This is a genomic window from Chryseobacterium sp. HMWF035, from assembly GCF_003094695.1.
GTDB lineage: Bacteria > Bacteroidota > Bacteroidia > Flavobacteriales > Weeksellaceae > Chryseobacterium > Chryseobacterium gambrini.
The window spans coordinates 1-56,573 of the sequence record NZ_QEHP01000022.1 but is presented as its reverse complement, the minus strand read 5'-3'; the positions used below and the strand labels follow the sequence as shown (position 1 = coordinate 56,573).

The following is a 56,573-nucleotide window of genomic DNA, read 5'->3' as shown; positions in this document are numbered from 1 at the left end:
AAAGGCATTCTCGGATAAAAAATATCAGTAGAATGGAAAAGATCAATCGGAAAATTCGAAATACTTCCGCCATCAATAAAAACTCCGGCAGGATTGATGTCTTCCTGTTTCGTATTCATCCAGAATCTCCATGCATATTTTACGGAATCATCATTTTTATCAATCTGCTTCTGAAAAGGCTCAAAAAAGAAGGGAACCGACATTGAAGCTCTCACAAATTCAGCCGGACTGATCTTTTTCAACTCTTCTTCCGACCAGTACAGATTCGCCATTGTGGGAAGTTCCACTTTTATTTTGGCATTAATATCCGTTGTAATCACAATATATTCCGATTTTAAGGAATAAAAAGGATCTTTTTTATAATATTCGTTGTTAACAACACCGTCGTAGAATATTTTAAACCGGATTTCATCGATGTGTTCTTTATTGTTCTGATGAATTTCCTCAATGCTTTCTAAAGCAATATTGTAATATTGTGTTTCGTTTCCATGACGGTAATTCAGGTTGAGGTCTCTGCCTTTTTTTACAAACTTGTCATTCAGCGCAGCCACTGTTTTAATGTCGAAAGCATCCAGAACATCTTTCATCTGATTCAGAAAAGTATTTCCGGGATTTAATCCTGAATTGGCTTTTTTCAGATCATTATATAATTTTCTCAGATACAGATAAGCAATGATGATCGGAATGATGGGAACCAGAAAAAGCAGTTTGGCTCTCAGCGTTGTTTCCGAAGAAATGGCAAAAGGCGCAATCACGAGAATCAGCATAATAATTCCTGCGATGATGGAATTGATTTTCAGAAAGTTTTTATTATTCAGCATCGAATGGATGGTGGTTTTTACATACGGTTTTCCATCCATAAAGTCCGAGAAGTTCCAGTTGAAGAGTATATCTTTAATCACTTCACTTTTGGCTTCTTCCTTAGTTTTACACGCGGCGATCAGCATCGTATTAATGGCTCCTGCACTCGTTCCGGCAACTTTCAGAAAACGGATCCCGAAAATTTCCAGTCCGTACAGATAACCCACCAGTGCGCTTCCCCAGACTCCGCCTCCTTCCTGCACAAATTCCACATACTGATTGCCTTCTGCATCCAGAAGATCGGAAAATTCTTTTGCCGAAATACGGTCGTGCAAAGCGGAAAGTTTTTCTTTGGATTCTTTTGAGAGAACATTTTCCTCAAGAATTTTTTGCAGCATTTCAGGTTTCATGGCTTTTGTTTTTGGTTGTTTTTATTTTTTATATGGGCGTGTCCCTCCGTTTTCCCTATCCAAACCTTATAGGTTTTAAAAACCTATAAGGTTTCCCCGCATCATCACTTCGGGTCGGGCTTCTGCAGGCTTCACTTCGTTCCGGTTTCAGCGCGGCGCGAAGCGCCGCGCTGAAACTCCTCCTTTCAGTCGGACCTTTCGTATCCCTCACGCGAAAGCGGGGAATACAATATTCCTCTTTTCACTGTCATTCCGACGGAAGAAGAGATCTAATGTTAAATTCTAAAAAACTTTTGGTAAAAGAATTAGCGTATTTAAATTTAAAGGCTCTTCTTTTCGATTTAAAATTAGTGATATTTAAAATATTCAGCCACAGTATTTTCACGATAATTAAAGCGGGAAAATTACCATTGTTTTCTTCGCGCGTAGATAAAGGTACAGATCACAACCAAAAGCATTAAGCCCAAAGTATAAAAATATCCGTGTTGGGTATGTAATTCCGGCATATTGTCGAAATTCATTCCGTAAACTCCTGCAATGAAAGTGATGGGTAAAAAATAGACCGAGTAAATCGCCAGAACTTTCATCACCTGATTGGCTTTCTGGTCAGAAAGGGCGAGAAACATCCCGATAAGGTTGGTGATCTGTGCGTTAAGATGATCGAAATCCGCAACAACGTCTTTGTGTTTGTCTTTTAAATCATACACTTCGGAGTCCTGAAGTCCGAGTAATTTAAATTTATCAATGGCATCTGTGGAAATTGTAAGCACTCTTGAATTCAGCCCCGATTTTCTTTTCAGCTTGTATAATCTTTTAATCTGGTTCGTATGGTTAGTATTTTTAAGGAAAATTTCGTTTTCGATATTGTCCATTGTTTCCAGAAGACTTACCGATTCATCATCAAAACTTTTCATGATGAGCAGTGCGATTTTCAACGCAATATTTTTGGAGGTGGTTTCGGTTTTCATGGCAGAAAGCTGTTTCTTGGTTTCTGCGATGCTCTTCGTTTTCATCCTGTGAATCGTGATGATGGTTCTTCCCAGAATGAAAATCCCGATTTTGGTACTGATGTCGCTGATCGTGTTGAGGTTTTTACGTTCCAGCTCGGTACTTTCCCGCAGGAGAAAGAATTTTACCTCTCCGTCCTCTTCATATTTCGGTAAGTGATTGGGATCTAAGGTATCTTCAAGAAGAAGATTATTGATTTCGTACCGTTCGTGTAAAAATTTCAGGTCTTCCGCTGTGGGAGCCTCTACATCCACCCATTCGCACTGGGAATCTCTGTAAATCGTGTCAATTGGCATACCGTAAAAATAGTAATATTTTGAAATACTATGTCTTAAATAAGTTTATCTTTGTCAAAATTAAAAAACTATATGATTAAAAGTACAATAAAAGGAATCGGATTTTATGTTCCAGATAACGTTGTTACCAATGATGATCTAGCAAAATTAATGACCACCAATGACGAATGGATCACGGAAAGGACGGGGATAAAAGAAAGAAGACACCGTAAAAACAGAAACGATTCTCAGGAAACGACGGCTTATTTAGGTTTCAAAGCTTCTGAAAAAGCGATTGCGAATGCGGGTTTAACGGCTAAAGATATAGATTATATTGTTTTTGCAACCCTTTCTCCGGATTATTATTTCCCGGGATGCGGTGTTCTGCTGCAGGATATGCTTGGCTGCGATACCATTGGCGCTTTGGATGTAAGAAACCAGTGTTCCGGTTTTGTATATGCGACGAGTGTGGCAAATGCTTTCATTAAATCCGGAACGTATAAAAATATTCTGGTGGTGGGTGCGGAAGTGCATTCTTTCGGGCTCGATTTTTCGGATGAAGGAAGAGGTGTTTCCGTTATTTTCGGAGATGGGGCAGGAGCGATTGTACTGTCTGCAACAGAAGATGAAAATGCAGGAGATATTTTAGCATTCAATATGCACTCTGAAGGGAAATTTGCAGATGAGCTGTGCACACAGTTTCCGGGTTCTAAGTACGGATGGAGCGACAGGATGAGAAAAGAACCTGAAAATGTAACGAACAAAGAAGTTTATCCGATCATGAACGGAAATTTTGTGTTTAAAAACGCAGTAACGAGATTCCCTGAAACCATGCAGGAAGCTTTGGATAAAGCAGGAAAAACAATTGACGATGTAGATATGTTTATTCCGCATCAGGCGAATTTAAGAATTGCCCAGTTTGTTCAGCAGAAGTTTGGACTTCCGGATGAAAAGGTCTTCAACAACATCCAGAAATACGGAAATACAACGGCTGCTTCTATTCCGATTGCTTTAAGTGAAGCGATTGAGCAGGGGAAAATTAAAAGAGGAGATTTGGTACTTCTTTCAGCTTTCGGAAGCGGCTTCACCTGGGGAAGCGTTTTGTTTGAATATTAATGCCAAAGAAGCATTTTACGATAAAAATCCGCAGACTGTTCTGCGGATTTTGTTTTATATGGAGTTTGTTTAAACTTTTTAAAATAAAAATATTCTTGTTGGAAAACGCAAGGACGCAAGATTTTTATTCGTCTCAAATCTCTAAGGCGAAGGAAAATCAAAGATTTTCAATAAGGATGGATGTTTAATTTGATCGTAGATAAAATCTTCTCATTAAAGAAATTAATAAATTGCTTTTTTTGACTTAGCTCTTTTTACTATTAATTAAAGGCTTCGACAGGCTCAGCCTGACAGTGTTTAATCTTGCGGTTAGTATTCGAGAGGTCACCCTGAGTTTGTCGAAGGGACTCGGTTATAAAACCGTTTGCTAATCGTAATTCTCCAATATTAATTAAAGGAATTAATAAATTGATTTCCGTTTGCGTTTTCTCAATCCGAGACGGAGCCAAACTGTTTGGGTTTACACTTTCTCGGAGCGAGACGGAGTGTTTCTCTTTCAGGCTGAATTTTCTCGTTCCGAGAAAGTAAGAACTTGTTTGGGTTTTGGTATTCTCGGGTAGAGAATGCTTCTCCTTATTTTTCTTTCAACATTTTTTCGATCAGTTTATTCTGCATTTCCATAAGTTGGCTGATCTGCTGCTGATTTTGCATCACGCTTTTGAATAAATCTAAATCAACATTATTAATATTTGTATCTCCTACATTTCCCACAGAAGAATTATTGCTTGTTTCTACATTATTATTAATGATGGTATCACCTTCCAAAAAATACTGAGGTTCCACTTTAAAGAATTCAGCCACTTTCTGCATAAAAATAAAGTCTAATTTTTCAATGCTTCCATTTTCAATTTTGCTGAGATAGCTTTGGGAAACTTCAAGCTGAAAAGCAAGATCTTCCTGAGACATTTCTTTCTGTTCTCTCAGTTTTTTTATTTTAAAGCCAACATTGTTATTCATAATTATGGAAATTGAACTGTAAATATACTGTTTTTGGGAGAAAAAATTTATTCCAAACGGAATTGTATTTTATTCTGTTTGGAATAGATAATTAGGGAATGAGATTTTATTTTTGAAGAAAGTTTCGCGAAATACTTTTCATGTAAAAATTATTATTAATTTCAAATTCTAAAAACAAATGAAAAAAATTATTTTATTGGCATCTTTTGGAGTTGTCGGAATGTTAAGTGCTAAAACTTCTAATAAAGAAGGTGAGTCCAAATCAAAGGTTTTTTATAATCCGATCGTCCTTACCTCATCCTGTGGTTATACCCAATATGTAACAGTAGGTCCGTTAGATCAGCCGGATTGTTGGATGACTGATCTTCAGCAGATGGAAGAAGAATGCAGTAGTCCTTTTGAGAACCCTCAATACGGTTATAATCTTTAATAAATAATTTTCTAATGTGTAAATACTTTTCAATTTTATCAATTTTTTTCTTTTTACTTTCATTTTCTCAACAAAAAGAGGAAAAAAATTTTTCAGAACTTGAAGTCCAGTATGAATATAGTTTTATTCGTGATACTACAGATATAAACGAAAGCCATCGTTCTAAGGAAATTATGATATTAGATTTTAATACTAATGCTTCTATATATTATAGCCAACAATATATGGCTGCAAGAAAGATTTTTGAACAAGCAGCAGTTGCTGCTCAAACTTCAAAAAATGTAGAAATCAGAGCTGCAGATTTGCCAAAATACAAAATATCCTATTCTATATTTAGAGATGGCGAAAAAATATATTACACAGGAAATATATCTCGTGATCTGTTTACATTTGAAAGTACTTATTTAATATGGAAAACAGATTACACCGATACTAAGACTATCCTGGGTTATCCTTGTCGAAAAGCCACAACGATTTTTAATAAAAGAATGTTCACAGCTTGGTATGCCAATGATATTCCAATTTCAGAAGGACCTTACAGATTTAAAGGATTAACTGGATTAGTTTTAGAAATTAGTGATGATAAAAAATATCATTCTTTCAGAGCTATTGGAATCGAAAAGAAACAGGTCGAAATAAAGCCTATTTCAAAAGGAATACCAGTAACCCGAGAGCAATATATAATGAAACGAGAAGAATTTAAAAGTAATCCGTATCCCGAGAGAAAAAACTTTCCAAAAGAAAGAAGGGATCAAATGATAGAAGCTTATAAAAAGGAAATACCATTAGAAAGTTAATTTTTAGTTTTATTAAAAGGATAAATTAACAAAAATTCCGCAGAATTTTCTGCGGAATTTATTGTTTACTGTATATTCAGGCTTTTCAGCAGTTTCTCGGTATCGGAAGAGTCCTGTCCTGTCTTTTTCGCCAGTTCGATGGATTTTTCAGCCCATAGTTTGGCGTTTTTCTTGTCGCCAACTTTGTTGTAAAGATTGGCTAAAGTATCGGTATTCGCGAAGTTTTCGTCTTTCTTTACCGATTCCTGCGCCCAAACTACTGCTTTTTCCAGAGAAGCTTTGTTGCTTACATTTTCAAAGAAATTCCATGCAAGAGAATTCAGTTCTTCGGAGCTTAATGCAGAAGTGTCTTGGTTCAGTTCAAGCGTCAGTTTTTCATATTTCGCGATGTCTTTATCTCTTAACGCTCTTCCAGCCTGTGCTTTTTTAAGAATTTTCTCTGCTTCTTCCTTAGACAAGAATTTCTGAGCTTCTGTAAGGAAATAATTTTCATCCCACGTTTTCGACTGTGCGTTGTAAGACTTTTTAAGGACAGATGTAATCTTTATGTTTTTGTCGATGGCTTCATACTTTTGAGGAGTAATCATTTTGGAGATTTCATCCTTTTTTGCCTGAAAAATTTTGTACATCGGGCTGTCTGCGTTCTGTGCAACGGAAAGAAGCATCTGAACATCTTCTCTGTCCAGTTCTTTTTTCGAACTGAAATAACGCTCCATTACTCTTCCTGCAAATTCAGCATCGTTGTACATCGTAAGAGAAGCAAGGTTTTTCAGAAACTCAGGATCTTTTTCACCGTCTTCGAATTTTTGTTTCAGAGCGGTTAATCTTTTGCCCGGATCTCCTGCATCTTTTGCAAACTGAATGAAGTCGTTTTCCTCTACATATCCTAAAGTTCTGTGTACCAATTCTCCGTTTCCGTCTACAAAAAGGTAAGTAGGGAAGGCTTTTACATTGTATTTTTTGGCAATTTCAATTCCTTCGCCTTTCTCCATATCAATTTTTGCATTGATGAAGTGGGAGTTGTAATAATCTCCTACGGTTTTCTGCGGGAAAATATTTTTCGCCATCAGTTTACACGGTCCGCACCAAGTGGTATATGCGTCGATAAATACAAGTTTATTTTCTTTTTTTGCTTTGGCAAGAACAGTGGTGAAGTTGGATTCCTCAAATTTTATTCCCTGCGCGAGAGCAAACGCTCCGATGAATAAGGCAGAAAATATCGATAGTTTTTTCATAAATACTTTTTATTGGTTGCAAATGTAATAATTATGTTAATAAATAAGTCTTTTCAGAGGAGAAATAGTTACAACTATGTTTTGATTATTTTTTTTGATTTCAGGTTAAAAAAGAAATGGATGTCTTATTAAAAACAGTAAAAATTTTCATTTTACCTATCGAATTAATTGGAAGTATTAAATTTTATTAAAAAATAAATTATTCTTAGTTTTGTGAAAAACAAAAAAGACACCCATGAAAATGATGAATTATTATAACAAGGATAATAATTTGTTGAAGTATGTCTAATAGTTTCTGCCGGTTTGTATTACTACTGGTCAATGCCTTTCCCGTTTCCGTACAAGAACATCATGAAACGATACATGTTGCACAGAACGTAATCATTATTGTGTTGTGTTCTGCGTTAATTGGGTTATTTCTTCATTTCAGATCCAAACAGAAAAAACAGCTTGCGAGAATCAGGAATATACTGAGAAACCATCGCCAAGGATTTGTTCAGGATAAAGGTTTTTATTCTGAAAATTCGAAACCGGATTTTGCTAATATTTCCATTGAAGAAATTCATAATAATGATGATGAAGATAGAAGGAAAAAAGCAGAATCTCCAATGACTTCCGAAACCGAAGCCAAACTTCTTGAACTTCTGGATGATTTTGAAAAAGGAACGTCCTTCACGAATAAAAATATGTCTCTGTCCTTTCTTGCAGGAGAGTTAAACACCAATACGAAATATCTTTCGCACCTCATCAACCGCCATAAAAATTCGGATTTTAAAACCTATATCAATCGTCTGAGGATAAATTACATCGTCGATAAGCTTATTAATGACGAAAAATACCGCCAATACAAGATCAGCATCCTCGCTGAAGAGTGCGGATTTTCTTCTCACAGCAAGTTTGCCTCCGTTTTTAAACAGATTACAGATTATTCTCCATCGGTTTATATAAAGTTGCTTTATTCTGAAAATCAGTCGGATATGATTCCTGTTTTTCACGAAAACAATCAACAGTCTTAGTCTTTTTCTTTTCATTTTCCTGAAAACGGATAACCTTTCTTTTCGCAGAAACTATTGAGTGCATTATATTTGCGCCAGTTTTACGGGATAACTATTACTACTGCAGTTATTACCAATCTTTCCGGAAAAATAAAACCCGTACTGCTCACCTAAACACTAAAAACTAATAATGCCACTAGCCAATGTTGTAAAATATGTAACCGATATTTTGCACCAAACCATGAAACATTAACTAGTAACGAATTAAACGGATGAGAACAATTTTTACAGTCGTTATGGCTACTGTAGGATCTAATTTTGCGCTTTCGCAGATCGGGATCAATACAGCAAATCCTATAACGAGTTTGGACGTAGTCGCAAAGAACAGCGATGGCTCCACTGCGGAGGGTATTTTGCCCCCGAGATTAACGGGAGATCAGCTAAAAGCGGGAGATTCCAGATATTCAAGCACACACGCCGGAACTATTGTATATGTAACTTCACCGGTCACTTCAATCACTTCAAAAACCAACAGAGTAGATGCTCAGGGATTGTATTATTTTGATGGTACGATCTGGCAGAAACTCATGCTTGGTGATGAAAAATCATTAAACAGCAAGAACATCGGCGATATTAAAACTTCTGTAAAAAAGACCGACCACGGAGGATGGTATCTTTTGGACGGAAGAAATATTGCAGCCCTTTCGCCGGTAAGTCAGGCAGCAGCAGCAAGTCTGGGATTTACGGACAATCTGCCGGATTCCAGAGACAGGGTTCTGAAATCCAGAGCCAACGGAGAAGTTTTAGGCGCTACAGGAGGCGAAAACCATTTCGGAATTTTACAGTCTAACCTACCGAATATTACCCTTTCAGGACCGGTAAACGGGGTGGCGCAAAGTGCGGGATCTCATACCCACTCTTCCACAGAAGGGGGATTTTTATTGGGTGGAACCACGGTGAACAACAGTTCCGGCGGTTATCATCCGGATGGAGCCTCTACCGCATGGGGCGGCATCGGAATGCTGAACAATACAGCCGTTGCGGGAGCGCATATGCACACTGTGGCAGGAACGGCAACCATCTCTACCGGAGGCGGAGGGAAATCTATCGACAACCGATCTGCTTATCTGGTGGTGAATACATTTATCTATCTGGGAGAATAATCTTCCTAAAAATACAATCGGGGTGTACAATCAACAATTCCAAAAAGCGCAAAGCCCCTTTCGAAACTGCCGAGAAAAATATAAACCCGAAGATATAAAAAAACAGCCACTTATTGGTGGCTGTTTTCATATTCTATCATTAAGAGATCCGGTCGATATATATCTTTGACATTGGTGTCGGGTTCGAATGTACTGAACCTTTTGTCCTGCGGAGTCCTTTTGATCACGCCATTTAAAATATCATTAAGGGCTGATTCAAAGAGTTTCACTCCCATGGGGAGCAATGTGTCGCGCCAGAGTCTTGCAGCGGATTTTTGATGGCTTAAAAAGTATTCCGGAGGAATCCAGCACCAATCCTGATAAGCAATGTCCCCTCTGTCAATCCCTGCATTGAGCCAGAATACCGTCCCTCCGGTAATTGGTTCCTTCATTCTGATTGCCCATTCAATAGAGCTGCGCCCGCGATGCCTTGGGAGTAAAGAGGGATGATATCCCAGCCATCCCAAACGCGGAATATACCTTGTTTTCTTTCCGATATAGTCAAAAGAATGGGCGGTAATGCCCAAATCGCACTCCGGCATATTGTCAGCGTTTAAACTGCCTGAGGGAATAATGGGAATATTCCAACGGCGGGCAGCCTTTCCGATATACTGATCATCCAATGGGCAGCATACCCCGACGATTTCAATGTCTAATTTTTGACAAAGCCTGAAAACTTCTTCGGCAAAGAATTTCTGACCTGATATAAAAACTTTAAATTTCTTCATTTCCTAAATATTTAAAACCCTGTACTGCCCTGAAATGTCCCCCGAATCCTCCGGTTGTCATTTTTCCACTTTCAAATCCTTTAGACGTATTTTGCAATGATTTAATACTTCTCGCCTTATTATCTCCGGTAAGCTTTGCCGATACCTGTTTCCATTTTGGGGAATGTCTGAGGTATCCACAAAGCTGCGGGTGTGAGGTATGAAAATAGGTCGGATATTTGCGGTTACACCTTCCTTTACCCTCCAGATGATACTGCATAATCTGATTTAAAAAAGCGGTTCCGACTCCCGCTCCCTGCCATTCCGGCATGACCACCAAACGGGTCGCCCTGTACCCTTTTATTTGAAAATTTGGGCAAACCGCAACGTGGCAAACCAATTCTCCGTCTACGGTTCCGACAAAATATTCGGCACAGGGCGGATGTTTTAAATCTAAATAATAATGCGGTTTAAAAAACTTCCAGTAACTTCCGTTGACCTTCCAAATGTCAAGTTCAATAGGCGGTCGTTTTGAAGCTTTTTTTTTACTTCACCTGTCCGGGTGTCATAGACCCAATCAGGTTGCAGCCATTCAACAATATCATAATGGCATGATAAGAGTACAATTTGTTTTCCCTTTGTTTTCCGCCAGGCTTTGGAAAAGGCAGAGGCTCCAATTTTGGCAATCTGCCTGTCCACGACCGAGGTAAATTCATCAATCACCACTTTGTCCGGGGCTTCACAAATAAGACGTGCAAGCCCCGCGCGGAACTGTTCGCCGTTACTAAGAACCTTAAAAGGGCGGAGCCAAGCCGGAACGTCACCCAACCCAACGGCGGACAATGCACTCGTTACAGTATTCATATCTGAACCGGGCGCAATGTCCTCAATGATCGGCAGGTCAGGGTTCCAACCATCGGCAAGGTTTACAATCCCATTTTCCCAAATTTGACTGCCTATTGATGTTTTGCCACTTCCTGAAGCACCGACAATAAGACCGATCTGCCACCCTTGCTCCTCAATCGGAAGTTCGGCGGTATGCTGCCATGTGTGTCCGCTTTCAGCGTTAAATAAACTTTTCACTTTTTCTGATCTGAACGAATTAAAATTTTCGCAGGTGTGTTTTACTTCAATTTTCATTTGATTTCTATTTTTATATTAATTGACCAATGGAACCTAAAGATTTTATACGGATACAACTTTTAAATTTTTAAATCCCATTTTCTTTAGTTTGTCGAACAATTCTTTTTGTTCTTTTTCGCTGTCCGTCTTTATAATGACCGCGTGCTGCTCTTTGTATTTAAAATCTGCCATGTTCTTTGTTTTTATGAGGTTATGGTAATCCCATTTTCTTTTAATTTTGTTTTGAGTATCGTATTTTCTGCCTTTAACAGATTATTTTCCGCTCTCAGCTGTTCGTTGATCTGTTTCTGAAAGTCAATCTGCTCCTGAAGCATCAGTACTTTTTTATCCGATAAATCCGAAAATTCCCTGAATTTGGCTTCGTAGCGGATACCCAGATCATCCAAAGCTTCCTTGTATAGTTTAACCAGTTTATCGGCGTTTTCAATTTCCTTGCCCTCGTTGTCAGCATTCATACCGGCAACCTCCGCCCTGAGTTTTCTCTTTCCGAATATAAATCCTGCCAGTCCTGTCAGAAGGGCTCCGAGAAAGGCAACCACAGGTTCCGTTATCAATTCTTTCATTGTTATATTTCGTTAATTTCTTTATCAAAAAGTTCTGTATATAGCCCCATAAACTGCTGTAAAATATCCACCAGATGGGCGGCTTTTGTTTTGATCAGAAAGCGGATATACTGTACAGACGGAGCTTTTAGTATGGCTTCTTTTTCGTCGGTAACCTGTCCGTCATCATCCGTTGTCCTGTAGATGCCTTTTAAAAAACCGTCCTTTCCCATGACCTGTTCCACATTTCCTTCATGGATCATCCAGTCTGGCATTTTTAACCGTTTATGGATGATATTGCCGTCCTTTATAATCAGGTACTGGCGGACATTGACGTAAATACGGTCTTCCTCGCCTTCCATATCCGGAGTATTAAAACCTGTTACCACTAATTTGCGGGCAAACTGTGGATACATCGGATGATCCGGAAGCATCATTTCATGCCATGATTTACCGGTGTTTTTTATGGCGTCTAATACTGCCTGCACTTCAGGCGTTACTATTAATTCAGTATTCATGATCTTATTTATTAAAATTTATAACCTTCAATGAAACTTACACTGGATGTACACGCCGTGGGAGGCGTAATCCCGTCAATATCTGCCGCACTGAATCCGTAATACAACAAAGACAAAGCTCCGTTTGAACCACTTTTTACAAAAGTTGCCGATACTGAACCGGTGGAAACAATAATGGTATAAATACCCTGGTTTCTCATAATAATCACTTCGTAGGGTATGGACTGGAATTGTCCTATATTCGCTCCTCCCGATACCAGAGATGACGACATATCCGCCCAGCCATATTTCACAGAACTGGAGTCATTATTTTGTTTTATTTTAGAAAATGCCTGACTGCTGTTTACCAAAGTCAGAGGATTGGAAGACAGACCGACTCCGATGATATTCCCCCAGCTTGTTAAACGCCCTGAACCTACTGTAACAGAAGCTTTCAAATAAAAATTTTCATTATCCGAAATTATTGTACCCGACTTGGCTGCACATACAACCGTTTCAAATTCAGTATATGGTGCATTGCCTGAATTTGGATAATGGCTTACCGTGGTACCGGAGGCATTGATGGTGTTGTTGACCTGTGCCGGAGTGGTTGACGCTTTCTCCCACGTCATCCCTGAAAAATCAATCGGGATTACATTAGAAACCAGAGTAATGGTAACACTCGCCCCGGTTGTATAAGAAGCCGCTCCGTTCCAGAGCTTAACCTTATAAATTCCCAAAGCGAGATCTTTAAAATTATACCAGAAGGAAAGGTCTAAACCGCTGGTATATAATTGCACCTGACTGTTGGGAACCTGAAACTCAGTACCTCCTGCATCTACCAGATATACGGCAAAACCTGCGGGATTTAGATTCAGATTGGCACCCCTCATTACAAACCACTGTGCTGTATCCTGTTTCGCCGCAATTGGCGGGGTTATAATGGCGACACTCATGGTATTGGTCGTCCAGCCACCGTTTGCAATCGTTTTTATTTCATTTTTCTGTGCATCGGTAAAGCCTTCCCAAAGTGCTTTATAGTCTGCGTAATCCCTGTACATAAACATTCTGGCTGCTCCGGTTAAATCCGAGCCATAATAACGCCTGTTTGAGTGTGTGATCTGATACGGCAGGGTTTCTGCATTTTCATCAAAAACCACTGCTTTACTCCGGATCCTTCCATTGCTGAGATGCAGCATTTCAGCAGGTGCCGTTGTACCGATCCCGAATTTCGTACCGTCTGTATAAATGCGGGATCCTGTAAAATCATTTCCGTTCCAGAACAGCAGGTAACCGGAAGCAGGATTAATGGCAGCCCATGAAACCTGCCCGAGAAAATACCTTGCGTAATAATTTCCGCTTGCGGTCGGCTTATTCATTTTGCCGTCCAAAGCTGCCTGTAAGCCCTGAACCATTGCAATGGTGAGATTCGTTAATCCGGTGGGAATATAATTATCAGCCGAGGTTTTGCTGCCTCCTTTGTAGATGTATAAAGAATAATTTCCTGCTCCGTCAGGAATGGCAATGATATCATTTTTTTCATAGGTATAATTGGCATGATCAGCCATGAAAGAAGCTAGCGAAGTCTGTGTTACCGTAATAAGCTCGGTTAAACCCAACGCCTCAATCATTCCGGACATAATTTTCCCGTCGCTGTTAACATAGTTTTCCAGCAGCATACAAAGGGAATTGATCTGTTCTTTATTGTATACCGACTGGCTCTGTCCCATATCCACCAGAGCGGTATTGGCAGGAATCTCATCTACGCCCAGCCTGTTTTTCCATGCATTGACATGGGCGGCGGTCAGGTTCGAAGCGTCCAGTTTTGCGAGGTATCCGGCGTGCGCATTCGAATCATTGAGATGGCTGCTGAGGGCTTGCGCGCTTGCCGTCTGTTCAAAAAGCCCGGCAAGCCCGCTAACCTGCGACATGGGGATGGACTCATCCTTATGCCAGAATGAAGACCATGAAGCCTGAAATTGTGCCTGTGTGGGAAAATCCCCGGTTTCAAACCAGCTTAAAAGAGTATTTAAAGGTGTTGCCATGAGGTGTAAATATTATTGAAAATCAGGTTCTATAAAATCGACAATGACCCCGCGGTTCAGGACATCCATGGGCATTCCCTTCCCCCCGGAATTGATCCCGTAGGTATGGTCATAGAATCCGTCCGGAGCTTTCCCGTTCCATTTGATAACGGAAAGGTCATTCCCCACGGCGGTCTGCCCGCTGTTGGTGGCTCCGTAAAAAGGGATCACATAATCCGGAATATTATTCTGGGTGATGGTTTTACTGTGGCTGCCGACCGTCGTTCCCAGAGTTGAAAAAACAGGATCGTTGGGATCAAGCCCGAAAATGGTCTTTCCTTTAAAATCCGTGCAGGGTTTCCAACCCGCCGGAATCTCAGAAAGGGGCTTGCGCCAGAACCATGCAATCCCCCCGTTCATAATGGGAGCGGTCTTGAGCTCTACTTTGTCAAGCCTTGTTTTAATATCGTTCAGGTCGGCTTGAGTCGCGGCAGCATTGATTTTTTCCATCATGACCTTTAACGTCTCCAGTCTTGTAAAGTCGCTCCAGTTCCACATATTGCCGGGAGCGGACAGCCCGAATTTTACCGTTTTCTTTTCGATCAGTATTTTATCGGTCTGATCCTGGAACGTTTTGGTGATCTGCGCCGTATGGATGTACACCGAAGCGGTGACCAGTCCGCCCTCAAAATAGAGGATATCCCCGTTGATCACCACAATACCGGGGCTTACGCTCTGCCCGGTGGGCGTACAGCCCGAGAGAATCGTTAAATGTCCCGCTACATCCCCCAGAACATTGAAGATGGTATATGCTTCCTGAAGCACGTCCATTAAATCGTTGGTGAGGGGAACACCGCCGGTCTGAAGAAATTGGATATTAATTCTCATTATGGTATGATTTCTATGCTGTAGCGTTTGCTTATTAATTTGTAAAAGTCAATTTCTGCCCTGAGCTGATGCATATTGATCGGTGTACCCGGAATCCTGACGATAAAATCGTACTCTGAATACAATTCCGCTTCCGTTCGCAGGTACAGAGGATTTTCATCCCCGTAAAGCCACCGGGTTTTGGAAAAATAGAGATCGTCCTCGGCTTCCGTATATAAATAAACCCCTTCGTACTGTACGGCATTTACAATCCGGATCCTTCTTTCCAATGGATCAAAAGCATCATTAAGCCTTCTTTCCATGGAGAATTTTTGGTAATTGAAATTCATTTTAATTAAATTCTGTTTTCTTCTTTTCAGAAACTCAATGTATAATGCTTCAAGAGGGAAAATCAGGCACCACAAAAAATGAAGGGTTACCGGTTTTCTCCTGAAAGTAGGCAGCCACCATAAGGCTAACTGCTTATAACTGATGTTAAACAATTCATCTTTCATTACTCAGCAGGCTGATAATTAATGTATTCTATTCCGCTCCAGTCTTCAATTTTAAACCGCCCTGATTTGGGGATTCTGCTGATCTCAACAGGCTGGAATAATCCATATCCGGTTCCCGGTTCGATCCATTGGCTCGAGACCTCTAATTTTTGCAGGTCTCTTACGCCGTTCACCTCCTGAATAACATTTTCCAGGGCTTCGACAGAAAGCTCACCGTTAAATGGCAGGTTTTTTAAAAAATTCTCAATGGCAATTTTAACTGGATACTCCGCCGTCAGAATGCTCATGCCGTCCGGATGCAGGAGTAAGGGATCGAAACATATCCTGTATTTTAATAAAAGAATATCCGGCAGAAAGTTCACGACTACAATATTGTCCCCGGTCGCCTGTATTCTTTCGATATACGATTTAAAAGCAAGGGCTTTTTCATCTGAAATCACCTCGTCCATATTTTCGCCGGCAATTTTCATGGATACTTTTTTTACCCCGTTTCCGCTGATATTGGCAGTAACCGAAGCATATTTTATAATTTTTGAATCTTCGATCTCCTGCTGCGTCGCGGTAATGACATTTCCGTTTCCGTCTTCATAGGTTGGGAGAAACTCTCCGGTGTAGGAAAGCGGATCCAGTTCAAACCCATACTGGAACCGGAGCGCCTGCTCGCGGTACCATTTTTCATTGGGAACTTTCTGGGAAGCGATTTTATCGTCAATTTCTTTCATGTGCAATCTGAGGGCTTCCTGAAAATTAAAAATCATAAAAGCCACCGTTTCCAGCATATTGCGCCAGACCGCTGTTTTAGAATTGGCGGTCAGCCCCTGTAAAAAAGGATTTGCCTCTTTTAGCGAAAGGATAAGTCCGATGAGTTCCTGAAGTGTACTGTTCATATTAGCTTACTTTAAAACCGTTTGCAATCTGCATATAGCCAACCCCTTTTAATGTTGGTATTTCGCTGTCCTGTTCAGTTGCCCAGCCCGTTGCAGGCTGTATGTTCTTGGCATCGTAATAATTCAGGACGTCCGTATTTTTAAATACATCTTCAGGAATTTCAACGGGTAATCCTGCAGATAATACGTCCGAAACCGATAAGCCATTAGCCACGGCGATGGCAAAGCAGTTTTCCACGGTTCCTGTGTATTGAATTGCAATGTCCAGAATAGTCTGATGAGTTAAAACAATTGTTTTCATTATGTTACTTTTCCCTGCGTTAAAGAACTTCCGGCACCGCCGCAAATTCCGGTCACGGTTCCGCTTTTTACATATTCCTCGATGGCATCCGCCAGTTCCTGAGCCGCGGTTTCTACATTACCTGTCGTTGATGGCTTATGTAACATCGTAATAAGCCTTTGGATGAGCTGGGCTTTATTAAGGGGCATCTCTTTGGGCGTTTACGGTGAAATTTACGGCATCTTCAATTTTAAAATCAATGCGGGTAAAGCCGTCATATTTTAGCTGTTCATTGACCTCACGGGTAATCCCCTGGCGGGTGTTCCTTGCCTTGAGCATTCTGGGCAGTTCTGCGCCCAGAAGCGGGGTATTTTTAAATTCCCCTTTAAAGGCAATGAGTAGGCTTTCTATTTCCTGTTGTCCGGATTCTCCAATATGAAAATCACCGTTTACAATGGAAATATCGTTGTCGTCATTCAGTAGGATATCATTCATAATTTTTAGGTTAAAATTTTGTTTAATGCCTGTTTATTGGTGTTGACAATTTCATTTTTAATCTGCATGATTGCAGGAACGTCAGGGGTTACCCCGATAGAAACCACCACTTTTGCCAGCTCATCACAGAGTTTCCCGAACCCGTCCTGAAACCCGTTAAGAACTTCCTTTAAATTTTCACCGTCCCGGTTGAACTGAAAACCGGAACCATCGAAAGTGAATTCTGATTTGTCGTTCCTGAAGTAAATCTTTTCAACTTCACTTACGGCTAAAATGGTGGCGCTTCCATCACCTGTTAATCCTACAACAACGATGCTTCCTTCTTTAGGATAAACAGTTAATTGATTTTCCTTATTTTCAACAATAGAGTTTATAGAACAGTTCCATATTTCTTTACCGGAATTTTCTAAAACAATATGACAAATATTTTCTTTTACACCTATTACTTTTGCATTTGCCACCTCTACCGGAAACCTGTTAAGTAATTGTTTTAAACTCTCCATCCCTGTACGTTTTTCCTATGTCAATAATTCTTCTGTAACCGCCGGTTGCGCTCATCGTGATCTCCACTTCATCCACGAAATTTTTGGTGTTCCTTTCTTCATATTTTTTATCCCGTACCTGTACCATCTGTCCGTGTTCCACCCGCGACCAGCCGAATGAGGTGATGCTACCTTTGTAGCCTCCTCTTGTCTTTTTGTTTTTCAATCGGGATTCTGCATTTTTTTTCAAAGTTTCCTTATCTAATCCGGCACTGAAATCCCAATGCTCAATATCACCACCTTCTTCTCCAAGTTCTATTCTTTCATAAGTTCCATTACTTTGCTTACTTTTCGCATAAATTTTCACCTTTGCTTCATCCGGGAAAATATATTGCAGGTTGTGATCAATAATATTCTCGCCGTATTCAAACACCGGCTGAGCCTTTGAAACTTTTTCGTCAGAATAGATTTTTCCGCAAACTAAACGTCCGTCTCTGAAAAAGGTATAAATACCTGCTTTTTCCTGAAGCTCATTAAAAACCTTGACGGCGGTGGTCTGTTTCATCGAAAAATCTCCGTAGACTTCATCGATACAATCCAGTTCATACCCCGGAGCGACCGCCTGAATAATCTGCTGTACCGTGGCGTTTTCAATGGACACGCTTGTTTCTTTTCTTTTAAGCTGCCACATTTCATCCTCGCAAATCAGTTCATAGGGTATATTAATCCTTGGCGACCGTGCCACATAGCCTTTAAACTCTGTAAACAGCTGCCGGTTGTACCCCAGTCTGATTTCTACCTTATCTCCGACTTTGATAAAATTGCCGAGATGCTCGACCGGTTTTAAAATGCCGTTACCGTCGTAATAATAAATGGCTTTCGGAAGCCTGATTGTTGCGGTATCGGTAAAGGTTCGCCAGCTTTTTTTTATAGTAATTTCCGTGGCTGCCGTGAACTTTAATGTTCCAATCACTATTTCAATACAGGGTACCATTACGGGGAGATGATAAAAGGGATTTTACTTTTTGCCTCCAATTCAAAAGCCTGAATATGCGAGTAGCCGATCGACGGGGTCAAGGTCAGCCTGTGAATGCTCATATAATGAATACCGAGCATCGTTAACAAAGTTCCTTCACATTCAAGTAATGAGGTTTTAAGCTCACAAACCCGTTGTAATTCCTTCACCTGCTGTTCCGGGTAATCGGTACTGTCATAATTTATAATAAGCCCTCTGATGGTCAACTGCCAGTCATCCAGAGCGATGAGCTCCTCTACATTTCCGTCACGCCCGAAAATATCGGTTTCCACAATCTTTTTAGGTCTTATGGGTTCAATCGTCGTTTCCAGAGGAAAAGAATATCCGCCAAACCGTTCACCGGTTCCTTCAATATAGGAAGGCTTCAGGTCTATAAAATCCCAGACCGGTGTTCCCATGACGGAAACTTTGGCAGGTTCATTATGGGTGGGCAGTACCTGTATATCATCAAAACCGTTAAATAGTGCATCTGCCACGGTCTGAGTGGCAAATCCAAGCGTAAACGGAAAGTGCTGTTTGATCAGTTCTTTAACATTAATATTATAACTCGACATTTTCTCCTTCTTTTGCGTTAGCTCTTTTGTTCTCAAAAAACAGTACCCATTTCAGTTGTTCCCATTTATTCCAGAAGGTCTGGTCGTCCAGCTCCTCCGGGAAAGGAATTTTAAAATGATAGCTTATAAGGGCACTTACTTTTCGGATGAAGTCAAATCCGGCTTCCTTATTGATCGGAAGCCCTAAACTTCCCCCAGTTCCGCTTCTAAAAACTTAATGATTCCTGATGCCTGTATTGCCGCCGTATCGGCAATGTCACCACTCATTTTTAGCCTTTCGTCACCACCAAGCCAGCAGTTATCCCGGATAAATTCCCCACATTCCAGTATTTTATTCTGCGAATACATGGACAGGGCAGTGGCTTTGATTTCCCTTCCGGGTGGTTTCAGATAACCGACAATAGGGTTTCCGTCTTTATCTTTCACCGTCAGCTTGTGGAGCTTATCCGTTTTAAACTTTTTCTTCCACTCTGCGATCTGTTCGGCGGTGATATGACCTTCCTGTGTTTCGTTTTTCATTTCTTTAAGTCTTATTTTTTCAGTTAATTGATTGTTGGTGTCTTTTGATGTAAAGGGGATGCCCATTTCCCGGCATTTGTCCCTTAATTCCTGCCGGTTCATCAGGCTGCAAAGTCTATATCGTGAATGTATAGCGGGCTTTCCACGACCAGCGCATCATTGCTTCCCGCTTCCGCCGACCTTCCGTTCTCTTTGAACTTACAGCCGTACAGGACATGACAGACCTGTAACCCGGCATCATCCACATAGGAAACCGTGATCGGGAAAGGCGGGATGTCCTGCAGGGTTTTTCCTTTGGGCAGTTTTGCCTGAATCGCGTCTACCGTTTCACTCAAAAGCCCGATGCTTCCTTCGCAGATTTCATCGCCCTGTGTATATCCTACCGATTTGGTGGTTCCCACGACCTTTACCGGATCAATGGCATCGGTTCTTTTGTATTCTATTTTGGTAACGCCCATGAAGGTCGCCCCCAAAGCGGTAATACGGACATTTCCGTAATTCCTGTATTTTCCGTTGATTCTTGTCTGAGTCACCATTTTTATTGAGTATTTAAAGGGTTTCTGAAACCTACTTTCAGGGTAATCCTTCTTCCGATAGCCACCGGAATAAAAGTCAGCAGCACGATAAATTCACTTGTAGCCAGTACATTTTGCTCCGGGTTGATGTAGGCATCCACACCGCCGCTGATATCTCCGGCTGCCACCATCGGATCAAGTGAAACCTTGGTAATGGTTTCTAAGTCCTTCACCGTTTCAGGAGCCATAAACCCGGTGTTTTCATCGACGTATATACGTCCCTTCACTTTCGGGGTTAATGCTGCCTTGGCGAGCTTGATCGCCTTTTTGATCGTCCTGTTGTTTTCCCCATAAGCAAAATCAGAGGTAATTTTAGCGCAGGTATGCGTATCGTTGATATAGATTCCCGCGGTGGAAGAAATCCCGCCCAGGTTAACGATGGGCGCAAAATAGATGTACCCTCTATCATCGAGATTATCCAGATCCGTATCGGAATACTCACTCAGTTTGTTACCGGAACTCAGTCCCGGAATGATAAAGGTTTTCTCATCCACATGGGTTAAGTTAAAATCATTGATCTGTTCCCCCGCGTTCTGTGAAACATCCGCCTTAGAAACCATGGCAGCGTAATCCTCCACCGCGGCATAGCCTTTATAGAGGTCGTCCCGGCTGGAAACCTCGTAATCGGCACCGATCACCACGGAAATGTCCGGGCATTCGCTTAAAAGCGTTCTCAGATTAAGAACTGCCGCCGATGTTCCTGAAAAGCTTCTGCCTTCAATATAGATTTCACAGTAGCGGTCTTTTGTCCATTCGGCATCCGCCAGAGCCTGCGCTTTATAGATGGCATCGATACTGTCCTTATCAAGTCCCGTTTCGATAATCGGCGAATGATTTTTATCCGGGTTTAAGGAAACACAAGCCTGAACGACTTCTCCGGCTTTATCACGGAGTAATCTGGCTAAATATTGATTGTCTTTATCCACCATCTGCGTCAGGGTTACGCCCTGAGCCACGGGCATAAAATACACCGTTATGGATGGGTTGTGAACAAAAAAACGTCTCAGCCTTTCATACACCAGTACCTTATTGGTCTGGTCATATTCATCACTAAGCCCCAAAGCTTCGACCTCCTGAATATTTTTCAGGGTGTAAATATTTCCCAGTACCATTTCGGAAGTGGCAACGGCATTCATCACGCTGCCGGTTATCATGTCGGCGGAGGGATTCCTTCTCCCAAGCCCGCTGTTAAGCTTTTGTACGATCAGTCTGGGGCGCATCTTTCCTGTTTTTTGGGATTGTTGTTTTATTCAAAGTTTCCATCTGTTTATTGGCGGCTTCCAGTTGTTGTTTCAGATTTTCGTTTTCCGCTGCAACATTTGAAAGTTCCTCCAGTCCGACGTTTGCCTCGGTCAGCAGGCGGTCTTTTTCAGCATATTTTTCACGAAGGGAGATAACAGCCGTAACGGTTTCGTCCGTGTCAGCATTTGCCGGTTCGTAGTCCCGGTCAAGATCACAAACCGCCGCCACATCTTCGATAATTCCTTCTAAGACTTTTCGTGCCAGTTCAGAATTATGAAGAGCCGCCTGCAGATCCGAATCGTCCTCGTCCTCAAACCCTTCACGAAAAAAGACTTCCGGCTCACTTTCAAACCCTCTTAATTCATGGTAATCCTTAGCCGCCTTTTCTTCAAAAAAACACTGTCCGTTTTCTGAAATAAAAATTTTATTAGCCTTCGGGTATTTTTCAAAAAGCGCATTGGCTTTTTCCTGAAATTTCTTTTTATCAGACATGAAGTGAATTTTTAATGGTAATAATGATAACAGACCCTACAAGGAGAAGAAAAATCCCGCCTGCCAGCATCAATATTTTATGATACCATGCAAAGGGCTTTATGATCTCAACCGGTTGGACACGTTCTTTTAACCGTGATTCGTAATAAGCCGTAAGCTGTGCTTTGAGCTGTTCTGCTTCTTTGCGGCATTCAACCGTTAGCTTTCCGCTTTCGTCCAGGATAACGTCAGGCTTTTGTAACGCCTTACTGTGGTCGTGGTTGTTAGCTCTTTTTTCTCTGTTCTCCGGCTTCGGCTCCCTTAGAACCGGCTTGCCGTTAATGCATTCGATCCACGCATGGTAATACGTAGAATCTGCCTGAACCTCCAGCACCGTATCCCGGATGACCTGTTTTACAACCAAAGTGTCGGTGACTGTTTCCGGCGGCAGAGGTTTCCTGCTTCCACAGGAAACCAACAGCGCCAGACAAAATAAAATAGATATAGCGTTAAAAAAAGATTTCATTTTAGTAGTTTAAATAACCTTTAATCGTCGTTCGCAGGCGTTTTTTCCTGCATACTTTAATCCCCTCACGGCTACCGGCGTCATTGGTATTTCCTTCTATGGTATAAATAAATTCTTTGTCGAAATTTTCAACGAGACCGGTATGCCCTTGCCCTTTGCCAAAATCCATAATAAACACGGATCCGATGGCGGGATTGGAGGATTTTATTTTTTGAGCGGCTTGATTCCAGGCGGCTAAGACGCCGCCTGTTTTGATTGCCGTATTATTAACATTCATTGTTTCGGAAGCCTGTCGGAAACACCAATACACAAAAGCCATACACCACGGGGTGGCAAATCCGATCCCCACACTGGAGAGGTAGCTTTTAACCGGTTCTCCCCAGTTGGATCCGGGCGGGTTTTCCTGTTTCCCGATCTGTGAAGCCGCAACTTCCAGGGCTTTAATAGATAATTTCATCGTGAACGTTTCTTAACCGTTATCAGAAATGATGGCTCCAAAACCGTACTCCTGCTTTTTGTCACAAAGCCCGTATCCCTGTAATCTGAATTCAGACTCCGGATCTGCATTGGTGGTATCCTGATATTCCGGTTTGTAAAGGATTTTGAGCTTCTCCAAATGCCAAACCGTATTGGGGGAATAGAAAAAGGTAGAGGCATACTGATCGCCATCTTCTTTAATGGATCCCCTTGCCTTCAGTTCCCCTGTCGGCGAATACAATGGAGCCGCATTATTTTCCCACATCCTTATTTTATAGAACCTCTTGAACTCCCCGGTGTCTTTGTCAAATTCCAGATTATCCCTGTGGTTAGCAGTTCCCGCTTTATCGATTTTAAGGTCTGAGCGGTGTTCCGGGTTCAGGATCATATTCCAGAAATTGGGTGATTCCGAGGTATCGTCATCAATAAGGTTCAGCACTTCAATTTCATTGTAAAAATTGATCAGATCCTGAAACGTCAGCCTTTTTCTTCCGTTGAATACGGCTCCTGTGGTTCTTAATACCGGCATGGCTCCTGAAACATGATGAGCCGGAGCCAGTTTGTTTAAAACATAATCACGCACTCCAATACGGAACCCCTGTGAGTGTTTAACGCGGACTTCCGATCTCTTGTCAAATGCCAATGCCCTGATCTCGGCATCGTTGACTTTTGTCGGGTCGGTATCGAGTTTATCCCAGGGAATGATGCTGTTTTTACCGCTCATGGACTTTGCCGTAAACGGAGCTGTATTGTTGACATAAAAACCCACATTATTGATGAGTTTATTCTGGCGAAGCCCGTCCGCCGTTTTCGCTCCCTCCGGTGCCGGCTCCAATGCCGCCAAAAATTTGTCATTATAGTTTCTGAACTCTTTCAGTAATTGTGGGGCTACAAATTTGTTCAGGTATAGCCCGTCTATTAATTCTGCCATTTTTTAGTCTTCAAATTCGGCGTTAAACAGTTTTTCAAATTCTTCTCCGGCTTCTTCATTAAGCCTTTCCAGACCTTTCGGGTCTTTTTCCTGCCAGTCGGAGAACGTCCATTTTTCACGTCCGTTGAACAGTTCGTGTCTGTCTCCGTCCACCACTGATTTTTGTCTTTCTAACCCCGCATTGGGATCCGGTTTGCCGGACATTCTTTCGAGTGATTTTGCTACGAGGGCATAATTTTGGGTGGCATCCTTGATCCATTCGTCCTTTTCGGCACCCGTGATCTTACCGGATTTTAAGGCTGCGGAAATCAAAACTTCCGCCTGTGTTTCCTTAAATTCCTTTAGTTCATTTTCGAGCGTATCGGTTCTTTTTGCCTTGCCGAACAGTTCTTCCAGATGCTGCTCAAATTCTTTATCCGAAGATGAAGCGGTTAATTTTCCCGCCAATCCTGCCGCAGCTAAAGCGGCGAAAATTGCTTCCTTTTTCATTTCAGTATGTTGATTAATATTATTGTCCTCAGGGGGTTCAGGATACAGGTTAAAGCATTCGAAGGCTTCTTCCGGAGTTTTGTTTGTGATATTTTCGGCTTCCTGCCCAGTTTTTCTTTTTTTGGTAGGCTTAATCACCCGGTCACAAATTCCCAGTTCTAAGCACTTATCGGAACTCAGCCAGTGATCCTGCCCGGAATCGAACCAGTTTTTAATGGTCTTTTCATCTGCTTTTGTTCTTTCACCAAAGATTTTCCCGAGCCTTTCCTCGCAGTTTTCAATCTGCTGAATCCCGTTTTTAAAATCATTTTTATTTCCGAAACATCCTGCGGTTACCGCGTGCATCATAAAGAATGCGTTATCGTTCATCTCGATTTCGTCACCGGCAAGGGCAATCACCCCGCCCATGGATGCCGCCATCCCTTCCACAATGACTTTGGTATGTCCTTCTGAATTCAGGATCAGGTCATAAATGGCGAGCCCCTCATACACAGAACCACCCCCGCAGTGCATTCTTATGGTTAAATCACTATTGTTTTGTAGTGCATCCCTGAAAACCTGTTGGAACCTTTTATAGTCGAACTCATCATATTTTCCAATGTACCCGTACATCCTGATTTCGGCACTGCCGGAAACCTGATTTTTAAGTTCATAATGAAAGGGCTTTTTAGACATTTCTTTGATTTTGATAAGGCAAAGATTGGCTGAAAAACACCCCGAAAAAAGCTGACGGTTAGCGGCTGAATATTTTCATGCAGTGGTTATATATTTTCATACAGCCACTAACAGCCGGCTTCGGTAAAGCCCTTATATAAAGCAATTTTGCTTCATATATATAAGGAATGAAACCGGAAATTGAGGTTGCATCCGACCGAATTAAAAATTAAATACCTACGGATGAATGAAAAGAAAAAGCTGACGAATGACGAGAAATATGCTATAGCTCAGGACTTGTTTCTGGAGACTGACAAGACGCAGAAAGAAATCGCAGAAATCATTCACGTCACAGAAAAAACGCTGGGAAAATGGAAAACCGAGGGCGAATGGGATTTGCTTAAAAGCGCATCAACGGTTACCGCCCGAAAGATCATCGAAAACCTGTATAAAAAGGCGCATGCCCTGAGTGAAGATCCCAAAAGCAAACCCAATGATATTATTCAGATCGCCAACAGCATTGAAAAGCTGTCGAATAAAAAGGTAACCATCAGCCAGATCATTAATGTATTTAAGGATTTCACGACATACGCCTTTACTCAAAACGCAGAACTGGCAAAGGAAATTAACCTTTTGCAAAAAAAATACGTGGACTATAAAATCGGGGAAAAGTAATGTCGGCACTCACCATCACGAAAAGGGATTATAACGAATGGCTGGAGTTCTGTTCACAGGTTCAGAACAGTGCCGCCGTTGCCTTCAATGATACGGAGGAAAAGCAAAAATTACGAATTAAAAGGGCATTAACCGATTATAATTTTTTTGTTAAAACCTATTTTGAATTATACGCAGATGCTGATTGTGCGGATTTTCATATTGACTTTGCCAACGCCTGCCTTGCGGATCCGAACTTTTTTGGAGTTGCCGAATGGGCGCGGGAACACGCCAAGTCCGTTCACCTGACGATTATTATACCCATGTGGCTTATCGCTCATAAGCAATTAACAGGAATGCTTTTGATGGGGAAAAATGAGGACGATGCGTGTAACCTGTTATCCGATCTTCAGGCACAGCTGCAATACAATAAACTCTTTGCCCACGATTTTGGGGAGCAGTATAATTTCGGGTCATGGGAGGACGGGGATTTTACCACAAAAGAAGGAATCCGTTTTCTGGCTTTTGGTCGTGACCAGTCCCCGCGCGGGGCAAGGGAAAACGAAAAACGTCCCAATTACGGTGTGGTGGATGACGTGGACGATGACGACATTGTCCACAATCCCAAAAGGGTGGATAAAGTGGTGAAAAAGATTTTAGGAGCCATGTATTTTGCCCTCAGCATCAAAGGGGCGCGTTTCGCGATGGGTGGGAACCGTATTCATCATAATTCTATCCTTGCCAATATCGTGGGAGATACCAAACCCGGAGCGAAAAAAAGAGAGGGCATTTACCATTCCAAAGTAAAAGCCATCGAAAACGGAAAACCTGCCTGGTGGCAGCGGTATTCATTACAGGAACTCCTGAGGAAAATTGCCAAGGCGGGAACTGTTCTTGCCAAGCAGGAATTCTTTCACGAAACGGATATTGAAGGGAAAATCTTTAAAAACAAATATTTCCGTTTTGCCAAACTTCCGCACCTCTCCAAAATGGATATCATCATCGGGTATTTTGATCCGAGTTTTGAAAACAGCCAGACCTCGGATTTTAAAGCCGTATCGGTTTGGGGACAGGATAAGTTCAAACGCTACTGCATTAAAAGGTTCACGCGCCGCTGTGAACTGGAGGACGTTTTCGAATGGATGATCAAAGTTGAGAAAAACCTGCCCCCCGGGGTGGGGATCATCTGGTATATGGAAAAACAATTTTACACCCGACCGGTAAAGAAAGCCCTCCGACGCGCCTGCAAAAAATACAAATACCCGCTTAGTGTCCTGACCGACGAAAGACAGAAACCCAATAAATACACCCGTATGGTAAGAATGGAGCCTGAATACTCCTCCGGAAACGTGGTCTACAATGTAGAGGAAGAAAACGATCCGGATATGGTGGAAGGGAATTTACAGGTCAGGGGAATAGAACCGGGATATAATACCGCGGACGACGCTCCGGATGCCGACGAAGGTGCGTGGTTTTTCCTCGACCAGTTTGTGGTCTCGGATTCGGAAGACTGGGACAAAGATTCCTTCGGCACGGGAAAACATGAAAGAAACCCTGATAACATCTATTAAAAATACGACCATGCCCTTTTTAACAGAAACCGACTACGAAGTACAGATCCGGAATTGGATCAGACAAATTATTATCCAAAGGAAAGAAGATGTTCAGCATCGAGCCGAGCTTGCCGCTCAGGCGGAAATGGAAAGCTACCTGAGACAGCGTTATAATGTAGCGGCGATTTTTTCCGTTGCCGGAGCCGACAGGGACGCGCTTATTATTATGTATATGGTGGATATTGCCATTTACCACCTCCATGCCAATGCCGCCGCGGATGTCATTCCTGAACTGAGGATCATCCGTTACAACGCTGCCAAAGACTGGCTCAAAGCCGTAGCCAAAGGGGATATCTCTCCGGATTTGCCGGAGAAACCCGACGAAGGAGAAAGTGGCGGGGAAACCGGAAGTCAGGTGATCGAATTCGGAAGCAACCCGAAATATTCAGAGCGCTATTAATTACCCTTTAAATACCTTTTAAATGAAATTTAAAATACAGGCGGTCACCGATTTTTTACACAATGCCTTCGGTGGCAATAAGGATAAAGACTATGAAAGAGCCGTCACCCGGATGGTGGATGCGATCAAACGTCAGCGTACCTTATATAATAAGGAAATCAAAGACTGGAAACTGGCAAAGGCGGCGGCAATAGATCCCATGCTTCCACGCCGTAAAATGCTTATTGACATTATGGAGGAAGTGTTGGACGATCCTTTTATTTACGGGCGCAGCGAAACCCGTAAGCTCAGGGTTTCCAATAAATCGGTTGCCATTGTTGATAAAGACGGGGAAGTTAACGAAGAAAAAACCAGGCTGATCCAAAAACTATGGTTTAAAAACCTGATCAAATATACCCTTGACAGTATTTATTTTTCTTACACGCTCATGTACCCGAAGGAACTGGACGAAAACGGATTGATCAAAAAGCTGTCTTTTGTGTACCGGGATCATATCGTACCGGAAACCACCGAGCTGCTTATTAATCCTTATGATCTGCAGGGCGAAAACTTTACCGAGGGAAACCTTAAAAAATGGACGCTGTGGGTGCATCATGAGCATTCCATCGGACTTTTAAACAAAGCAATCCCGTTATGGATTTTTAAAAAGCATTCATGGCAAAACTGGGATGAGTTCGAGGAGATGTTCGGAATTCCGATGCGTACCGCAAAGGTGGCTTCCACGGATCCACGCGTAAAAAAGGAAGTGGATAAATGGTTAAAGGATTTAGGTTCTGCCGGTTGGGCGCGATTCCCCGAAGGGGTGGAAATCGACATTAAAGAATCCAACAGCCGGGACAGCTTTAACGTATTTAACGAAAAAAGAAAAGCCTGTAACGAGGAGCTTGCCAATCTTTTTGACGGGAATTCCGAAACGGCAAAAGATACCGGAAGCCGGGCGAAAACGGGGGAAATCATTAACGGGACTCAAAAGCTCATCACCATGGACGACGAAACCTTTGTGATGTTTTTTATCAATGACGATGTCCTGCCGTGGCTCCGCGGGCTGGGTTATCCGTTTGACGAAAACGACACCTGTATTTGGAATGACAACGAAAAATTAACGCCGAAGGAAAGACTGGAAATTTTCAAGGGAGTTAAAGATTTGGGGTACAAAATCAAAAAGGAACAGATCGAAACCGAACTGGATGTGGAAATTGTCGGAGAAGTTTCCGATGGCACCCAAAGCGGTGAGCTTTCGCCACCAGTCCCTAAGAATCACTATGTAAATTTTAATGCGCCTCACAGCACTATTTCAGGTTGTGAGGCGGAGTCAGAGACCCCTTTTAATAGGGATATAACACCTGCAGAAGAAAAATTTTTGCGGCAGCTGTATGAAAACCCCGGAACCGTCAATTGGAGCTACAACGAATTTAAGGCATCGCATGCCCCTCTGTTAGAGGCGATAAAACAGGGATTCGGAAAAATGAACTTTGATTTTGACAGTACCGACCACCGCCGGATGAGGGCTTGGATGAATAACATCCACCGGTTCGGAGCAGACAAAACACAGGCGGAAGTCTACGAACTTAATGAGATGTTAAAGGATCCGGAAGTAAAAAGTTTTAACGATTTCAGAAATAAGGCAAAATCAGTATTTCCGAACTATAAGGAATTGTATCTGAAAACGGAATGGGATCATGCCAACGCCACCTCCAATATGGCGGCTCGGTATCTGGAAATGATGGACGATGTAGAAATTGCGCCTTACTGGAGATTGAACGCCATTATCGATGACGGAACGACGGTGATTTGTCGAAGTCTGGACGGGAAAGTCTTTGACAAAAGGGATCAGGATTCATGGAAATTCCTGCCCCCGCTCCATTGGAAATGCCGCACCGACGCTGAGGACGTTTTCGATGATTACGACGGGGAAATTACAAGTTTTGACGGTGCGATACAAATTGATCCTGACGGCTGGGAACGGATGCAGAAACAGGGCTTTGATGTCAACTGGGGAGATAGTGATCAGGTCTTTACCCGCGCCCAAAGCTATTTAAAAAAGCTGCCGAAAGATGCCACGCCTATTGATGTGGACGATTTGGGCATTAAGGATTACGGGCTTTCAGAATGGGCAAAGGTCAGAAAAAATACCTACCCCGAAAAAGCGGTCACCATAAAAAGCCATATCGACAAAACAGGAATGGCAAGGGTCATCACAGCGGAGAACCTCCCTCTATGGATTGATGCCACGACCGTGCAGTCCGATGATATGCTTTTTACGCAGATCCGCGAAACGCTCATCAGTCCCGACGAAGTCTACTGGAGTGATTCGACAGCAGTTCCGCAGACGGTTTTCTTACGCTTTTATACGGACGGAGCCCTGAAAGTAACCACGGAGTCTGTCCGGGTTACGGCGTATGAGTGGATCAGTGATCCCGATACTGTCCGCAGAGGGCTGCTGGTAGGACAAAAATAAAACCTCCGCATGGGAGGTTTATACTCTTAATGAGTTGAAGAAATGAATGAATGAGATAATAAGCGAAGGATTATAATTTCACTTGTTATAAATCATCGATAAAAATAAGAAAATAATCCGGAATACCACCGGCACAACGAACATTTTTATTACCTGTTATGAACGGTTTACAATATGCACTGGATCTGATCGACCGCTCGTTTTCCAACGGGATCAGCCGCGCACGAAATGAAACAAGGGGGCTTGACAATGCCGTCAATACTGCCAACAGCGGGATCGGGAGGTTAAGAAATACCGGGCAAAGCACTTTTAGCAGTCTCGCGCAGTATGCAAAGAGTGCCGGGATTGCCATTCTTGCCGCCCTGTCAGTGGGTGCGGTAATCAACTTCGGAAAAGAGATCACCGGGATTACTTCCAAATTCGAGGGGATGGAAAATGCCATTGTCTTTGCCTCCGGTCAGCAGGGGGCAAAAAACATGGCGTTTCTTGATACGGCAATAAAAGACCTTAACCTTAATATGGAATCTTCTTACAAGGGATTTCAGACTTTAACAGGATCCCTCAAAGGGACTGCCCTCGAAGGACAGGCGACACGGGATATTTTCGAAGCGGTCGGAATTGCCGCTTCGGTGATGAACCTGTCGGCGGAGCAGAGCGAAGGGGCATTTTTAGCACTTTCGCAAATGGCTTCCAAAGGGAAAGTTTCTGCCGAGGAACTCAGGGGACAGTTGGGGGAAAGGATTCCGGGCGCGTTGGGGATTGCTGCCCGTGCTATGGGAATGACGCAGGCACAGTTTAATCAAATGTTAGACAGTGGTAAAATTATGGCGGAAGATTTTCTGCCCAAATTTTCAAAAGAATTAAAAAACACTTTTGAGGGGGGCTTGCCTGCCGCCATGAACTCGATGCAATCCGCGATCAACAGGCAGGAAAATGCTTTAACACAGTTTAAGCTTAAAACCGGAGAAACATTCCGTCCGCTGATCATAGGAATATTGGATGCCGGAAATTACCTTTTCGGGTTTCTCTCGGAGATGATGAACTACACCGAGCCGGTTAAAAATGCCCTTTCAGGGGTGGCGGAAGCTTTTCAGCCCGTGATTGACGCGATCCGGAATAGTGGCTTTCCAAAGCTTTCGGGGGAAACCAACTTTGCGAAATTGGCAATGGAAGGCATCGCCGGGGTAATCAGGTTTTTAACACCGCTTCTGGAATTGCTTTTTAAAATTATCGGCGGGGTTGAAACTGCATTTAATTATGTCCGAAAAGCTTTAATGGAAAACATTACGGCAATGTATGAGTCAGGAAATGCGGCGCAGCTTCTTTCCAACGTCATAGGAGTGCTGACGCGGGTTTGGGAGCTTATTGCTCCGGCAGTTCAGTATGCCGGTGAAATACTGGGGGGAGCTATTGGGGTCATACTAAAAGCTGTTGATGCTATTTTCGGAATTATCAACGCCTTATATGCATGGGAGAAAAAAATTACCGTCATTCAAAGAGTATTAAACGCATTTACCGGAAACGTACATTCTGTTTTTAAAAGCATTAGAGATATTGCGGTTAATATTTTAGGAGGCGTAGGCGATTTACTGGTGGGCATTTTTACCCTTGATACCGATAAAATAAAATCGGCACTTTCCAAAGGCTTTAATGTTATAAAAGAAACCGGGATTTTAATTCCTAATGCGATGAAAGGAGCTTATGAAGGATGGAATAAAGAACTGGAAAAACCGGTTAAAAAAGCCGTTAAGATCACGACTCAAAACAAAATAACTGCAGCTGCCGGTATTCCGCCGCCTTCCGGCTTGGTGCCACCGGATGGAAAACCTGCCGCAGCTTTGGATCCGCAAAACGGAGGATCCGCGAAAGGTAAAAAGGATAAAGCCAAAAATTCCCTGTCCGGTACCGGAACCGGCGGGGACGGAAAAAAAATGATTTTCAATATTCAGTCCTTTGTTAAGGAATTGACCATTAAGACCACCAACATCAAAGAAAACCCGCAGGAGATCAGAAAAATTCTGGAACAGATATTTAATGAAATGATCGCCGATATAGAAATCAGAGCCAATGCGTAGAGAGAATAATACTCAGGAGTTTGACAGGCTCCGGGCAAAATACAGGAATTTTAAAAGAACCATTCCGCAGAAAGCCGCCATTACCATGGTGAATTTCTTTAAACGAAATTTTAACGTTGGCGGCTTTGTGGATGTTCCTTTCCAGAGATGGAAAAAAAGCAGCTATCCCGGAGCGAGAACCACAATGGTACGTTCCGGGAATACGCGAAGGGAAATTAAAAAAATACAGGTATCTGAATCGCGCGTGGTCGTGGGAATAGGGAACCATAACCATTATGCCAAAATCCATAATGAAGGGGGAAAAATTCTGATCACTCCAAAGATGCGCAGGTTCTTTTGGGCAAAATATAAGGAATCAGGAAAAGAATACTGGAAATGGCTCGCCCTCACCACAAAAACACACATTGATATCCCGCAGAGAAAATTTATTGGCGATTCAAAAGCACTCGAAAAAACACTGGATCGGATGATACTGTCAGAACTTAAAAAAATAATCTCATGAGTATAAAAGGAATTGTATTTAAAGAAATATCCGACCATCTGGAAGCTCAGGTGGAGGAATTGATCTATATTGATAAAGACCGCGGGCAGATTGAAAGAGAAAATATTGTCATGGTTCCCAAACCCGCTGTTTTAATCGCGTTTATGCGTTTCGAGTGGTCAGACATGGGAAATGGAATTAAAGAGGGAAAAGGCATTGTCCGTGTGCGTGTAATTTGTGAGAATTATGCTGAAAGTTATACGGGGAGTATAGATCAGGAACTGGCATTGGCTTTTTTTGATCTTAACGAAAAAGTGGATGCCGCTCTGGAGGGTTTGAGCGGCACAAAATTCAGTGAATTAAAGAAGGTAGCTGACGAGGACGACCTGGATCATAATAATGTTATTGTAACGGTTTACGAATATGAAGCAACGATTACCGACGATACGAAGGCACACAGCTCCAAAATGATTAAAGTGGATGCCGAGCCGATTGTGAAATATATTGCAAAAGAAAACCTGCCGGAAAAGCAGGTTAATATTCAGTCTGATTTTATTGTTAAAATGTAACTATTTATAATAATCTTTTGCCGTGGTAACGACTATTTTTGACTGTCCGTTGGTTCCTACTGAGAGGGCAGCAACATCGGACAAAAAACGAGTCGTCACTGTTTCTCCCGGTTTGGTATCCTTAAAGTTGATGGCACGGCTCCAAAAGTTTACATAAAATTTAATGATATATTCAGTGTCACCCCAGATTTCAAGTTTGGTTATGATGGGCTGACTGTATCCTTTTACCTTTTTACCAGTCCAATTTATATAAGCCACTCTGGGCTTTTGGTTTCCCGATGTAACCTGTTCTATATATTTCCATTTTTGATTTAAAACATCAAATTTTGTTTTAAAAGTTTCATCATCTACCATTCCAATCTTATGAAGTAACTCTGATACGGCGGGAAAATTATTACCTGCTTCAATATTAGTTAATAATGTTTCGTATTCATTCCCTGCAGCTGCGTAAATATTGTCATCGGTTAAAGAAGTCTGAGAATAAAAAATATTTGGAAATAGTAAAAGGATTATTAGTTTTTTCATCATTACAGGTTTTTATAATGTCCGGTTTTTCTGATAATAAGCCAGATGGTATCTCGTTCCAGTGATCCTATATACTCCTCTTCAAGTAATCCCAGCGCATAATCACTGTCGTAATGTTTCGTATCGGTATAATAAGCGAAGCGTCTGCGAATACGGTCGTTTCGCTTGATTATTTTGTCCTGTTTTGTAAGTTTTACTTCTGCCATAATTACAAATGTAAAAAGTATTCTCTTTCTATGCAAGCCGGCTTTTTTTCCGGTCAGGTGATCTTAAGTTCAAAATTACCGTAAAAATACGGTGATTCTGTTTTAAGAAATATTACTTACATTTGAAGCATAATTTTAACGAAACAAGCGTAAGTTTCTATCATTAAGGTAACAGAAAACTCGGAATCTTCTATACAACCTGAAAATGATAGGCTTACGCCCGTGCATCTATATGGCGCGGGTTGTAAGTCATATCTGGTTGTAGGGCATCCGAGTGCCTCTGTTACTGATTGGCTTCAACTCTGCGCCTTTCTTTATTATTACACCTGAAGATTTTTTGCAGTTGAAATGCATTTCAATAAAATACGACACGTTCTGCCGTTCTGTGAATATATCTTTGTCACCAAGAAAAAAATAACATTTAAAACAAGCAAAATGGAAATAAACAACCGTTCAGGATAAAATAATTCTGATAAATCCAAACCCAAAATATGGGGTTTTTACGGATTGCAAGTAACAAACAAATAAAAATATATTAGCAACTTAAAATTTGATATTCACAATGAAAAAAGATTATTCAGGCGCACTTCTCTTGTGCGTACTCCTGGGAGGTTTTTCTTCTGCCCAGGAAGTGGTCTGGCAGAGAGATATCCCATCTTCCACGCAGGAGTTTCTCTCGCAAATTACCCCGACCATCGACCAACAGTATTTAATTACAGGCAGCAGCATCCATTCCGACAACAGTCAACCATCATTTGGCAGCCAAAAGCAGAACAACGGTTACGATCTTCGTCTGATGAAATTGAATCAGCAGGGAGAGACTGTCTGGGAAAAATATTTCTCGGGCAACAATCACGATTTTGCAGCTTCCACGGTCAGCACTCAGGATGGAGGATTTGCAGTACTTGCTACGTCCAGTTCTTCAAAAGGGTTGGATAAAAAGGAGGATTCCAAAGGCGGCAGCGATTTTTGGCTGATCCGCATCAACGAGTTCGGTGATGAATTATGGCAGAAAACCATAGGCAGTGCTGCGGATGAAGAAGCTAAGGCGGTGATTCAGACCACGGATATGGGGTTCTTTGTCGCTGGCAATGTGCAGAACTCACCGAAAGGCTACGGTTCGAAAGATGTTCTGGTTGTACGGCTGGATAAAAACGGGAAGGAACTATCCCGATTGGTATTAGGAGGTAAAGGATTGGATGAAGTGGAAAAAATGATTCCCACCAAAGATGGAGGAGCCTTGTTAGGGATCTATTCGAGAAGCAATCTGGGTGATTCAAAAAAGACCGAAAATTATGGCGAAGGGGACTATTATATCATCAAATTGGATAAAAATAATAAGGTTCTTTGGGAAAAGACTTTCGGAGGAAAAGGCGACGATCATGTAAGAACACTGGCTTTAACATCGACAGGATATTTAATCGGCGGGGAGTCCGGATCGGAAAGATCAGGAAATAAATCAGTAGGTATCGAAGACGGAACCGATTTATGGTTGGTTGCTATTGATTTAAACGGAAATGAGCAGTGGCAGAAATCTTACAGCTTTAAAAACAGGGATGTTCTGATGGGAATGAGTGTCATTGCCGGGAAGCAGGAAGACGGAGGCGTGAAGTCTAAAGGCATCCTGCTGGGCGGTTACACACAGGCGGAAGGCAGGATTGAAAATGATGATGAGACTTTCTGGATGCTGTATCTGGACCAGAACGGAAATGAGCAGTGGAGAAAGCACGTGAAGGGAGAATCCCGAAAAAAAGAGGAACGGTTATCTGATATTAAGCTGAACCGTGACGGATCGATTGTACTCGCAGGAACCAGCGCAGAGGAACTGGGAAAAGAAAACTGGAAGATTGTGAAGCTGGGTGATAAACAGGTTGACCAGCTGATCGAAAAGCAGGATATCAAAATCTACCCGAACCCGGCAACGGATTATGTGTATGTGGAGCTTGGATTTGAGAGCTTGAGAGAAGGAGCGTTTGAAGCTGAGATCGCGGTATATGATATGGGCGGAAGAAAACTTGAAACGGTAAAAACGAAAAATAAAGTCACCAAAATCAATACGCAGCCGCTGATTCAGGGGGCGTATCTGGTGGTGGTGAAAACCAGTGATAAAACGGCGAATGCTAAAATGATTAAAAAATAATACAAATGAAAAGAATAAAAGTTAGTATCGCGCTATTAGCGATTATTAATAGCCATTTTATTTATGGGCAGTATACTGCAACACCTCAAAGAAACACAAATATTTTGCCTCCCGTTTCTGCGAATGCATATCAGCTGAGTAAAGTTGCTGATATTCCTATGGATTTATACAGAGGTAAAGCAAATGTCTCTTTGCCTATTTATTCAATAGGACTTGGCAGTGTCAACATTCCTATAAATATTTCCTATAATACAGGGGGAATAAAACTCAACGAACAAGCAGGAACAACTGGGCTTGGATGGAGTCTGAATATTCCGGGGAACATATTTAAAAGTGTGAAAGGTCTGGAAGATGATAATTTTCCGGTATACTTTAAAAATTTTAGTGAATTACAAAATATAAGCACATTAAACATTAGTAATTATACAGGTTATACACCTGAAAGTACACTTCAGAATAATGATTTGATCCAGGGAATTTTAGATGGAAGAATAGACAGTAAACCTGACATTTATAAATATTCACTGGCTGATTTCAGCGGATCATTTATTATTAAAAATAATATGGGAATTCCTATTCCAAATGACAGGAATAAAATTCAGAAACTTGATGCTTCAAATTTCCTGATCACTGACGATAAAGGGGTGCAATATTATTTCAAAAGTTTTTCTGCAACCCTGACAAACTCTCCTGAGGGATTGCCTTCTTCCGGAATTAACAGCTATTATGTGATAAAAATAGTTAATACTGATGGACAGGAAGTAAATTTTGAATACAATAAAAACTACAATTATTCAGAACAGAATATTATTGAATCGGATTATTTTAAAACATATATACAGGCTTCAGCAAGCGGCGCTGTTCCACAGGTAGAGGTTCCACCTTATAAAAAGGAAACATATACTACAAATCATATTGATAAGCTTATTACCAAAATTAAATTTCCGGAGGGAGAGGTTAATTTTATCTATAATGACGATGCGGGATATTCTATTGGCGGAGCACTCTATAGGAAAGATATTGTTAACGGAATTGCATTAAGAGAAATTAATATTAAAAACAAAGCGGGAAGAGATATTGAGAAATATCAGTTTGATTATTCTTATTTTGTTTCTAATTATCCTGATGAAATTCCTGAAAAATACAGATTAAAGCTGACCGGGGTTCAAAATGTATTACAGGCTAATTCGTATGCATTTGAATATGACGAAACGATTCCGTTTCCAATCAGAGGAAGTTCGTCAGATGACCACTGGGGATATATCAATTCTTTGTTGAATGAGAGTAATATCAGAAATCTGCCAAACAGTCTTAAAAGCGATGATCTTTCTTCCGGAAACGCTTTGCCTGAAAATGTTTTAATCAATATAGACGGGACAAAGACCTATAACTATCCGTATGGAAGAGACAAAAATTCTAACGAATATGCTAAAATAGGAGTTTTAAAATCCATAAAATACCCAACCGGAGGGAAAAAGACATTTACTTATCAAAATAACTCCATCCAAACAGTTAGGGAGGAAATAGAAAACAGGCAGGAAGACATTTTTATTTACGAAAATAATCCATCTGTTTCACCATTAGGATATATGCAGACAACAGTTAATTTACCTCCTACTAATGACCCCGTATATAATTTGAGTAATTTAAAATTCAAATTAACCTATGGAAATACATGCCTTAATAACGTCCCACAGGATCATGATGTGATAACGGAAAACTCCTGCACGGGTACCGCAACATACAATAGTCCCGAATCCCCATTGTCAACATCTTACCATACTACCAAGACTCTTCCTAACATGCCGGGCATGCCTATTACACTAAAGCTTAACAGACTAGGAGATTGCAGCTGTTCTTTTGCAGTTACCTATACCTATGATAAGAAAAATACTTCTATTGAAGAGGCAAAAGTCGGCGGGCTTCGTATTTCATCTATGGAGGACAGGGATGAGAATAATAACCTGATGAAGAAAATTGATTATAAATATGAGAAAAATGATCCATTAACAAATACAACAATCAGTTCAGGGATATTGGAAAGTCCTGTGCAATATTTAAAAAAAATTATCTTTAATCTGGACTTCTTATCCAATAACTCTAACATCTACAATCCTCCTGTCTTTCCTTACTTTTACTACCAAATAAGCAATAACGGAAATGTAAAAAACTTCTTCGGAGCGGACAATATTGTGGGATATACCTATGTAAAAGAAACGCAGAATGGAAAAGGAAGTATAGAATATGAATTTTCAAATACTTTTGAAGGTAATTATTCATTTATTCAAACAGATCTTCCTGATATTTACAATAGCTGGAAAAATGGATTGTTACTTGGCAAGAAAATTTTTGATAATAACAGCAACCTTCTGCAGCAGGTAAAAAACAAATATAATTTTGATACGCGGAAAAATAATAATTTTGGATTCAATACATCGGGTCTCAACCCTGAAGTTGCTTTTTTTGGAGCGAATTTAGAAATCAGAAAAAATTTACTAATAAATCCTAGTAACGGTCCTCAACAATTCGTTTATTCCATTTCTCCAGAAATCTTTTTCGGAGAATCAGCTGATGTTCAAAATTATGAAGTGGAACGTACTGATTATGTTGGAAGTTCTGCTCTTGTATCAAAAACAACAAATACATTTACGCAAGACCTCTCTTTAAGTCCTGTTATTAATATCATTGGATCTAAAAATAGTACCCCGGAAGGGATTATTCAAAATACCACTTACGCCTACGCCCACGAAAAAAACAACCAGCTGATGATCTCTAAAAACATGATCGGCATTCCACTGGAAACCACCGTTACGCAAACCGTTGGCGGTGTTACCAAAACTCTGGGCAAAACAGAAACGGTGTATCCGACAGCTCTTTCTACACCACAGACCGGAAATCTGGTATTGCCATTGTCTGAGAAGTCGTATGATAAACTGAATAGCACGATGTCCACGGATGTAACCTATGATAAATATGATGATAAGGGAAATATCGTTCAGTATACCGAAAAAGATGGAACTCCTGTAACTATTGTATGGGGGTATAATCGGACTGAACCGATTGCCACTATTGAAGACATCACCTATGACCAGCTTACGGCTGCCGTTTCAACCAACGCTATTGTTTCTGCTTCTAACGATGATGCTTCTGATCCAAACAAGGAAGGTCTTCTTTTAAATGCGCTGAACGATTTCAGAAAATTACCGGCTCTTTCAGGAAAGAAAATAACAACTTATACGTATGATCCACTTATAGGAATAACCAGTAAAACTTCATCACTAGGAGTTAGACAAATATTTGTCTATGATATAGCAGGGAGACTAAAAGAAGGAAATATCAGAGGAAAAAATAATGCAGGATCATACATTCAGGAAACTTCTCAAAAGAATAATTACAAATTCAAACAATAATCACAGAAATGAAAAAATATTTAATATCAAAAGGATTATCCTTGTTAGGCGTATTGCTCGCAGGGATATCTTTTGCACAATCCAATGAAAATTATGTGCAGTCCATCACATGTCTAAATCAGGATTGTACAAAAAAATCGGAAACCATCACTTATTTTGACGGTTTGGGAAGACCTAAGCAGATCATTAATGTAAAAGCCACTGCTACCGGAAAAGATCTGGTCATGCCGGTAACGTATGACGGATTCGGAAGACAGGCAAAGAATATATTGCCTATTCCTGTGGCTTCTCAAAACTCTTCCATCCACACCGGAATTACCGATGAAACCGCTGCCAATGCATATTACGGCGTTTCCAATGCTTTTACGGAGAAGGAAATTGAAAACTCCCCTTTAGACAGGGTATTGCAGGAAGCGAATCCGGGAGAGGAATGGAAAATGAGTTCGGGAAAGACAAAGAAATATAAATACGAAACCAATATAGGAAATGAAGTTAAAGCTTTTGTGACAAACACTTCAACCAATACAGTGAGCGGTGTTTCCAATACGGTTTCTTCAGTATCACTTTCTTCTGCCAATTCAGGATTTTATCCGGCAGGAACACTGTATAAAAATACCGTTACCGATGAAGACGGAAATTCTGTTATCCAGTTTGAGAACGGAAGAGGGCAAACAGTTTTGATCCGTAAGAACGACGGTTCGCAAAACATCGATACCTATTATGTCTTTAATGAATATAATCAGCAGGCTTTCATCATCACACCGAAGGCGGTAAAACAGATCGAAGATAACAATAACCTGATTACAGATGCGATTTTAAATGAACTTTGCTACCAGTACCGTTATGACGGGCAAGACAGAGAGGTGGAGAAAAAATTGCCTGGAAAAGACTGGCAGTTTACAGTATACGATAAACAGGATCGTCCGGTTTTAGCGCAGGATGGTCTTTTAAGAACAACCACCAATAATTTCGGAAGCAAAGGCTGGCTTTTCACCAAATATGATGAATCCGGAAGAGTAGTTTATACCGGTTTTTTTGCCAATACCGCTACAAGGCAGGCAATGCAAAGCGCATTGAACAATATGACGGCGAATGCATATAATAACGAAAAAAGAACGACTACATCTTTCAATTTGCAGGGACTTGATGTGTATTACAGCAAACAGGCATTTCCAACTGGAAGCATGACCCTGCTTTCGGTTAATTATTATGACACCTATCCGCCAGAAGCTCCGGCGGTTCCTCAGACTATTTTAGGACAATATACCCTGCCCCAGACACTGGATGCCAATAATGATGCTTCTACCAACGGAGTTCTCACGGCTTCTTATGTGAAAAATATTGAAGACAACAACTGGACGAAAACCTATAGTTATTACGATTCTTTTGGCAGGGTAATTGCCACCAAAAGCACCAACCATCTCGGAGGATATACCAACACTGAGACAGAACTGGATTTTACAGGAGTTCCTTTAAAAACAAATACCTTCCACCTCAGAAAGCAGGGCGAAACCGGAGTAACGGTTATGGAAAGATTTGTATATGATGACCAGAACAGGCTTCTGAAACATTTTCATCAGGTAGACAGCAATCCTGAAGAACTACTCGCAGAAAATACCTATAACGACCTCTCGCAGATTGTAAATAAAAAAGTAGGCTCTACTTCGGGTTCTGCGCCTCTACAGAGTATTGATTATAATTACAATATCCGTGGCTGGCTTACCGATATTAATAAGAACCAGATGGCAGCTGCCGATCTTGGCGGAAAATTATTTTCCTACAAAATAAAATATACCAATCGTGAGGGAATCCAGAATCCGGATTCTTCACAGTTCCCGGGGAAAAATGTAGTTCCGAAATACAACGGGAATATTGCGGAGGTAGACTGGAGAGCCGTAGAATCTATTGGTGCAAATCCATCAACTACCCCGAAAAGATATGGGTACGCGTATGACAGGTTAGACAGGTTAACGGCAGGCTTTTACCAGAATCCGCAGAGTCCTTACAGCAAGGAAAATATGGAGTCTCTGACGTATGACCTGAATGGGAATATTTCCAGCCTTTACAGGACTTCGGTGATGGAAAACGGAAGCAGTACGGCGACGGTAATTGATAACCTTACCTATGACTACACCGGAAACAGGGCAACCAAAATTAAAGACATCAGCGGAAACTCTACCGGATATGAAGGAACAGCGGGAAATACTATTGGGTATGATGTGAACGGAAACATGAAAAATATGATCGATAAAAGCATTACAGCTATCGGTTATAATTATCTGAATCTGCCTAACTCGTTAACGATTAATCTGGGACAGCTGACCACTGATATTGCTACAAAATATAGTGCAGACGGAAGCAAAGTAAGAAAAGAAACTACGAAAACTTCGGTAGGAATTGCAGGGACAACTACCACTAAGGAAACGACGGATTATCTGGACGGTTTCCAGTATTTCAGTACAACAGGCGGAAATACAGGCGGTGGCGGAAGTACGGAAATGATGATGGCTTCAAGAGCTTTTGAGCCGCAGGCTTTTAGCTTAGTTGATCCTACAGGTACCAGTACACTGCTTACCATAAAGACTCCCGACTTACAATTCTTTCCGACAGCAGAAGGATTTTATGATTATGTAAAAAATCAATATATTTACCAGTATAAAGATTTACAGGGAAATGTAAGGCTTTCTTACGCAAGAAATAGCGCAGGAGCTCTTGAGATTGTCGACAATAATGATTTCTACCCATTCGGGATGAATCATCTGAAAACGGGGAATGCATATTTTGGAGGGGGATCCTACAAAAACTACAAATTCGGGAAAAAGGAATTACAGGAATTTGGAGCCTATGATTTCGAAGCGCGTATCTATTGGCAAGATTTACCAAGAATGGGACAAATGGATCCATTAGCGGAAAAAATGCCAAGTTGGTCACCCTACGCCTATGGATTTAATAACCCAATTAGGTTTGTGGATCCCGATGGAAATGAACCCCTAGATACTGTAGAAGATTGTTGCAGTGAAAAATCAAACTTTCAGTTACAAAGAAGTGATGCCGATGATGCAGCTGCTTTGGTAGAAATGATTGGAGGTGGAATTCAAAGCGCAAGAGCGGCAGCTGCAAATTTAGCGGGAACCTTAATAAATTCTGTAACAGGTGATAAGTATAGAAACAGATATGAAGTTGATGGTGCGACTTTAATTTTAGTAACAGGTGTTCCGAAGCAGACAACTAAGGAAAAACTGGTTAATTCTGCATGGGACTTAGGAACACTTGCCTTAACTGCTGCAGGAGGTCCAGAAGGTGCCTTAATGGCGCAAGGAGGAAAAGCACCTGCTATAAAAGCTATCGAAGAAGTTAGATCGGCTGTAAAAGCTGTCAATGGGAATTCAAAAGCGAGTACAAGGGCTCAACACGTTTATGGGATTGTCAATAAAACTACTTCCGGAGTAGAAAAAGTTGGAATAAGCGGAGGTAAGATTTCCAAAACCGGGAATTCATATCGAGCAACTTCACAAGTTAGTAAATTAAACAAACAAGGTGGAAATTACACTTCGAAAATTCTAAAAAATATTCCTGCTGGACCAGGTGCGAGAACAAAAGCGTTAAAGGCAGAACAACGACTTACAAATAAAAATAAAGCCACAATAAATGAAGCTATTCATAAAAAACCTAAACCTCAATAGTTATGACATTATATTATATTTCAATAGGGTTGGATTATGATAAATATTCAAAAAATGAAAATAAATATCGTTATGATTTTCAATTAAGAACACGATTCATAAGTAATTTTTTTTCGAAAGCAGTACGTAAGCTTAGATTTAAAACTGATGGTACTTTTAATATGATTTCCATTGCTTTACATGAAGGAAAAATTGAACAGCCTATAATTTCTTTGATAGATGTATTGAAAGTAGAATTGCCTTTTGATAGAAATCTTTATGAAAAAGTAAAAGATACTCAAGCTTGTAATTTTTATCTTGACTTATTAGAAGAAGGCTTTAAAAATGCATCAAAATTTAAAGCTATACCATTAGATGAACTCTTACGTTTAATCTCTGAATTTAGAATTGGTAATTGTAAGAATGAATGGTTGTTAAAAAAGAAAAAATTCAAAGAAAAAGATATAGAAATTATACTAACAGGTGAATTTACTACGAATTACTTTCAAGTTGTAACAACTGTTAATCATCTTTCAAAAAAGAAGGAACTTGTGAAGGGAATTATCGTAAGAACAGAACCTGATGAAATAATATTTGAAAATCTGATTAAAGATTTTAAGCTTATTGAAGATCAGATCGAAATCATAAATAAATTTGATGATGTGATACTAACAATTGATATAGATAAATTATTTGAAGGAATTTTAGATTTCAATGTTATAGGTAATAAAAAATTCAAAAAGGATTTATCATATAGACTTAACATGCTAACATAATTAAATAATGACAGAAGATTTAAGAAATATTATTACAGAACAAGATGAATGGTCGATTGCAGAAGGTGAAAATAATCAGCATCTTTTTATTTTAAGATTTAGACCTCATTTGCTACCTTTTGTAAAAACACAGAAATACAATAATAGATTGATTGTTTTATTGGAATATAAAACCATTACAAGTGATCTATTGCCTTCTGATGATCAATTAGAACTGTTCGAAAGAATTGAAAATGATATAATAACTGAAATTGAAAATAATTTATCATCGGTCTTAGCATTTGTATATACAGGGAATGGTAAAAGAGAATGGCACTTTTATACCCAAAACATACAAGAAGCCGAGCACAAAATTAATAAAGTTCTCGACCGTATTAACTATTCAGAAACAATTCAATTACAAGAGGAAGAAGATCCAGAATGGCAGGAATATCATTCGGTTTTATTAGGAGCAGAAGATTAAAAGTAATACATAATTTCCTTAAAAGAAATTAAATGACTCAAATAAAATCATCATAAAATCAAAGCCACCTATTTGGTGGCTTTGTTATTTTGCAGCTCAATTCTTTCTTTTTCCAGAACTTCCGCCATTATTTTGGCTTGTGCAGTACAGTCTTTTAATTCGGCTTTTAAGCTGTCAATTGTTTTGTTTTTAGCTTGCAGGGTTTCCTCTGTTTTCTTTTGTTCCATACAGGAAAAAGAAACTACAGAAAGAAATAGTAAAAGATATAATTTCATCATTGTAATTTTAAGATATGGCTAAGATAGATAAAAAATCACTTCCTTATTATGCAGTAAGGAGCAATTTATAGCAGAATCTACTTGCTTTATATAAAAGCGGTAAGTTATATTTGCTTTAATAAACAACTCAATATGAGGAATTTATTTTAATTAAACAAGAAACGAAATTATGAGAACAGCGGTTTATTTCAATCAGGCTAAAAATGAAACCTATGAGCTGGGAGGAGTTGCAAATATGCAGCAAGCGTACGATCTATATAAATTTGTTTGCAGTAGAAACAACTGGAACCCGGCAATGTTTACCAATGAAGTTATAGTAAGATTGAAGTAGGAATACTCCACATAAATAAAATACTCCCTTATTAGCTTTGCCAATAAGGGAGTTTATTTTAAATTAACCATTATTATTGTATTTATGGTATTCTAATTTTGATAAATTCGGGATTTTCCCGATAATTTTAAACGTTGAAATTGTAAGTATTACAGAGCCGAGAAGTTGAGTTCTATCCTTTCAAATTTACCCTCTTCATTCTGTTTCTCGAAATCATATTGGTAGCCTTTCAGGAAATTGCTGTAACTCTGTTTTAAAAGCCTTAACCCTTCTTTCCACCTTGGATCATCAAAACGCGTTTCATGGCTTAGTAAATTCATTACACTTGCATAGTCCAGATCACCTTTCTTATTTTTCACCAGAAACCCGATCAGCATTTCAAATAAATCCCGGTCTCTCTTTTTAACGGTATCATAGAGGAAAGCGTGGATAAGTTCCAGAGCCTTGGTGCTTCTTTCATCCCATGTAGGCTGTGTATCCCTGCGACGCTTAATTCTGATCGTTTTATCGCTGTGCATTAAGGTAAAGCCGCCTTTAGAATTGCTACGGATTTTTCCGTATTCATTTAATTTCTCCTGGTGTTTTTCCATCTTGGCATGAGTAAGCTTTTTCAATAAACACGATTTGCTTTCAACTTCAAGGGCTAAGGCAATCAATTCTCCCATATCACTGTCCCTTTCGGCTTCATAGGCGCGTTTTTCGTTTTCCTGTTGTTCCGTCTCCATTTTTCTTTTATGGTTAAGCACCGCTTCCATTTCTTCTGCAGACAATTCGTTAATTGGTCTTTCTAAAAGTTCATTAATATTCATAATTTGTTATTTTTGATAATTAGTTCTTTTGTATTAAGTTGTCGATTTTCTCCTTTTTTTCGTCGCGTTTTCCATCTTTATACCCCTTATCGTAGGCTTTCTTTGATTCGCCGTTTAAAAGGGCTACATTCTTTTGATGAGCCTGTATTTGCTGCGAGACGGTTGTTGCCAAAGTGTAATTTTTCAAAATCTCGTCCAATAATTCTGTGGCTTCCATGTCCTAAAATATAAGTTTGGTTAAATCCGGCTTGTATTCCGGGAAATAGTTTAAATAATTTTCAGCTTCAACCCACAGGTCTAACTCCGGATCATGGAAATACTGAAAGCGGTCTTCCCCGTAATGCATCACCGGTGGTTCCCAGTTTTCGTTGATGATCCACTCATACGCTGCCAGAATTTTGGGCGTTGTAGAGTTAAATTTCTCTCCTCTGTACAAATGGATCCTTACCCTTTCGCTCCAGTCTAAAAACCTGACAAGGCTGTCCAGTTGTAGAATTTTTAATAATATGTCTTTGTTCATTGTCTTTCTTATTTTATTTTGTTCCCCAATAAAGGTTTGCTTTTTCTTCGTTGATCATTAAGGTACCTCCCGGACACCTGCCAGAAATAATGGCTTTTAGTCCTTCTGCCTGAATGATGATTTTAGCGAGCTTTCTCCATGTTGTTGCCAGAGCATTGTCCGGCAGTCCTTTTACTTCGTGACAAACCATTATTATTAATTTATTGGAATGGTTCTTTTTTAATTCTGATACCATCTTCCTCGTGATCTCGTCCCTGTAAATTGTTGAATTATCTATAAAAATGATTTTAGCGCATTTCCGGGAGCTAAAACGAGCCTGAAGCTCTGCCCACGGCTCGTAATCTATAATGTGAAATTTTTTGTCTTTGTCTGATAATCCCGCAAATTTCATGGCGGCGATAATGTCCTTCGATAATCCTTCTTCTGCGGATACATAAAGCACTTTTCCAAATGTGGTAAGGTATTTAGCCAACATCATGGCAAAAGTTGATTTTCCGTTCTTTTCTCCTCCACCCAAGTACCAAAAACCGGTGGTTTCCGGTTTTCCAAAAGCTTGAAGCCAAAGTCCAGTAAATTCAAACAGTTTAAACACAATGGAAAACGCTTGTTTTACTGATAGTGCCTTCATTATTCTCTGACCTTTAACAGTGTTTCTAAATATCTGAGTGATTTGATACGTCCCCCTTGTTCCCCTTTTTGCTTTCCTTCAAATGGATTGGCGACTTTGACCATACATTTTTTTACCACTTCGTTAACCTCATTTTTATTTTTCAGGTTTACATAGGCTACGTCCCCGAACAGCTTCAAATAAAATTCTTTTCTCTCCTCAGGATTTTTCGGAACCAGTGTTACGAAGTCATCGGAGAGACGGCTGAAAATTTCCGCAAAGCCCACTTTATGATTGTTGATTCCTTTGGTAATCTTTGCACGTAACCCGTCGGCTCCCATAGCGTACCAAGTACAGTTATGCTTTGTGGCATTCATAATCCCTTTTAATTCTAAATAGGCATTGTATTCTAAATCTCCGAACTCATCCACGCAGACAAAGGGATTTTCAATGATATTCAAGGCATATTTTACCGTTTCCAGGATGTCATAATATTTTCCGGTGATATCACAGCCTAATGCGGCAGCCAGTTGCTTTACAAAGCGTATTTTAGTCTGCGACTGGGAACAATCCACATAAAAAGCATTTTTCATTTTGGAGACAATATCCATTGCACAACGTGTTTTTCCGATCCCGCAATCATCAACTAAAATCATTGATGTTTTTGTAGCCTGGCAAAAATTAAAATTGTCTTCCATCGCAAGGTAAACCTCTGTTTTTACCAATTTCATTTCGTAGTCATTCTTTGCCGTTTGGAATTTACTGCCTATATTCAGCCATTGTCCCAATGACAATATATTCTCAATCATTCCGTCTTTTATTTGACCGTATGCCATGCTGTCGATACCCAGTGATTTTGCATAAGCGGTATCTGTTCCTTTGAATTTTTCCCTGCCGTTAAGTACTGCAGTACGGATGTTTTGTTTTTGTTCTAGTGTTATCATATCTATTTTATTTTGGTTTGTTAAAAATTGGCTGCCCAACTTCTCACAGTTGATGTATTCGAGTTGTGGTTATAGCCGCTTTCCTCAGCGTCTGTGAATACTTCCTCCGGGGTATTATTATTAGGCGTATATTTTTTTCGACCCGCAATCTGAAATTTATTGTTCAGTGTTTTTTTACGGTGGTCGATAATTAAGACCTGATCAATTTCACGTTTACGCTGAGCCATGAATTTGTTAACTGTGTTCTCGTATGCACTCATTAACCTGCGGTTGATTTCGCCCTGCTCGTCTCTTTCGTGAATTGATCTTGAATATTCCGGCTGTGGAACCAAATCACAAAGCATCAAATCATCATAATAGATCATCGCTTTTAAAACATTCCCGTCGTTCCCGTCAAGCCAGTAAATTGTAAACTCTTTGCCATTAACATACTTCAGGAGCCTTATTAAATCATCACCCAGCGCAATTTCACCGTCCAGTCCTAAAACAAAAGTTGTATTTCTGAATTTGATAATTCCTGCATTACAGCTTGATGTTTCCGTTTTACCAATGTGAGGAAGGATTGCCGTCCAATTGGTTGGTTGTGTATTTTTGTTCTGCATCTCACAAAATACCTCCCATCGGGTTTTATCAGTATGAACGGAATGAGGCATATTGTTCCATGTTTCAATATCGTTGAGCGATTGGTCTACAATTGTATCAAAAGGGATAATAATTTCTTCTTCTCCGCTTTTCTGATTTTCTTCTTTCAGGGCGTGAGGTCTTGCCATCCATCCTAAACGGCTTTTTTCATGGCGGTATCTTAATTCCTCAAATTTTCGCTCTACAACTTTTGACCTTGCACGGTTCTTATAGATGTTCACCCGGTCAAACATTGCCCCGTTACGTAAGAAAGTGTCCTTAAATCCGCTGTTTAATGAACTTTCGCATTCCAACCCAAGCGGAAGATTAAAGCCCCATTCTGAGTAGTTTCTGACCATTTGGCGGTAAAACTCAATAATAATTCCTTTTTTATCCTTTCCCCAAACCCAACAAGTCCACGCTTCGCTTCCCACATCGATCCCCATATAGAACCAAGGACGTTTCCTGTTGTCATTATACATAAATGGAGGCTGTCTGTCATCTATGGAAATCAGCGTTCCCGCTTCCTTAATTTTGGTTAGCTTATGAGGTGGGGTGAACTCCTGCATCAATTTCTGGCGGTCACCGGAACGCTTGGCAAAGGTTCCGATTTTGTTTTCCCATTTCCCAAGCCATGCAATAATTGAATTGTCGGACATTTCCCTGAAATTTGGATTGGTACGGTCATACTGTTCTCCGGTTTCTTTACTGATAATATCCAGTTCGCCATTTAAAAAAGCCTGATATTGATCTGCCACTTCTGTACGTGAAGGTTTATAATCCTGTCCTGCAAACATATCATTCAGTAAAGCCATCATTTCATCTGTCATTAATTTTCGGTTCTGGTTTTTCAGTTTACCGGAAATCAGGCTTTCAAAATTGAGCCCTTCGTCAAAAGAATGAAAGAAAGGTTTCCACACCCGGTCAAAGCCTCTATGGGATGAAGGGATGGTGTGGGTGGTGTTGTACACCTTTGGCAGAAACTCATTAAATGTCGTAACATCTGTAATGATAGAGGGCATTAGCCCGCGTCCGGAAGTTTTTTTTAATTTCTTCCACTCGGTTAAACGCGCCTGTCTTAATCTTTCGGCTGCAATAAGTACACTGGCGTTGGTGATATATTCCTCTTTGAAACTTTCTTTTAACGGTGTACCGTCCTCAAATCTGAAATCGGTATAATAACGTACTGCTGTGGCATCAAATTCAAAAAAAGAAAGTAAAGGGTGTCTCATTTTGCGCGGATCACCCATGCTTTCCTGTACATCTTTTGAAAGACTGTCAAAGTCAATATACATCTGCCTGCCATTGCCTCCCTTCTGAACTTTTTTAATTCCGTATGGTAAATTTTTGTATCGATGGATTTCAACTTTAAGTGCGCTGAGGGTATTGTAATATTTTGGTATTAATTCGTCCTTCGTAACAACTAATATATTTCCCCAATTGTGTGGCATAATCTCTTTTTTTAACGTGTTAATAAATCTATTCTAATCTATTTGTAAGTTTTTTCTGTAGTCTAATACAAATTTCTTCCGGTTTTCTTGTATCATACCCATTGCTTTTACTGCGGCTTTTTCGTTCCGCTTGAATCTTTTACGGGCTGCGTCTGAAGAGACACATAATAATTCTCCAAGCAGCTGATAGTCGCCATAATAAATTTTTTCTTTTTGCTTATTTTCCATGATAAATCAAATTTTTGTTATAAATTTGTTCAAATGTCCTGACAAAGATATACAGAACTTTCTTAATAACAAAATTAAAATGAAAGAAAATACAGAAGTTTCTTCAAGATTACAGAAAATACTTGATTTTATCGGACTTAACGCTCCTGAATTTGCTAAGAAATTAGATTACAATAGACCCCAGACTATTTATGATATCCTAAGCGGTAAAGCAAAACCAAGTTTTGACTTCTTTCATAAACTTGCCAATTCAGAATATTCTGATTTATTTGATTTCAAATGGTTTGTTGATGGAAAAGGTGATATGATCAAAGAAGAACCTATTATAACGCCTTTGAGTATCAATAGAAAGACAAAAGATGGAATTATTGAAAATCAGGAAGTACCCTTTTATGATTTTTCTGCTGTGGCAGGGCTTCAGGCATTGTTTGACAGCGGAGCTCCTCACAAAGCACTGCAAACCATTAAAATTCCCAATCTTCCAAAATGTGACGGGGCTATTAATGTAACCGGTGACAGTATGTACCCGCTTTTAAAATCCGGTGATATTATTCTATATAAGCAAATTACGGTGGATGATATATTTTTCGGTGAAATGTACTTGTTAAGTATTCTTACTAAAGGGCAGGAGGAATATGTAACAGTCAAATATGTACAGAAATCAGAACTCGGAAATGAATGGGTGAAATTGGTAAGCCAAAATCCACATCATCAACCAAAAGACTTTAAAATAAAAGACATTACTGCCATTGCATTGGTAAAAGCAAGTGTTCGATTTAATACAATGTTTTAAATTGTTGATAATCAGCACAAGGAGCTTAAAACCCGATGTCCCTATACCCCCTTGAATAATTTAAAATGATGCTTTTTTTGATCTTTTTTAACCCTTATATACATCTGAATCCGGTTAAAAAAAACGGGTTTTGTAACCCCAACTGTAACCCCAACTGTAACCCCAACTCAAAAAGCATCATTTTAAGGGCAAATCTACAAATACAGAAAATCCAGTATTTTTTTTTCATCAATATGATCAGATATTTTTATTTCAACACATGAAAACGCCTTATTACAAGGTTTTTATGTAGAATAGTAAATTTGTTTCTATGAGAAAATAAAAAGCCCCGAAAAGGGGCTGTATGATGGCGGAAATCTCTTTTTAATAGTAATAAAATGGTAGCAAATAGTAATTTTCCGGCGTTTCGTTTTTTCTCAATCCGAGGGTTAAATATACCCAAAATCCTTTTATTAATGGGCTTTTTCAGCTTTTTTTGCGTATTAATCAATTTCGCTTTTTCGTTTTAAGGGGAGTAGGTGATTGCCCGGTTTTTTTCAGTCAAGTTTTTTTAAGTACAAAACCGCAGCTTTTTTTGCGGTTTTGTTTTTTTATTTCATTTTTGTAGAATCTGAAGCCGCTTTTGTACTGTCTGAAGGGGCAGCAGTAGTTTCTGAATTGGCAACGGCAGAATCTCCCATTCTGTTTCTTAAAGAATCTTTGTTGTGCTCTTCTTTAAATTCTTCCCTGTTTTCTTTCTTATCGGCACAGCTTCCTAAAAACAGCAGTCCTAAAACTGCACAAATCCATAATTTTTTCATAGTAAATTTTTTAATGTTTAGTGTATATCAAATATAATGATTTAAAGTAAAAAGTAAAAAGTAAAAAGTAAAAAGTAAAAAGTTCTTTTTAAACTTCTGAGCATTAAAAATCCCCAGAAAATTTTCTGAGGATTTTGAAATTTTTAATTTAAAATTCTGTGCTATTTTACAGTAGTGCTTGCAGAATCCATTTTCATCTTCATACTGTCCGGATTAGCTTTTGCCGTAGTCATGGTGTCTGTTGTGGCTGGAGCAACGGCTGTTGTATTATCCACCATTGTAGAATCCGAATTGGTGGTCGACATAGAAGACTCTTTTGTACCGCAACTTACTGCGAATATTCCGACTGTTGCTATTAACAATAATTTTTTCATAATATTTTATTTTGGTGTGATTGTAACACGAGTAATTCAATTATTATTCCGAAAGTATTGGTAAGCCTATTAAATTATCAATAAAATAAATTAAAAAGTGTTAATAAATCTCTTATCAATCAGTGATTTAAGAAAAGAAAAAGCCCCGAAACCAAAATTCCGGGGCTGTATTGATATAAGAACAACAATTATCTATTGTTCCTGAATGATTATCCTAAATACGGATATTTATAATCTTTAGGAGAAACAAAAGTTTCTTTGATAGATCTTACAGAAGTCCATCTCAGTAAGTTCATTTTAGAACCTGCTTTGTCATTTGTTCCTGAAGCTCTACCGCCACCGAAAGGCTGCTGACCAACAACTGCTCCTGTAGGTTTGTCATTAATGTAGAAGTTTCCGGATGCATTTTCCAATGCTTTGAATGCTTCATTTACCGCATAACGATCCTGTGCAAAAACAGATCCCGTTAAAGAATATGGTGAAGAAGAATCTACCAACTGTAAAGTTTCAGCCCATTTTGCATCTTCATAAACGTAGATGGACAAGATTGGTCCGAAGATTTCCTCAACCATACTTTCGTACTGAGGATTTGTAGTTTCAATAACAGTCGGGTGTACAAACCATCCTTTAGAATCGTCTGTTTTACCGCCGATTACAACGTTTGCTTCATCTGAAGCATTCGCTCTGTCAATATATCCTTTACATTTTTCAAAAGAATTTTTGTCAATTACCGCATTTACAAAGTTAGACGGATCTTCAGGAGAACCAATTTTGATGGAAGCAATCTGAGTTTCCATTACTTTTTTCACATCTGCCCAAAGAGACTGAGGAATATATGCTCTGGAAGCCGCAGAACATTTCTGTCCCTGATATTCGAAAGCACCTCTTACCAAAGCAGTTGCCACCGCTTCCACATTTGCAGAAGGATGCGCAATTACGAAATCTTTCCCTCCGGTTTCTCCAACGATTCTTGGATACGTTCTGTAATTATGAATATTGTCTCCGATCATTTTCCACATTCCCTGAAAAACTTTCGTAGAACCTGTAAAGTGAAGTCCTGCAAAATCTCTGTGCGCCAAAACTTTCTCAGCCGTTTCTTTTCCATCTGTGAAGATCATGTTGATAACCCCTTTTGGAAGACCTGCTTCCGTAAGAACGTCCATGATAACTTTTGCGGAATAAACCTGCTTATCAGAAGGCTTCCAAACCACTACGTTTCCAAGCATTGCCATACAGGTCGGTAAATTTCCTGAAATCGCTGTAAAGTTGAAAGGAGTTACTGCAAAACAGAATCCTTCCAATGGTCTGTATTCCACTCTGTTCCAGATTCCTGCATCAGAAACCGGCTGTTCAGAATACATTTCCGTCATAAATTCTACGTTGAATCTTAAGAAATCAATGAATTCACAAGCAGAATCAATTTCAGCCTGATGAACATTTTTAGACTGTCCGATCATCGTTGCTGCATTAATAACGTCTCTGTAAGGTCCTGCCAAAAGATCAGCCGCTTTTAAGAAAATAGCTGCACGGTGTTCCCATCCCAGTTCGTTCCATTCTTTTTTCGCAGCCAGCGCAGCGTTTATCGCATCATCTACATGCTGCATGGTTCCTCTGTGATAAAATCCGAAATCGTGCGCATGATCCTGAGGCGACTGAAGCTGAACTTTATCTCCTGTTTTTACTTCTTCACCATTGATGATCATTGGGATTTCGATCTTTTCTGCCCACATTTTTTTGTACTGGGCGATCAGACTTTTTACTTCCGGAGTTCCCGGTGCATACGAATTTACGGGCTCGTTTACTGCAAATGGTACTTGCGAAATTGCTTTAGACATATTAGTTGTATATTTTTATTTGCTAATGATACAAATTTACAACAATTATTTGGGTCGGAGAGAATGTGTGAATGGTCAATTTTGCTTCGCAAGTGAATTGTGAATTTTTGAATATAGCTGAAAATCGACAGGCATGAGGAATTGACAATTCACCATTGGTTTTCACGGTTAACAGTCAATTTTGCTTTGCAAGTGAATTGTGAATTTTTGAATATAGCTGAAATTGATAAGATTAACGGATTGACAATTCACCATTGATTTTCACGGTTAACAGTCAATTTTGCTTCACAGGTGAATTGTGAATTTTAAAATATAATTGAAAAATTGACAAGTATAACGAATTGACAATTCACCATTGATCCCCTACATTTTCTCAGTTTCTAAAATTTTTAAAACTAATTTTTCTTCCTGTGTGAGATCTGCTTTACCATCGTTTTCCTCTATCTGTTCAAGCTCATCAAGATATTTTTTGATGGTGTTGTTCTCATAAAGATTAATGACCAAAGGATGAACATAATATTTTCTGCATACCGTACTTGTATTTCCAAGATGGGAAGCAACTATTTCAAGGGCTTCTTTCACTTTTTTCTTGTATTCTGTATGCGTTTCTGCATAGCCGATTTCCTTAAAAGCAATTAAAGCATTTACTGTTCCCGACCATGTTCTGAAATCTTTCGCCGTAAAATCTTCACCGCTGATTTCTTTAATATAATCATTCACCATTCCGGAGTCTACAGTGTGGCGGTTTCCTTCATCATCAATGTACTGGAAAAGTTCTCTTCCGGGAATATCTTTGCACTTCTGTACCAGTCTGGAAAGCCTTTTACTTTTCAGATCAATATCATGCATTACGCCTTTTTTTCCTTTAAAATGAAAAATTATTTTCTGTCCCTTAACCTGAACGTGCTTCTCCTTTAAAGTCGTTAAACCGAAAGAACCATACAGTTTTTCATATGCATTATTGCCAATTCTTATGTTGGTTCTCTGCATTAAACTTACGATCAGTGCAAGAATCTTTCTTTTTTCGAAATTTCTTAAGGCTAAATCTTTCTCAACCTGCAGGCGAATATCCGGTAAAGCATACCCAAACTGAAGCATTCTGTAAAACTTCGTGTGATTTCTCAGGGCACTCCAAAGCGGATGATAACGGTATTGTTTTCGTTTTTTAACATCAAAACCGGTTGCCTGAAGATGGCCGTTGTCCAAAGCGCAGATCCATACATTTTCCCAAGCCGGAGGAATAACCAGTTTGTTAATTCTTGTAATTTCTTCTTTGTCTCTTATTTTTTCGCCGTCTTTGTAGTAAGAATATTTTTTTCCGGTTTTCTTCCGTGTAATTCCGGCTGTTTCTGCATCGGTGGTATATATAAGATGTACCGCCTTTGCAGATGCTACCGGATCTTTCATAATTTTTACGATCTTCGAAGGCTTCAGATGTGAGATGAGTTCTAAGTCTGAATTTTCCATAAGATGATTTGGTTAAGAGTTCCTACCCCTTGAAAACAGCCATAAAATAATAGCTATTACGGCGACTACTACGATAATTCCCCACCACATTCCTGCTTTAAAGATCGTTTCTACTGCTTCGCAGCTTGTTAATGTCAGCAGACAAAATATCATCATACTGTATAAGCTCCATTTTTTCATAATAATTTATTTTTTGGTGTTTATTATTTTATACTCTGTGATGGTCTGCGCGCCATCTTTTTATTGATCTCTTGATTTCGTCGCCCGAAATATTTTCATGTAATGCTTTATACAAAAGCTCTTTAAATTCATCATCATAAGCGAATCGTAACGCTGCAATCTGGTCAAAATTCAGCTTACCTTCAACCTCATCAGATCTCTGCTGGAAAAGTTCGTAATACCTCTGTTTAAATTCTAACCGAACCAATCGGTTCTGAAGAACCAGAGCATAATGCTGTCTCAGCATAATCGCAAGATAGAAAAGAAGAAAAATAAAAGCAGAAAACAGAATCCAGATCAATTGGTTGGTTTCATCATTAAAGATTTTATAAATGCCAAATATTTCCAATCCCATAAGCAATGGAAGATAAATGAAATGATGCGGCGGATAAAATTTTCTGTGATTTTTGTAATTCTGACTTTCCATATGGTGTAAGTAAGCAATAACCTTTCCAAAATGTTAAATTTTAACAACAATTGATTCTTGTGGTATCTGAATATTGCTGTTTTCTTACATATAATTCAGAATTTTTGATCTTTCCTCATTATAAAAACGGATTATTTTTCAGAAGCTTTTTCCGGCTTTCCGCACTCGCTGTTTATAGTTTTTGGATTTGCGGCGGCGGAGCCGCTAGTCATGGTCGGAAGAAATCCGACCTCTTTTATGTTTTGAAAACTTTGTCTGGATTTCCTCCTGCAAAAATGATTAATACAGCTGTAATCAT

General features: G+C 40.1%; 63 protein-coding genes (1 of these 63 running past the window's edge). 19 read left to right on the top strand and 44 right to left on the bottom strand.

All coding sequences use genetic code 11. The features are described from left to right. Together DD829_RS04415 and DD829_RS04410 are read right to left on the bottom strand one after the other, a co-directional pair. Positions 1–1,211, bottom strand: the 5' portion of a protein-coding gene (locus tag DD829_RS04415; protein ID WP_108410551.1) for a patatin-like phospholipase family protein. 376 nt of this gene lie to the left of the window's left edge; 1,211 of the gene's 1,587 nt are visible here — the first part of the coding sequence; its start codon is at positions 1,209–1,211; its stop codon lies beyond the left edge, outside the window. Between the two features lie 404 nt (positions 1,212–1,615). Further along, positions 1,616–2,515, bottom strand: a complete 900-nt coding sequence (locus tag DD829_RS04410; RefSeq protein WP_108410552.1) for a CorA family divalent cation transporter — start codon at positions 2,513–2,515, stop codon at positions 1,616–1,618. Positions 2,516–2,587: 72 nt separating this feature from the next. Here DD829_RS04410 and DD829_RS04405 point away from each other — a divergent pair, with 72 nt between their 5' ends. After that, positions 2,588–3,610: a 3-oxoacyl-ACP synthase III family protein gene (locus tag DD829_RS04405; protein ID WP_087711319.1), complete on the top strand. Its 1,023-nt coding sequence runs from the start codon at positions 2,588–2,590 to the stop codon at positions 3,608–3,610. A gap of 573 nt (positions 3,611–4,183) precedes the next feature. Here the strand turns inward: DD829_RS04405 and DD829_RS04395 are convergent. Next, a complete protein-coding gene (locus DD829_RS04395) occupies positions 4,184–4,567 on the bottom strand; it encodes a helix-turn-helix domain-containing protein (RefSeq protein WP_116547559.1) in 384 nt (127 codons plus the stop codon). Positions 4,568–4,745: 178 nt separating this feature from the next. On the opposite strand from DD829_RS04395, the gene DD829_RS04390 reads away from it, so the two are divergent. Both DD829_RS04390 and DD829_RS04385 read left to right on the top strand, forming a co-directional pair. Then, on the top strand, positions 4,746–4,997 hold the full coding sequence (locus DD829_RS04390; RefSeq protein ID WP_108411604.1) for a hypothetical protein: 252 nt from the start codon (positions 4,746–4,748) through the stop codon (positions 4,995–4,997). Positions 4,998–5,011: 14 nt separating this feature from the next. Continuing rightward, complete coding sequence (locus tag DD829_RS04385) at positions 5,012–5,794, top strand: GLPGLI family protein (protein ID WP_116547558.1); 783 nt, start codon at positions 5,012–5,014, stop codon at positions 5,792–5,794. A gap of 65 nt (positions 5,795–5,859) precedes the next feature. Here the strand turns inward: DD829_RS04385 and DD829_RS04380 are convergent, their stop codons facing one another. After that, the gene (locus DD829_RS04380; protein WP_108409789.1) at positions 5,860–7,029 is read right to left on the bottom strand and encodes a thioredoxin family protein; all 1,170 of its coding nucleotides are present in this window, start codon (positions 7,027–7,029) and stop codon (positions 5,860–5,862) included. 281 nt (positions 7,030–7,310) lie between these two features. Between DD829_RS04380 and DD829_RS04375 the strand changes: the two genes are divergently transcribed. Then, complete coding sequence (locus DD829_RS04375; protein ID WP_108409790.1) at positions 7,311–8,045, top strand: helix-turn-helix domain-containing protein; 735 nt, start codon at positions 7,311–7,313, stop codon at positions 8,043–8,045. Between the two features lie 251 nt (positions 8,046–8,296). After that, a complete protein-coding gene (locus tag DD829_RS04370) occupies positions 8,297–9,187 on the top strand; it encodes a hypothetical protein (RefSeq protein ID WP_123906805.1) in 891 nt (296 codons plus the stop codon). A 110-nt stretch (positions 9,188–9,297) separates the two neighbouring features. Here the strand turns inward: DD829_RS04370 and DD829_RS04365 are convergent, their stop codons facing one another. The 24 genes from DD829_RS04365 to DD829_RS04260 form a co-directional block, all read right to left on the bottom strand. Beyond that, positions 9,298–9,954: a formyltransferase family protein gene (locus tag DD829_RS04365; RefSeq protein WP_108409792.1), complete on the bottom strand. Its 657-nt coding sequence runs from the start codon at positions 9,952–9,954 to the stop codon at positions 9,298–9,300. Beyond that, the gene (locus DD829_RS24070; protein WP_228408125.1) at positions 9,941–10,441 is read right to left on the bottom strand and encodes a GNAT family N-acetyltransferase; all 501 of its coding nucleotides are present in this window, start codon (positions 10,439–10,441) and stop codon (positions 9,941–9,943) included. Before DD829_RS24070 ends, DD829_RS04365 begins: the two co-directional genes overlap by 14 nt. Continuing rightward, entirely contained in the window at positions 10,387–11,073 is a 687-nt protein-coding gene (locus tag DD829_RS24065) for a hypothetical protein (RefSeq protein ID WP_228408123.1), read from the bottom strand. The genes DD829_RS24070 and DD829_RS24065 overlap by 55 nt, the downstream gene beginning before the upstream one ends. A gap of 45 nt (positions 11,074–11,118) precedes the next feature. Then, a complete protein-coding gene (locus DD829_RS24290; protein WP_262497940.1) occupies positions 11,119–11,247 on the bottom strand; it encodes a hypothetical protein in 129 nt (42 codons plus the stop codon). Positions 11,248–11,258: 11 nt separating this feature from the next. Next, positions 11,259–11,639 carry a hypothetical protein gene (locus DD829_RS04355; RefSeq protein WP_108408617.1) on the bottom strand — a complete coding sequence of 127 codons (381 nt, stop codon included), beginning with the start codon at positions 11,637–11,639 and terminating at the stop codon, positions 11,259–11,261. A 2-nt stretch (positions 11,640–11,641) separates the two neighbouring features. After that, on the bottom strand, positions 11,642–12,136 hold the full coding sequence (locus DD829_RS04350) for a hypothetical protein (protein WP_108408618.1): 495 nt from the start codon (positions 12,134–12,136) through the stop codon (positions 11,642–11,644). An 11-nt stretch (positions 12,137–12,147) separates the two neighbouring features. Continuing rightward, positions 12,148–14,160, bottom strand: a complete 2,013-nt coding sequence (locus DD829_RS04345; RefSeq protein WP_108408619.1) for a hypothetical protein — start codon at positions 14,158–14,160, stop codon at positions 12,148–12,150. A gap of 12 nt (positions 14,161–14,172) precedes the next feature. After that, entirely contained in the window at positions 14,173–14,802 is a 630-nt protein-coding gene (locus tag DD829_RS04340) for a hypothetical protein (protein WP_165814838.1), read from the bottom strand. Positions 14,803–15,026: 224 nt separating this feature from the next. After that, on the bottom strand, positions 15,027–15,521 hold the full coding sequence (locus DD829_RS04335; RefSeq protein WP_108409274.1) for a hypothetical protein: 495 nt from the start codon (positions 15,519–15,521) through the stop codon (positions 15,027–15,029). Continuing rightward, the gene (locus DD829_RS04330) at positions 15,521–16,408 is read right to left on the bottom strand and encodes a hypothetical protein (RefSeq protein WP_108409273.1); all 888 of its coding nucleotides are present in this window, start codon (positions 16,406–16,408) and stop codon (positions 15,521–15,523) included. Before DD829_RS04330 ends, DD829_RS04335 begins: the two co-directional genes overlap by 1 nt. 1 nt (position 16,409) lies before the next feature. Then, a complete protein-coding gene (locus tag DD829_RS04325; RefSeq protein WP_108409272.1) occupies positions 16,410–16,709 on the bottom strand; it encodes a hypothetical protein in 300 nt (99 codons plus the stop codon). Continuing rightward, a complete protein-coding gene (locus DD829_RS04320) occupies positions 16,709–16,897 on the bottom strand; it encodes a hypothetical protein (protein WP_076396820.1) in 189 nt (62 codons plus the stop codon). The genes DD829_RS04325 and DD829_RS04320 overlap by 1 nt, the downstream gene beginning before the upstream one ends. Beyond that, positions 16,887–17,183, bottom strand: coding sequence for an oxidase (locus DD829_RS04315; protein ID WP_108409271.1), 297 nt, complete (start codon positions 17,181–17,183; stop codon positions 16,887–16,889). Before DD829_RS04315 ends, DD829_RS04320 begins: the two co-directional genes overlap by 11 nt. A gap of 5 nt (positions 17,184–17,188) precedes the next feature. After that, positions 17,189–17,686 (bottom strand): hypothetical protein, encoded by a 498-nt coding sequence (locus tag DD829_RS04310; protein ID WP_108409270.1) that lies wholly within the window; start codon positions 17,684–17,686, stop codon positions 17,189–17,191. Beyond that, entirely contained in the window at positions 17,661–18,638 is a 978-nt protein-coding gene (locus DD829_RS04305; protein ID WP_123906804.1) for a hypothetical protein, read from the bottom strand. The genes DD829_RS04310 and DD829_RS04305 overlap by 26 nt, the downstream gene beginning before the upstream one ends. A 20-nt stretch (positions 18,639–18,658) precedes the next feature. Then, positions 18,659–19,255: a DUF6046 domain-containing protein gene (locus DD829_RS04300; RefSeq protein WP_108409268.1), complete on the bottom strand. Its 597-nt coding sequence runs from the start codon at positions 19,253–19,255 to the stop codon at positions 18,659–18,661. Positions 19,256–19,438: 183 nt separating this feature from the next. Beyond that, the gene (locus DD829_RS04295; RefSeq protein WP_123906803.1) at positions 19,439–19,774 is read right to left on the bottom strand and encodes a hypothetical protein; all 336 of its coding nucleotides are present in this window, start codon (positions 19,772–19,774) and stop codon (positions 19,439–19,441) included. Positions 19,775–19,875: 101 nt separating this feature from the next. Beyond that, a complete protein-coding gene (locus tag DD829_RS04290) occupies positions 19,876–20,310 on the bottom strand; it encodes a hypothetical protein (protein WP_108409266.1) in 435 nt (144 codons plus the stop codon). A 2-nt stretch (positions 20,311–20,312) separates the two neighbouring features. After that, complete coding sequence (locus tag DD829_RS04285) at positions 20,313–21,503, bottom strand: DUF2586 family protein (protein ID WP_123906802.1); 1,191 nt, start codon at positions 21,501–21,503, stop codon at positions 20,313–20,315. Positions 21,504–21,537: 34 nt separating this feature from the next. After that, positions 21,538–22,083 (bottom strand): hypothetical protein, encoded by a 546-nt coding sequence (locus tag DD829_RS04280; RefSeq protein WP_108409264.1) that lies wholly within the window; start codon positions 22,081–22,083, stop codon positions 21,538–21,540. Next, complete coding sequence (locus tag DD829_RS04275) at positions 22,076–22,588, bottom strand: hypothetical protein (protein ID WP_108409263.1); 513 nt, start codon at positions 22,586–22,588, stop codon at positions 22,076–22,078. The genes DD829_RS04280 and DD829_RS04275 overlap by 8 nt, the downstream gene beginning before the upstream one ends. Before the next feature lies 1 nt (position 22,589). Further along, positions 22,590–23,045: a CHAP domain-containing protein gene (locus DD829_RS04270; RefSeq protein WP_108409262.1), complete on the bottom strand. Its 456-nt coding sequence runs from the start codon at positions 23,043–23,045 to the stop codon at positions 22,590–22,592. Between the two features lie 12 nt (positions 23,046–23,057). Further along, entirely contained in the window at positions 23,058–23,996 is a 939-nt protein-coding gene (locus DD829_RS04265; protein WP_108409261.1) for a hypothetical protein, read from the bottom strand. Between the two features lie 3 nt (positions 23,997–23,999). Beyond that, complete coding sequence (locus DD829_RS04260; protein ID WP_108409260.1) at positions 24,000–25,160, bottom strand: head maturation protease, ClpP-related; 1,161 nt, start codon at positions 25,158–25,160, stop codon at positions 24,000–24,002. Positions 25,161–25,382: 222 nt separating this feature from the next. On the opposite strand from DD829_RS04260, the gene DD829_RS04255 reads away from it, so the two are divergent. The 7 genes from DD829_RS04255 (at position 25,383) to DD829_RS04225 (ending at position 33,389) form a co-directional block, all read left to right on the top strand. Continuing rightward, positions 25,383–25,814 carry a hypothetical protein gene (locus DD829_RS04255; RefSeq protein WP_076396854.1) on the top strand — a complete coding sequence of 144 codons (432 nt, stop codon included), beginning with the start codon at positions 25,383–25,385 and terminating at the stop codon, positions 25,812–25,814. Beyond that, positions 25,814–27,364: a hypothetical protein gene (locus DD829_RS04250; protein WP_116547556.1), complete on the top strand. Its 1,551-nt coding sequence runs from the start codon at positions 25,814–25,816 to the stop codon at positions 27,362–27,364. Before DD829_RS04255 ends, DD829_RS04250 begins: the two co-directional genes overlap by 1 nt. Positions 27,365–27,374: 10 nt before the next feature. Next, the gene (locus DD829_RS04245) at positions 27,375–27,806 is read left to right on the top strand and encodes a phage protein Gp36 family protein (RefSeq protein ID WP_165796565.1); all 432 of its coding nucleotides are present in this window, start codon (positions 27,375–27,377) and stop codon (positions 27,804–27,806) included. A 217-nt stretch (positions 27,807–28,023) separates the two neighbouring features. Next, positions 28,024–30,264 carry a DUF935 family protein gene (locus DD829_RS04240; RefSeq protein WP_165796564.1) on the top strand — a complete coding sequence of 747 codons (2,241 nt, stop codon included), beginning with the start codon at positions 28,024–28,026 and terminating at the stop codon, positions 30,262–30,264. A 158-nt stretch (positions 30,265–30,422) separates the two neighbouring features. Beyond that, positions 30,423–32,339, top strand: a complete 1,917-nt coding sequence (locus DD829_RS04235) for a tape measure protein (protein ID WP_108409257.1) — start codon at positions 30,423–30,425, stop codon at positions 32,337–32,339. Next, the gene (locus DD829_RS04230; protein WP_108409256.1) at positions 32,332–32,841 is read left to right on the top strand and encodes a phage virion morphogenesis protein; all 510 of its coding nucleotides are present in this window, start codon (positions 32,332–32,334) and stop codon (positions 32,839–32,841) included. Before DD829_RS04235 ends, DD829_RS04230 begins: the two co-directional genes overlap by 8 nt. Continuing rightward, positions 32,838–33,389, top strand: coding sequence for a hypothetical protein (locus DD829_RS04225; protein ID WP_108409255.1), 552 nt, complete (start codon positions 32,838–32,840; stop codon positions 33,387–33,389). Before DD829_RS04230 ends, DD829_RS04225 begins: the two co-directional genes overlap by 4 nt. Here DD829_RS04225 and DD829_RS04220 read toward each other — a convergent pair whose 3' ends face one another. Continuing rightward, positions 33,390–33,914 carry a hypothetical protein gene (locus DD829_RS04220; protein WP_123906801.1) on the bottom strand — a complete coding sequence of 175 codons (525 nt, stop codon included), beginning with the start codon at positions 33,912–33,914 and terminating at the stop codon, positions 33,390–33,392. It lies immediately after the preceding gene. 2 nt (positions 33,915–33,916) lie between these two features. After that, positions 33,917–34,120 (bottom strand): hypothetical protein, encoded by a 204-nt coding sequence (locus DD829_RS04215; RefSeq protein ID WP_108409253.1) that lies wholly within the window; start codon positions 34,118–34,120, stop codon positions 33,917–33,919. 562 nt (positions 34,121–34,682) lie between these two features. On the opposite strand from DD829_RS04215, the gene DD829_RS04210 reads away from it, so the two are divergent. The 5 genes from DD829_RS04210 to DD829_RS04190 are packed head-to-tail and all read left to right on the top strand — an operon-like array spanning position 34,683 to position 44,571. Continuing rightward, positions 34,683–36,260 (top strand): T9SS type A sorting domain-containing protein, encoded by a 1,578-nt coding sequence (locus DD829_RS04210; RefSeq protein WP_108409252.1) that lies wholly within the window; start codon positions 34,683–34,685, stop codon positions 36,258–36,260. A gap of 5 nt (positions 36,261–36,265) precedes the next feature. Continuing rightward, entirely contained in the window at positions 36,266–39,670 is a 3,405-nt protein-coding gene (locus DD829_RS04205; RefSeq protein WP_123906800.1) for a hypothetical protein, read from the top strand. 8 nt (positions 39,671–39,678) lie between these two features. Beyond that, positions 39,679–43,353 (top strand): DUF6443 domain-containing protein, encoded by a 3,675-nt coding sequence (locus DD829_RS04200; RefSeq protein ID WP_116547554.1) that lies wholly within the window; start codon positions 39,679–39,681, stop codon positions 43,351–43,353. Positions 43,354–43,355: 2 nt separating this feature from the next. After that, positions 43,356–44,108, top strand: a complete 753-nt coding sequence (locus DD829_RS04195) for a hypothetical protein (RefSeq protein WP_116547553.1) — start codon at positions 43,356–43,358, stop codon at positions 44,106–44,108. Positions 44,109–44,115: 7 nt separating this feature from the next. Beyond that, positions 44,116–44,571 (top strand): DUF695 domain-containing protein, encoded by a 456-nt coding sequence (locus DD829_RS04190; protein ID WP_108410305.1) that lies wholly within the window; start codon positions 44,116–44,118, stop codon positions 44,569–44,571. A gap of 68 nt (positions 44,572–44,639) precedes the next feature. Here DD829_RS04190 and DD829_RS04185 read toward each other — a convergent pair whose 3' ends face one another. Continuing rightward, entirely contained in the window at positions 44,640–44,849 is a 210-nt protein-coding gene (locus DD829_RS04185) for a hypothetical protein (protein ID WP_076396776.1), read from the bottom strand. A 169-nt stretch (positions 44,850–45,018) separates the two neighbouring features. On the opposite strand from DD829_RS04185, the gene DD829_RS23470 reads away from it, so the two are divergent. Further along, positions 45,019–45,180 (top strand): hypothetical protein, encoded by a 162-nt coding sequence (locus tag DD829_RS23470; protein WP_165796654.1) that lies wholly within the window; start codon positions 45,019–45,021, stop codon positions 45,178–45,180. 149 nt (positions 45,181–45,329) lie between these two features. On the opposite strand, the gene DD829_RS04180 is transcribed toward DD829_RS23470, so the two are convergent. Genes DD829_RS04180 through DD829_RS04150 form a run of 7 tightly spaced genes read right to left on the bottom strand, consistent with a single transcriptional unit; the run spans position 45,330 to position 50,360 of the window. Next, complete coding sequence (locus DD829_RS04180; RefSeq protein ID WP_108410304.1) at positions 45,330–45,989, bottom strand: DUF3164 family protein; 660 nt, start codon at positions 45,987–45,989, stop codon at positions 45,330–45,332. A gap of 19 nt (positions 45,990–46,008) precedes the next feature. After that, entirely contained in the window at positions 46,009–46,206 is a 198-nt protein-coding gene (locus tag DD829_RS04175; RefSeq protein ID WP_108410303.1) for a hypothetical protein, read from the bottom strand. 3 nt (positions 46,207–46,209) lie between these two features. Beyond that, a complete protein-coding gene (locus DD829_RS04170; RefSeq protein ID WP_108410302.1) occupies positions 46,210–46,509 on the bottom strand; it encodes a hypothetical protein in 300 nt (99 codons plus the stop codon). A 13-nt stretch (positions 46,510–46,522) separates the two neighbouring features. Continuing rightward, positions 46,523–47,137: an ATP-binding protein gene (locus tag DD829_RS04165; RefSeq protein WP_108410301.1), complete on the bottom strand. Its 615-nt coding sequence runs from the start codon at positions 47,135–47,137 to the stop codon at positions 46,523–46,525. Further along, on the bottom strand, positions 47,137–48,060 hold the full coding sequence (locus DD829_RS04160) for a hypothetical protein (RefSeq protein WP_108410300.1): 924 nt from the start codon (positions 48,058–48,060) through the stop codon (positions 47,137–47,139). The genes DD829_RS04165 and DD829_RS04160 overlap by 1 nt, the downstream gene beginning before the upstream one ends. A 20-nt stretch (positions 48,061–48,080) precedes the next feature. Next, positions 48,081–50,132, bottom strand: a complete 2,052-nt coding sequence (locus DD829_RS04155) for a hypothetical protein (protein WP_108410299.1) — start codon at positions 50,130–50,132, stop codon at positions 48,081–48,083. Between the two features lie 33 nt (positions 50,133–50,165). Then, positions 50,166–50,360, bottom strand: coding sequence for a hypothetical protein (locus DD829_RS04150; protein WP_108410298.1), 195 nt, complete (start codon positions 50,358–50,360; stop codon positions 50,166–50,168). Between the two features lie 79 nt (positions 50,361–50,439). Here DD829_RS04150 and DD829_RS04145 point away from each other — a divergent pair, with 79 nt between their 5' ends. Then, positions 50,440–51,153 carry an XRE family transcriptional regulator gene (locus DD829_RS04145; protein WP_165796653.1) on the top strand — a complete coding sequence of 238 codons (714 nt, stop codon included), beginning with the start codon at positions 50,440–50,442 and terminating at the stop codon, positions 51,151–51,153. Positions 51,154–51,743: 590 nt separating this feature from the next. Here DD829_RS04145 and DD829_RS04140 read toward each other — a convergent pair. The 6 genes from DD829_RS04140 to DD829_RS04115 all read right to left on the bottom strand — a co-directional run bounded on the left by DD829_RS04140 (position 51,744) and on the right by DD829_RS04115 (position 56,275). Continuing rightward, positions 51,744–51,953, bottom strand: coding sequence for a hypothetical protein (locus tag DD829_RS04140; RefSeq protein ID WP_108410297.1), 210 nt, complete (start codon positions 51,951–51,953; stop codon positions 51,744–51,746). 161 nt (positions 51,954–52,114) lie between these two features. After that, on the bottom strand, positions 52,115–52,327 hold the full coding sequence (locus DD829_RS04135; protein ID WP_076394778.1) for a cytochrome C551: 213 nt from the start codon (positions 52,325–52,327) through the stop codon (positions 52,115–52,117). Positions 52,328–52,536: 209 nt separating this feature from the next. Further along, positions 52,537–54,162, bottom strand: coding sequence for an L-glutamate gamma-semialdehyde dehydrogenase (pruA, locus tag DD829_RS04130; protein ID WP_108411183.1), 1,626 nt, complete (start codon positions 54,160–54,162; stop codon positions 52,537–52,539). A gap of 363 nt (positions 54,163–54,525) precedes the next feature. After that, a complete protein-coding gene (locus DD829_RS04125; protein WP_108411184.1) occupies positions 54,526–55,629 on the bottom strand; it encodes a DNA topoisomerase IB in 1,104 nt (367 codons plus the stop codon). Positions 55,630–55,641: 12 nt separating this feature from the next. Next, a complete protein-coding gene (locus DD829_RS04120) occupies positions 55,642–55,785 on the bottom strand; it encodes a phosphatidate cytidylyltransferase (RefSeq protein WP_228408121.1) in 144 nt (47 codons plus the stop codon). 52 nt (positions 55,786–55,837) lie between these two features. Continuing rightward, a complete protein-coding gene (locus DD829_RS04115) occupies positions 55,838–56,275 on the bottom strand; it encodes a DUF6526 family protein (RefSeq protein WP_108411185.1) in 438 nt (145 codons plus the stop codon). Positions 56,276–56,573: the final 298 nt, after the last annotated feature.

What these genes read in the sequence shown, in the direction of transcription:
- DD829_RS04410 (WP_108410552.1), bottom strand. Translation starts at nt 2,515, where the DNA reads ATGCCAATTGACACGATTTACAGAGATTCCCAGTGCGAATGGGTGGAT.
- DD829_RS04405 (WP_087711319.1), top strand. Translation starts at nt 2,588, where the DNA reads ATGATTAAAAGTACAATAAAAGGAATCGGATTTTATGTTCCAGATAAC.
- DD829_RS04395 (WP_116547559.1), bottom strand. Translation starts at nt 4,567, where the DNA reads ATGAATAACAATGTTGGCTTTAAAATAAAAAAACTGAGAGAACAGAAA.
- DD829_RS04390 (WP_108411604.1), top strand. Translation starts at nt 4,746, where the DNA reads ATGAAAAAAATTATTTTATTGGCATCTTTTGGAGTTGTCGGAATGTTA.
- DD829_RS04385 (WP_116547558.1), top strand. Translation starts at nt 5,012, where the DNA reads ATGTGTAAATACTTTTCAATTTTATCAATTTTTTTCTTTTTACTTTCA.
- DD829_RS04380 (WP_108409789.1), bottom strand. Translation starts at nt 7,029, where the DNA reads ATGAAAAAACTATCGATATTTTCTGCCTTATTCATCGGAGCGTTTGCT.
- DD829_RS04375 (WP_108409790.1), top strand. Translation starts at nt 7,311, where the DNA reads ATGTCTAATAGTTTCTGCCGGTTTGTATTACTACTGGTCAATGCCTTT.
- DD829_RS04370 (WP_123906805.1), top strand. Translation starts at nt 8,297, where the DNA reads ATGAGAACAATTTTTACAGTCGTTATGGCTACTGTAGGATCTAATTTT.
- DD829_RS04365 (WP_108409792.1), bottom strand. Translation starts at nt 9,954, where the DNA reads ATGAAGAAATTTAAAGTTTTTATATCAGGTCAGAAATTCTTTGCCGAA.
- DD829_RS24065 (WP_228408123.1), bottom strand. Translation starts at nt 11,073, where the DNA reads ATGAAAATTGAAGTAAAACACACCTGCGAAAATTTTAATTCGTTCAGA.
- DD829_RS24290 (WP_262497940.1), bottom strand. Translation starts at nt 11,247, where the DNA reads ATGGCAGATTTTAAATACAAAGAGCAGCACGCGGTCATTATAAAGACG.
- DD829_RS04355 (WP_108408617.1), bottom strand. Translation starts at nt 11,639, where the DNA reads ATGAAAGAATTGATAACGGAACCTGTGGTTGCCTTTCTCGGAGCCCTT.
- DD829_RS04350 (WP_108408618.1), bottom strand. Translation starts at nt 12,136, where the DNA reads ATGAATACTGAATTAATAGTAACGCCTGAAGTGCAGGCAGTATTAGAC.
- DD829_RS04345 (WP_108408619.1), bottom strand. Translation starts at nt 14,160, where the DNA reads ATGGCAACACCTTTAAATACTCTTTTAAGCTGGTTTGAAACCGGGGAT.
- DD829_RS04335 (WP_108409274.1), bottom strand. Translation starts at nt 15,521, where the DNA reads ATGAAAGATGAATTGTTTAACATCAGTTATAAGCAGTTAGCCTTATGG.
- DD829_RS04330 (WP_108409273.1), bottom strand. Translation starts at nt 16,408, where the DNA reads ATGAACAGTACACTTCAGGAACTCATCGGACTTATCCTTTCGCTAAAA.
- DD829_RS04325 (WP_108409272.1), bottom strand. Translation starts at nt 16,709, where the DNA reads ATGAAAACAATTGTTTTAACTCATCAGACTATTCTGGACATTGCAATT.
- DD829_RS04320 (WP_076396820.1), bottom strand. Translation starts at nt 16,897, where the DNA reads ATGCCCCTTAATAAAGCCCAGCTCATCCAAAGGCTTATTACGATGTTA.
- DD829_RS04315 (WP_108409271.1), bottom strand. Translation starts at nt 17,183, where the DNA reads ATGAATGATATCCTACTGAATGACGACAACGATATTTCCATTGTAAAC.
- DD829_RS04310 (WP_108409270.1), bottom strand. Translation starts at nt 17,686, where the DNA reads ATGGAGAGTTTAAAACAATTACTTAACAGGTTTCCGGTAGAGGTGGCA.
- DD829_RS04300 (WP_108409268.1), bottom strand. Translation starts at nt 19,255, where the DNA reads ATGTCGAGTTATAATATTAATGTTAAAGAACTGATCAAACAGCACTTT.
- DD829_RS04295 (WP_123906803.1), bottom strand. Translation starts at nt 19,774, where the DNA reads ATGAAAAACGAAACACAGGAAGGTCATATCACCGCCGAACAGATCGCA.
- DD829_RS04290 (WP_108409266.1), bottom strand. Translation starts at nt 20,310, where the DNA reads ATGGTGACTCAGACAAGAATCAACGGAAAATACAGGAATTACGGAAAT.
- DD829_RS04285 (WP_123906802.1), bottom strand. Translation starts at nt 21,503, where the DNA reads ATGATAACCGGCAGCGTGATGAATGCCGTTGCCACTTCCGAAATGGTA.
- DD829_RS04280 (WP_108409264.1), bottom strand. Translation starts at nt 22,083, where the DNA reads ATGTCTGATAAAAAGAAATTTCAGGAAAAAGCCAATGCGCTTTTTGAA.
- DD829_RS04275 (WP_108409263.1), bottom strand. Translation starts at nt 22,588, where the DNA reads ATGAAATCTTTTTTTAACGCTATATCTATTTTATTTTGTCTGGCGCTG.
- DD829_RS04270 (WP_108409262.1), bottom strand. Translation starts at nt 23,045, where the DNA reads ATGAAATTATCTATTAAAGCCCTGGAAGTTGCGGCTTCACAGATCGGG.
- DD829_RS04265 (WP_108409261.1), bottom strand. Translation starts at nt 23,996, where the DNA reads ATGGCAGAATTAATAGACGGGCTATACCTGAACAAATTTGTAGCCCCA.
- DD829_RS04260 (WP_108409260.1), bottom strand. Translation starts at nt 25,160, where the DNA reads ATGTCTAAAAAGCCCTTTCATTATGAACTTAAAAATCAGGTTTCCGGC.
- DD829_RS04255 (WP_076396854.1), top strand. Translation starts at nt 25,383, where the DNA reads ATGAATGAAAAGAAAAAGCTGACGAATGACGAGAAATATGCTATAGCT.
- DD829_RS04250 (WP_116547556.1), top strand. Translation starts at nt 25,814, where the DNA reads ATGTCGGCACTCACCATCACGAAAAGGGATTATAACGAATGGCTGGAG.
- DD829_RS04245 (WP_165796565.1), top strand. Translation starts at nt 27,375, where the DNA reads ATGCCCTTTTTAACAGAAACCGACTACGAAGTACAGATCCGGAATTGG.
- DD829_RS04240 (WP_165796564.1), top strand. Translation starts at nt 28,024, where the DNA reads ATGCTTATTGACATTATGGAGGAAGTGTTGGACGATCCTTTTATTTAC.
- DD829_RS04235 (WP_108409257.1), top strand. Translation starts at nt 30,423, where the DNA reads ATGAACGGTTTACAATATGCACTGGATCTGATCGACCGCTCGTTTTCC.
- DD829_RS04230 (WP_108409256.1), top strand. Translation starts at nt 32,332, where the DNA reads ATGCGTAGAGAGAATAATACTCAGGAGTTTGACAGGCTCCGGGCAAAA.
- DD829_RS04225 (WP_108409255.1), top strand. Translation starts at nt 32,838, where the DNA reads ATGAGTATAAAAGGAATTGTATTTAAAGAAATATCCGACCATCTGGAA.
- DD829_RS04220 (WP_123906801.1), bottom strand. Translation starts at nt 33,914, where the DNA reads ATGAAAAAACTAATAATCCTTTTACTATTTCCAAATATTTTTTATTCT.
- DD829_RS04215 (WP_108409253.1), bottom strand. Translation starts at nt 34,120, where the DNA reads ATGGCAGAAGTAAAACTTACAAAACAGGACAAAATAATCAAGCGAAAC.
- DD829_RS04210 (WP_108409252.1), top strand. Translation starts at nt 34,683, where the DNA reads ATGAAAAAAGATTATTCAGGCGCACTTCTCTTGTGCGTACTCCTGGGA.
- DD829_RS04205 (WP_123906800.1), top strand. Translation starts at nt 36,266, where the DNA reads ATGAAAAGAATAAAAGTTAGTATCGCGCTATTAGCGATTATTAATAGC.
- DD829_RS04200 (WP_116547554.1), top strand. Translation starts at nt 39,679, where the DNA reads ATGAAAAAATATTTAATATCAAAAGGATTATCCTTGTTAGGCGTATTG.
- DD829_RS04195 (WP_116547553.1), top strand. Translation starts at nt 43,356, where the DNA reads ATGACATTATATTATATTTCAATAGGGTTGGATTATGATAAATATTCA.
- DD829_RS04190 (WP_108410305.1), top strand. Translation starts at nt 44,116, where the DNA reads ATGACAGAAGATTTAAGAAATATTATTACAGAACAAGATGAATGGTCG.
- DD829_RS04185 (WP_076396776.1), bottom strand. Translation starts at nt 44,849, where the DNA reads ATGATGAAATTATATCTTTTACTATTTCTTTCTGTAGTTTCTTTTTCC.
- DD829_RS23470 (WP_165796654.1), top strand. Translation starts at nt 45,019, where the DNA reads ATGAGAACAGCGGTTTATTTCAATCAGGCTAAAAATGAAACCTATGAG.
- DD829_RS04180 (WP_108410304.1), bottom strand. Translation starts at nt 45,989, where the DNA reads ATGAATATTAATGAACTTTTAGAAAGACCAATTAACGAATTGTCTGCA.
- DD829_RS04175 (WP_108410303.1), bottom strand. Translation starts at nt 46,206, where the DNA reads ATGGAAGCCACAGAATTATTGGACGAGATTTTGAAAAATTACACTTTG.
- DD829_RS04170 (WP_108410302.1), bottom strand. Translation starts at nt 46,509, where the DNA reads ATGAACAAAGACATATTATTAAAAATTCTACAACTGGACAGCCTTGTC.
- DD829_RS04165 (WP_108410301.1), bottom strand. Translation starts at nt 47,137, where the DNA reads ATGAAGGCACTATCAGTAAAACAAGCGTTTTCCATTGTGTTTAAACTG.
- DD829_RS04160 (WP_108410300.1), bottom strand. Translation starts at nt 48,060, where the DNA reads ATGATAACACTAGAACAAAAACAAAACATCCGTACTGCAGTACTTAAC.
- DD829_RS04155 (WP_108410299.1), bottom strand. Translation starts at nt 50,132, where the DNA reads ATGCCACACAATTGGGGAAATATATTAGTTGTTACGAAGGACGAATTA.
- DD829_RS04150 (WP_108410298.1), bottom strand. Translation starts at nt 50,360, where the DNA reads ATGGAAAATAAGCAAAAAGAAAAAATTTATTATGGCGACTATCAGCTG.
- DD829_RS04145 (WP_165796653.1), top strand. Translation starts at nt 50,440, where the DNA reads ATGAAAGAAAATACAGAAGTTTCTTCAAGATTACAGAAAATACTTGAT.
- DD829_RS04140 (WP_108410297.1), bottom strand. Translation starts at nt 51,953, where the DNA reads ATGAAAAAATTATGGATTTGTGCAGTTTTAGGACTGCTGTTTTTAGGA.
- DD829_RS04135 (WP_076394778.1), bottom strand. Translation starts at nt 52,327, where the DNA reads ATGAAAAAATTATTGTTAATAGCAACAGTCGGAATATTCGCAGTAAGT.
- pruA (WP_108411183.1), bottom strand. Translation starts at nt 54,162, where the DNA reads ATGTCTAAAGCAATTTCGCAAGTACCATTTGCAGTAAACGAGCCCGTA.
- DD829_RS04125 (WP_108411184.1), bottom strand. Translation starts at nt 55,629, where the DNA reads ATGGAAAATTCAGACTTAGAACTCATCTCACATCTGAAGCCTTCGAAG.
- DD829_RS04120 (WP_228408121.1), bottom strand. Translation starts at nt 55,785, where the DNA reads ATGATGATATTTTGTCTGCTGACATTAACAAGCTGCGAAGCAGTAGAA.
- DD829_RS04115 (WP_108411185.1), bottom strand. Translation starts at nt 56,275, where the DNA reads ATGGAAAGTCAGAATTACAAAAATCACAGAAAATTTTATCCGCCGCAT.